At 47.7% G+C, this 49,599-nt stretch carries 37 protein-coding genes, 1 tRNA gene, 3 pseudogenes and 2 riboswitches; of the genes and pseudogenes, 26 read left to right on the top strand and 15 right to left on the bottom strand.

Annotation, left to right across the window (positions count from 1 at the left end; translation table 11 throughout):
* Positions 1 to 759 (top strand): glycosyltransferase family A protein (locus tag L696_RS0113100; protein ID WP_049827373.1); only part of this gene is annotated, 759 nt, incomplete at its 5' end.
* Here L696_RS0113100 and L696_RS0113095 read toward each other — a convergent pair.
* The gene (locus L696_RS0113095) at positions 727 to 1,431 is read right to left on the bottom strand and encodes a response regulator (protein ID WP_025684034.1); all 705 of its coding nucleotides are present in this window, start codon (positions 1,429 to 1,431) and stop codon (positions 727 to 729) included. The two genes, L696_RS0113100 and L696_RS0113095, sit on opposite strands and share 33 nt — an antisense overlap.
* Before the next feature lie 45 nt (positions 1,432 to 1,476).
* Between L696_RS0113095 and L696_RS0113090 the strand changes: the two genes are divergently transcribed.
* From L696_RS0113090 to L696_RS0113080, 3 genes are read left to right on the top strand one after another with little or no spacing between them, the layout of a single operon-like run.
* Positions 1,477 to 1,926, top strand: a complete 450-nt coding sequence (locus L696_RS0113090; RefSeq protein WP_025684033.1) for a hypothetical protein — start codon at positions 1,477 to 1,479, stop codon at positions 1,924 to 1,926.
* Positions 1,923 to 3,659, top strand: a complete 1,737-nt coding sequence (locus L696_RS0113085) for an ATP-binding protein (protein WP_025684032.1) — start codon at positions 1,923 to 1,925, stop codon at positions 3,657 to 3,659. Before L696_RS0113090 ends, L696_RS0113085 begins: the two co-directional genes overlap by 4 nt.
* A gap of 50 nt (positions 3,660 to 3,709) precedes the next feature.
* Positions 3,710 to 8,137: a polysaccharide biosynthesis protein gene (locus L696_RS0113080; RefSeq protein ID WP_025684031.1), complete on the top strand. Its 4,428-nt coding sequence runs from the start codon at positions 3,710 to 3,712 to the stop codon at positions 8,135 to 8,137.
* A gap of 44 nt (positions 8,138 to 8,181) precedes the next feature.
* Here L696_RS0113080 and L696_RS0113075 read toward each other — a convergent pair whose 3' ends face one another.
* Entirely contained in the window at positions 8,182 to 8,877 is a 696-nt protein-coding gene (locus L696_RS0113075; RefSeq protein WP_025684030.1) for a response regulator transcription factor, read from the bottom strand.
* 155 nt (positions 8,878 to 9,032) lie between these two features.
* Here L696_RS0113075 and L696_RS0113070 point away from each other — a divergent pair, with 155 nt between their 5' ends.
* Complete coding sequence (locus L696_RS0113070; RefSeq protein WP_025684029.1) at positions 9,033 to 10,382, top strand: sugar phosphate nucleotidyltransferase; 1,350 nt, start codon at positions 9,033 to 9,035, stop codon at positions 10,380 to 10,382.
* A gap of 271 nt (positions 10,383 to 10,653) precedes the next feature.
* Here L696_RS0113070 and L696_RS0113065 read toward each other — a convergent pair whose 3' ends face one another.
* From L696_RS0113065 to L696_RS0113045, 4 genes are all read right to left on the bottom strand, one after another.
* Complete coding sequence (locus L696_RS0113065; RefSeq protein WP_025684028.1) at positions 10,654 to 11,169, bottom strand: thioredoxin family protein; 516 nt, start codon at positions 11,167 to 11,169, stop codon at positions 10,654 to 10,656.
* 158 nt (positions 11,170 to 11,327) lie between these two features.
* Entirely contained in the window at positions 11,328 to 13,184 is a 1,857-nt protein-coding gene (locus L696_RS0113055; protein ID WP_025684027.1) for a beta-glucoside-specific PTS transporter subunit IIABC, read from the bottom strand.
* Positions 13,185 to 13,420: 236 nt separating this feature from the next.
* On the bottom strand, positions 13,421 to 14,269 hold the full coding sequence (gene licT / locus L696_RS0113050; protein WP_025684026.1) for a BglG family transcription antiterminator LicT: 849 nt from the start codon (positions 14,267 to 14,269) through the stop codon (positions 13,421 to 13,423).
* Between the two features lie 235 nt (positions 14,270 to 14,504).
* Entirely contained in the window at positions 14,505 to 15,476 is a 972-nt protein-coding gene (locus L696_RS0113045; RefSeq protein WP_025684025.1) for a LacI family DNA-binding transcriptional regulator, read from the bottom strand.
* A gap of 267 nt (positions 15,477 to 15,743) precedes the next feature.
* Positions 15,744 to 15,820, top strand: a riboswitch (glycine riboswitch).
* Between the two features lie 17 nt (positions 15,821 to 15,837).
* Positions 15,838 to 15,932, top strand: a riboswitch (glycine riboswitch).
* Between the two features lie 159 nt (positions 15,933 to 16,091).
* Between L696_RS0113045 and L696_RS0113040 the strand changes: the two genes are divergently transcribed.
* Positions 16,092 to 17,510, top strand: coding sequence for an alanine/glycine:cation symporter family protein (locus tag L696_RS0113040; protein WP_025684024.1), 1,419 nt, complete (start codon positions 16,092 to 16,094; stop codon positions 17,508 to 17,510).
* A gap of 210 nt (positions 17,511 to 17,720) precedes the next feature.
* Here the strand turns inward: L696_RS0113040 and L696_RS0113030 are convergent, their stop codons facing one another.
* From L696_RS0113030 to L696_RS0113005, 6 genes and pseudogenes are all read right to left on the bottom strand, one after another.
* Complete coding sequence (locus tag L696_RS0113030) at positions 17,721 to 19,076, bottom strand: radical SAM/SPASM domain-containing protein (protein WP_025684023.1); 1,356 nt, start codon at positions 19,074 to 19,076, stop codon at positions 17,721 to 17,723.
* A 122-nt stretch (positions 19,077 to 19,198) separates the two neighbouring features.
* Positions 19,199 to 19,324 (bottom strand): annotated as a pseudogene (locus L696_RS32745) (NADH-dependent alcohol dehydrogenase); the annotation flags it as partial.
* 36 nt (positions 19,325 to 19,360) lie between these two features.
* A complete protein-coding gene (locus tag L696_RS0113020; protein ID WP_025684022.1) occupies positions 19,361 to 20,188 on the bottom strand; it encodes a carbohydrate ABC transporter permease in 828 nt (275 codons plus the stop codon).
* A 22-nt stretch (positions 20,189 to 20,210) separates the two neighbouring features.
* Positions 20,211 to 21,086 (bottom strand): carbohydrate ABC transporter permease, encoded by an 876-nt coding sequence (locus tag L696_RS0113015; RefSeq protein WP_025684021.1) that lies wholly within the window; start codon positions 21,084 to 21,086, stop codon positions 20,211 to 20,213.
* 32 nt (positions 21,087 to 21,118) lie between these two features.
* Positions 21,119 to 22,402 carry an ABC transporter substrate-binding protein gene (locus tag L696_RS0113010; protein WP_025684020.1) on the bottom strand — a complete coding sequence of 428 codons (1,284 nt, stop codon included), beginning with the start codon at positions 22,400 to 22,402 and terminating at the stop codon, positions 21,119 to 21,121.
* Between the two features lie 231 nt (positions 22,403 to 22,633).
* On the bottom strand, positions 22,634 to 23,506 hold the full coding sequence (locus L696_RS0113005) for a LysR family transcriptional regulator (RefSeq protein WP_025684019.1): 873 nt from the start codon (positions 23,504 to 23,506) through the stop codon (positions 22,634 to 22,636).
* A gap of 124 nt (positions 23,507 to 23,630) precedes the next feature.
* Between L696_RS0113005 and L696_RS0113000 the strand changes: the two genes are divergently transcribed.
* The 7 genes from L696_RS0113000 to L696_RS0112970 all read left to right on the top strand — a co-directional run bounded on the left by L696_RS0113000 (position 23,631) and on the right by L696_RS0112970 (position 30,837).
* Positions 23,631 to 24,545, top strand: coding sequence for an ACP S-malonyltransferase (locus L696_RS0113000; protein ID WP_280740209.1), 915 nt, complete (start codon positions 23,631 to 23,633; stop codon positions 24,543 to 24,545).
* A complete protein-coding gene (gene mdcA, locus L696_RS0112995) occupies positions 24,542 to 26,188 on the top strand; it encodes a malonate decarboxylase subunit alpha (RefSeq protein ID WP_025684017.1) in 1,647 nt (548 codons plus the stop codon). The genes L696_RS0113000 and mdcA overlap by 4 nt, the downstream gene beginning before the upstream one ends.
* 4 nt (positions 26,189 to 26,192) lie before the next feature.
* Positions 26,193 to 27,017: a triphosphoribosyl-dephospho-CoA synthase gene (locus L696_RS0112990; protein WP_025684016.1), complete on the top strand. Its 825-nt coding sequence runs from the start codon at positions 26,193 to 26,195 to the stop codon at positions 27,015 to 27,017.
* A 28-nt stretch (positions 27,018 to 27,045) separates the two neighbouring features.
* Positions 27,046 to 27,345, top strand: coding sequence for a malonate decarboxylase subunit delta (locus L696_RS0112985; RefSeq protein ID WP_025684015.1), 300 nt, complete (start codon positions 27,046 to 27,048; stop codon positions 27,343 to 27,345).
* Positions 27,335 to 29,008 (top strand): biotin-independent malonate decarboxylase subunit beta, encoded by a 1,674-nt coding sequence (mdcD, locus tag L696_RS0112980; RefSeq protein WP_025684014.1) that lies wholly within the window; start codon positions 27,335 to 27,337, stop codon positions 29,006 to 29,008. The genes L696_RS0112985 and mdcD overlap by 11 nt, the downstream gene beginning before the upstream one ends.
* On the top strand, positions 29,002 to 29,622 hold the full coding sequence (locus L696_RS0112975) for a malonate decarboxylase holo-ACP synthase (RefSeq protein ID WP_025684013.1): 621 nt from the start codon (positions 29,002 to 29,004) through the stop codon (positions 29,620 to 29,622). Before mdcD ends, L696_RS0112975 begins: the two co-directional genes overlap by 7 nt.
* An 87-nt stretch (positions 29,623 to 29,709) precedes the next feature.
* A complete protein-coding gene (locus L696_RS0112970) occupies positions 29,710 to 30,837 on the top strand; it encodes an acyltransferase family protein (protein ID WP_049827371.1) in 1,128 nt (375 codons plus the stop codon).
* 131 nt (positions 30,838 to 30,968) lie between these two features.
* Here L696_RS0112970 and L696_RS0112965 read toward each other — a convergent pair whose 3' ends face one another.
* Entirely contained in the window at positions 30,969 to 32,447 is a 1,479-nt protein-coding gene (locus L696_RS0112965) for a PTS transporter subunit EIIC (protein WP_025684011.1), read from the bottom strand.
* Positions 32,448 to 32,766: 319 nt separating this feature from the next.
* On the opposite strand from L696_RS0112965, the gene L696_RS0112960 reads away from it, so the two are divergent.
* Both L696_RS0112960 and glpK read left to right on the top strand, forming a co-directional pair.
* Positions 32,767 to 33,588 (top strand): MIP/aquaporin family protein, encoded by an 822-nt coding sequence (locus L696_RS0112960; RefSeq protein ID WP_025684010.1) that lies wholly within the window; start codon positions 32,767 to 32,769, stop codon positions 33,586 to 33,588.
* A 31-nt stretch (positions 33,589 to 33,619) separates the two neighbouring features.
* Complete coding sequence (gene glpK / locus L696_RS0112955) at positions 33,620 to 35,113, top strand: glycerol kinase GlpK (protein ID WP_025684009.1); 1,494 nt, start codon at positions 33,620 to 33,622, stop codon at positions 35,111 to 35,113.
* Positions 35,114 to 35,179: 66 nt separating this feature from the next.
* On the opposite strand, the gene L696_RS0112950 is transcribed toward glpK, so the two are convergent.
* Positions 35,180 to 35,944 (bottom strand): exodeoxyribonuclease III, encoded by a 765-nt coding sequence (locus L696_RS0112950; RefSeq protein ID WP_025684008.1) that lies wholly within the window; start codon positions 35,942 to 35,944, stop codon positions 35,180 to 35,182.
* A 223-nt stretch (positions 35,945 to 36,167) separates the two neighbouring features.
* Positions 36,168 to 36,241, bottom strand: a tRNA-Arg gene (locus tag L696_RS0112945).
* 258 nt (positions 36,242 to 36,499) lie between these two features.
* Here L696_RS0112945 and L696_RS0112940 point away from each other — a divergent pair.
* From L696_RS0112940 to L696_RS0112885, 11 genes and pseudogenes are all read left to right on the top strand, one after another.
* Entirely contained in the window at positions 36,500 to 37,411 is a 912-nt protein-coding gene (locus L696_RS0112940) for a hypothetical protein (protein ID WP_209440961.1), read from the top strand.
* 142 nt (positions 37,412 to 37,553) lie between these two features.
* Positions 37,554 to 38,867 carry a trigger factor gene (gene tig / locus L696_RS0112935; protein ID WP_025684006.1) on the top strand — a complete coding sequence of 438 codons (1,314 nt, stop codon included), beginning with the start codon at positions 37,554 to 37,556 and terminating at the stop codon, positions 38,865 to 38,867.
* Between the two features lie 412 nt (positions 38,868 to 39,279).
* A complete protein-coding gene (clpP, locus tag L696_RS0112930) occupies positions 39,280 to 39,870 on the top strand; it encodes an ATP-dependent Clp endopeptidase proteolytic subunit ClpP (RefSeq protein ID WP_025684005.1) in 591 nt (196 codons plus the stop codon).
* A gap of 12 nt (positions 39,871 to 39,882) precedes the next feature.
* Positions 39,883 to 41,139 carry an ATP-dependent protease ATP-binding subunit ClpX gene (gene clpX / locus L696_RS0112925; RefSeq protein ID WP_025684004.1) on the top strand — a complete coding sequence of 419 codons (1,257 nt, stop codon included), beginning with the start codon at positions 39,883 to 39,885 and terminating at the stop codon, positions 41,137 to 41,139.
* 110 nt (positions 41,140 to 41,249) lie between these two features.
* Complete coding sequence (gene ispG / locus L696_RS0112920) at positions 41,250 to 42,368, top strand: flavodoxin-dependent (E)-4-hydroxy-3-methylbut-2-enyl-diphosphate synthase (RefSeq protein WP_025684003.1); 1,119 nt, start codon at positions 41,250 to 41,252, stop codon at positions 42,366 to 42,368.
* A 228-nt stretch (positions 42,369 to 42,596) separates the two neighbouring features.
* A complete protein-coding gene (gene lonB / locus L696_RS0112910; RefSeq protein WP_025684002.1) occupies positions 42,597 to 44,324 on the top strand; it encodes an ATP-dependent protease LonB in 1,728 nt (575 codons plus the stop codon).
* A gap of 111 nt (positions 44,325 to 44,435) precedes the next feature.
* Positions 44,436 to 46,772: an endopeptidase La gene (gene lon, locus L696_RS0112905; protein ID WP_025684001.1), complete on the top strand. Its 2,337-nt coding sequence runs from the start codon at positions 44,436 to 44,438 to the stop codon at positions 46,770 to 46,772.
* Between the two features lie 18 nt (positions 46,773 to 46,790).
* Entirely contained in the window at positions 46,791 to 47,405 is a 615-nt protein-coding gene (yihA, locus tag L696_RS0112900; protein ID WP_014277608.1) for a ribosome biogenesis GTP-binding protein YihA/YsxC, read from the top strand.
* 32 nt (positions 47,406 to 47,437) lie between these two features.
* Positions 47,438 to 47,518 (top strand): annotated as a pseudogene (locus tag L696_RS32740) (adenosylmethionine decarboxylase); the annotation flags it as partial.
* A 253-nt stretch (positions 47,519 to 47,771) separates the two neighbouring features.
* Positions 47,772 to 49,166 carry a glutamyl-tRNA reductase gene (gene hemA / locus L696_RS0112890; protein ID WP_025684000.1) on the top strand — a complete coding sequence of 465 codons (1,395 nt, stop codon included), beginning with the start codon at positions 47,772 to 47,774 and terminating at the stop codon, positions 49,164 to 49,166.
* Between the two features lie 16 nt (positions 49,167 to 49,182).
* A pseudogene (locus tag L696_RS0112885) lies at positions 49,183 to 49,599 on the top strand (cytochrome c biogenesis protein CcsA); the annotation flags it as partial.

The following is a 49,599-nucleotide window of genomic DNA, read 5'->3' as shown; positions in this document are numbered from 1 at the left end:
CTAGCGGCAGGGAGTCCAGTACCCGTAACAGTGTTGGAGCTTCCCCATGGAGAGCGGGGAATCGCAAGAGTCAAGGCGGTTGAGGAAGCCGGACGTTTGGGTGCCGAATACATACTTGTATTGGATTCCGATATGATTTTAGCCGAGCATTTGATTCAGCAGAGCATCGACTTTTTTGACGATCATCAGGATATCGGCGCATTGGTCGTTCCTGAGGAGGCCTATTCGGAAGCGGCCAACTTTTTTTCCAAAGTGAAAGTCTTCGAGCGAAATGTAATTAACAACGCGGGTGAAACCTTGGGAAAACGCTCCATTGAAGCGGCACGCTTCTGGCGAATGAGCGCTTATGAATCGACAGGCGGATTTAACGCGGAGCAGATTGCTTTTGAAGAAATACAGCCGACCCTGCGCTATATAGAGTCTGGCGGAGTCATCCGGCGGGCGGTATTTACACGTGTATATCATGATGAAAAACAGGTCTATTTGCGTGATGTATTACGTAAAAAAGCTTACTACTTCTCGGTAATGGATCGTACGATGTCATCCGAAGAGGGGGGCTTGCGGAAGGCGCTGGAACGGTGGTACTTTTTCCGTCCGGTGCTGTATACATGGAAAAATCTGAAAAGCTATATCCGTCACCCGTTGCTAACGGTGGGGATGTTATGGATGTATGCATGCCTGACTGTGATTGGGGCAGCCGCCGTGTTGAAGGGCGGCGCCCGTCACTCACGCGATCTCGCTAAGGCGGATAAGGCGTAAGGATAAATGGCCCACTGTCAGCGTATCCAGCGTGTACAGGTCGGGATCGGAAGATTCCGACTCATCATACGGTATATACAATGAATGCTCGGTTAACTGAATACCCTGCTGGTCAGGATGACGAAGTGAGCTGCCTACAGGATACAGCTCAGCGAGCGCAGCATGTACAGCAGTTACGATATCCTGCTCATTTAGTAAAACATAGGGTCGGTACGGGGCATTCAGAATGCTGTCTATAAATGCCGACAGAGGGGGAGCAACGCTCTGGTCTGTATGCAGGCGGTTTCGATTCAGCTTGGCTTCATCAAGCGCCTCGTACAGTATCCTTTTCAGCGTGTCATCATCCAGCTCCAGCGGTTTCGTCAAAAAGTGGAATACGCCCACTTGATTAATCGCGGATAAAATGGTCTGCGTATGCAGGTGACCTGACAAAATGATCCGCACGATATGGGGATAATCCTCCTTGATCATGCGAAGGAAGGTAATCCCGTCCAGACCAGGCATAAGCAGATCGGAAACCACGACATCAATCGGGTGCTGTTCCAGCACCTGCAAGGCTTCTTTGGTGGTATGAGCGGTATGTAAGGTGAACCTTTCCTCCGACAATGTCCGTTCAAGCAGGGACAAAACCATAGGGCTGTCGTCAACAAATAGAATGTTTTGGGGTGTCATAAGAACTGCGCAACTCCAATCAGGAAGTAAGAAATGAGGAACTACATGTATAATATCAGCGTTTTGGCATTTTTGAAAGATGTCAATACAGAACGGGCGCTGCGTCTTTTTTGTGAACGATTCGACTCGGCTGAGCATGCGCTCTGGGAAAAAGGAATGTGTCTGCTTCACCAGTATCATGCTGCACGACATGCAGGAGTAACCCTGACCGTCTCCAGCGCACTTCAGCATATGGACGATCGTCATGATATTTACATTGTTGATCTGCGCGAGTACAGCGAAGAAGAGCTGGATCGTTTATATATTGCAAAAACCTGCGAATTGCTGCTGCTGACGGATGGGGCAACGGAAACCGCTGCAAGGTTTGCCGCACTCCAGCGCCGGACTCCCCGGTTGTTGTGTGCACGGCTGCCGCTAGTCAGCTACGAGCTGGAGTGTCTGATGCAGGCCATTCTGGGCCGAATTGAACCGAATGGAGGGGACAGGAAAGCATGAAGCGATGGGCGTTGTTGAAACCGGGTTGGCAAAAGCTGATCCTGTACCTGATCGTTGTGTGTGTGACTGTGTTCTTGGCTGCTGTGCTTCAATGGTTTGTCGTACGCCAATTCAGCAGTCACTTGGCGGAAATTCAAAATGAGCAGCTCCAGCATGAGGTGCAGGAACTGTCCAGCAGCATAACCGAGCGCTATGCCGTATGGCAGGCTGAACTGAAGGAGCTGTCGTCCAGTCTGGGCAGAGATATGCTGAATCAGGGGAACCGCCAATACTCCGAGGGGTTTAAGCGTGAAACCGGGTCCTTTTATGTGCTGGATGAACAGTATCATGTGATTGCCGGACGAGAAAATCGTGAGATGAAAAGTGCGGTGCAGCAGGTTAAATGGCTGCAAAACGGCTGTGCCGTAAGCCCCTTTGTGACAGAGGATCATCAGCCTGCTCAGTATATGGTGTGCAGGATTCAAGGGGCGCAGATGGGCGGATTTATGGTGCGTACAATTGATGCTGATATGCTTAGCGGAATCATTAAAAGTAAACCGGTCGATCAGCACGAGGTTTTATTTTATAATAATCAATTTAAGGTCGTAGCTTCTCGCAATTCACCGGATATCAACCGAACGGATATTACAAACGTAACCCGTAGGCTACTGGAGGGCAATACGAGCGTCATTGAAGATAGCGGAGAGAAATATGGAATAGGATTCAGCCGCATTGGGGAAGAGGCGCTTTACATATCGGTTGAAGATGTCAGTCAGGACATTGCAGAGCGCACCAGCTCTTTTCGCAAACAGTTATTGATGGTCATGGCTCTGATATTACTTATGCTGTGGGCCATGCTCATACAGTTCCGCAAACGAATTGTGAAGGATGCCATCGTAAATAATCAGGTGCGTGACCAACGACGGGATGAGGATATGCGACAGCAGCAGGATACGTATTACTTGCCGTTAATGCAGACAATTGAGCAACGGCTCCAGGAGCTGCAAGAGCAGACTGCCCGTCTGACAGGCGGTGATGATTTGAAGTTGCTGGGCTTTTATCATGATCTGGCGAACCGCTTTGAAGCAGCTTCCAGTCAGGGAAAGGGAGCATCCCATGAGGAATTGGAATATTTCCGTGAGTTGAATGAAAATTTCATTCAGGGACGTCTCAAACAGGAATCCTCACTGGGAGGGCTGCTGACCGGAGTCCGCACCTTACGTGATGAGCTGGAAGAGAAGATGCACGACAATAGCGGAATCAGCTTTACGGATATGAATGAGGTATTGTCCGAATCGCTGAAATGGGCGAACCGTTCGTTGGATATGAAGAACATTCAAGTGATCTTGCGGCAAGAGCCTGTTCCATCGATTGCAGCACAAGCGCCAATGCTGTACAAAACGATTCAGGGGCTGCTGGAAAATGCAGTGCAGGCAATGGGCCAAGGTGTAGAGCTATCGGAGGATCAGGAGCGGGGACGTACGGGTCTGCTGCGTTCCAAGCGCCAGACTCAAGTCCTCAAGGTTAGCTCTCGGCTGGAAGAAGGAGAAATTGTTATTACCATTGAGGATACGGGCGGCGGCATTGATGACAAGATGCGCTGGAGCTATTTCCAGCCGGACTATTCCCAAAACTCGCAGGAGCATACGTTCAGCCTGTATCATATGGATGCCTATCTAAAGACGATCAGTGGCCGCTTAAAGCTGCGTAATACGGATCAAGGCTTGCAGGCGATCGTTCGTTTAAGAAGATAGCCCCAAAATAACCGACAGATACACGAGAAGTTCAAGAGAGGGGGACAAGCATGAAAAAATGGATATTTCGCTACCGCTACGATATGGCGGCAATTTGGTTGATGCTGGTTGCGATTGGCGTATATCTTGCGCCTATCTATGGACCGGGGCAAATCGTATTCAGTGATATTGCCTTTGGAGCCACCTCTCATCGGTATCTGGAGGAAATTATGGGGGTATGGAACGAACGATGGTCTACCTCTACCATGTTCAATGCTCCGCGTATCCTTTATATCTTGCCCTTCTACGGACTTTCGTTGCTATTTGGAGAAAGCGGCCCGGTCTTGCTCAAGTCGTTTATCACGGGTCTGCTGTTTGTTTCGGCATTTTCGATGTATGCCTTTGCCAAGCGGTTGGTTAGTGTATATTATTCACCGAACTTTACCAAAACCCGCATTTTTGCCATCATGATCGGCGCACTGTTTTATGCGCTGAATCCGTGGGTTATTTTTCGCATTCAGCATATTTATTTGCTCTGTGGATATAGCTTGTTTCCGTTAATGCTGCGCTTCTTTTTCAGCGCGGTCGACCCCAAATTTCAAATTCAGCAAATTAAAAACTATAATCCTCACAAGCTGTACCAGCGGAACTGGATAGACTTGTTTCTGTTGGCGGCGGTATTTACCGTCAGTGCCGCTGCGATTCATTATTTTTTCTTCGGCATGATTTATTTGGGCTTGTTCACCATGCTCTTGCTGATCAAACTGACCTGGACGCACCGCAAGGCCGGTCGCGCCTATTTACAGCCGTTATACGGCAATTTTTTGCGTAAAGGGATCATTTTTGGCGTGTTCTTCGGTCTGCTCAGTTTTTATTGGTTGTCCCTGTATCTCGGCAGTATGGTGATGGACGCTCAGGCGTCGCAGCATAATATCAACGTCGTCGATACCTTGTCCCTATTCAGTCGTAACAGCAGCTTATATAATGTGGGCTACTTGCTGAGCTATTGGTGGCCTATGTTCTCCTTTTCCTCACTGTCTGCGATGTTTTATGTGGGCGGGGGATTTTTACTGCTCTTGATTGGTTATGCGATGGTGACACGCTCACACCAAAATCCGATCATTCTGATTTTTTCGCTGCTTACGTTATTATTTCTCGTTGCTGCCACCGGGACAACCTTCCCGTCCATTGCCAAGTGGTTTGTCATTCTGGTGACGAAGACCCCTGTGATTGGCTCAGTTTTCCGTGATCCCAACAAGTTTATCGGGCTGATTGCCCTTAATTTCGGGGTTTTGCTGACCTTCGGCGTGATTCAGATTATGGAATGGTTTGGATCATCACCGCTGCAACGAATGTATAAAAGGCTGGCGTTTGTCATTGTTGTCCTGTGCCTTGGCGTGTATTTTGCACCCTTGCGTACCCAATTCATTGAGGGATATTACAAGCCGGTTCAAGTGCCGGAGGCTTACAGCCAAATGGCTGAAAGGCTGACAGACCCGGACCGCTTTGACAGCAAAGCCTTGTATTTTCCGATTGCCGATAATATGATTCAGAGCTTTAACGGCGTAGCCACGCCCAAATGGAATAAGGGTAAGACGGCAACCGAGAAGGCAACCGGGGATTTTCAGGTGTACTCATCTCCTAAAAATACGATTTTCCATCATGAAGGCAACGACCCCGGGATTACATACTATATGAACTTTCTGGAGTATTTGCTGGACAACGGGCTAAGCTCGCGGTTAGGCTGGTTGTTCTCCACCTTTGGGGTTAATCAGTTAGTGTACCATGACGAATATGAGGGACAGGAGAAGCGGCAGGATTTCCACCTGTCTCAGTTGGAAGGCCAGACCGGGCTGAAACGCACGTACAAGAACGGACTTTTTTCCATATTTAATCTGGATCAGGCCCCGCCTTATATGAACATATTAACGAGCAAAATTGTGACACCTTACGGCTTTAGCCGACTGGAGAGCTACAGCCATCTGCCTGGATTTGACTTTAGTCGCTTCGGGGTACTATTCAGTGCGTTAAAGCCTGAGCTAAAAACCCTTCAGACGGTCAACAAGGGGGATTATGTGGAAGCGGCCTCCTTTAACGATGTACTGTTGTCACAGCTTCCGGCAGAGGATTACTTGCGTCCGTTTGATGTCATTGAAGATGGCAATGCTTTTTTAAAATGGTCCAAAACCTTTGCCTCGACCAACGATTGGTTATGGTATTTATCGTCCCAGAATATACGGAATTTCCCGTTTGATATGGAAATGGATGCCGGGATTGCTGTCACCTTTGCCAGCAAGAAGCTGGATGTGGCCCCTTATCAGATGAGCAGCATTAAAGGGAAAACGGTCCTGGATTTTGACTCCATGCTGCGGACCGAAACCTTTTTCAAACCGGATAATCCGCAGTTGTTCAGCGTAGAGGCTAATCCGCGTGAGGAATTGAATGAGGTGCCGACCCTGCACGGCGAGATTATGAAGGGAGACCCGAGTAACATATGGCAGGTCGCGAGATCCGGTTTGCTGGAAGCCAAGGAAAATAACCCGTACCAGTTTCAGATCACCGTCTCTGGACGCGGCACGAACAAAATGCATGTTAAAATGAGGTTTTATGATAAGCAGATGCGCGAGCTGGGGGTTAGCTATGTCGTGGCACCTTCGGAGGGATATAATTTTGACGGTGTAAAATTTTACGGGGAATATGTGTCCCCGCCGGGCAGCTACTGGATGCGAATGGATTTGTTAACCCTGCAACGCCCGCAGCAAAAGAACTACTGGTGGATTCATGATATCCAGTTACGTGATTTGGGACAATATAGTAAGCCTAACGTATTTACGATGCACAAAAAGCTGGAACAGCCGCAAACCTCGCATGTATATGCGAGAGTGTTTATGAATAAGGCAGGCGGGAAGCTGAAAGTTACGCTGCCGGGCGGAGTGGTCGACATCAAAACCCATGATGAAGGCTTGAATCAGTTCGAATGGGTTGACCTGGGAGAACATGCTTTTCCCAAAGGGGATACCCCGATTACGGTTAATAACCTGCAAGGCTTTAACGCGATCAATCAATTTGCGATTGTACCTGTAGACCAGCTGGATGAGCTATCTTTTCCGGTGGAGCAGGCATTGAAGCGGGGCAAGCTCTTTTTCACCCTGGAGACCGAGAGCGATTTTAACGTCCAAGGAAATGTGCAGACAGAGCGTGCTCTGCCGAGGCTCAGCATGGGACGGGGAATCAGCTATCAGAAAGGTACATTAAGCAGGGATGTGGAGATCGCCAAAACGGGCACCTATTCTACAGCTATTCTGGCTGATTTACCTGCCGGGTATCATGGGGCATTGACGATGAAGTGGACGAATGAAGAGACAGGAACGGTGCTGACAAGAACGATCCATACAGGTGAGTCGTATAAGCGATTGCCCGTTACCTCTTCATCCGAGAAACAGGTCATTGAAACGGTGCCGAATCAGGATGGCTTTGCCAAACAAATCATTCAAATTCCCGGTTTGCTGAACGATTACGGACGTGTAGAGTTCAAGAATCTGTTTTTAACCAAAGGGAAGTATCGCTTAACGCTGGTGTTGGACAGTCAGGTGCCGTCCATGAGCGGGTATGGAGATATTCATCGGTTGGCCGCGCAGGAAGTGACGGTTATGCCAGAGGATAACACGAAGGAATCTTTAACCAATGATGTAGGCTGCGTGGCGGATATTCAGCCTGGCAAGACGAGTCTGTCATCAGGCGGCGAGGGGCTGTCCATTCGTTACGCACCGAGCTATTCCTGTGATTGGAATATATATGCGTCGAAGAAAATGAAGGCTGAGCCGCTGCGAGAGTATGCTGTACAACTGGATGCGAGGTCAAAACAAATTGGAAGTCGGCATATGAAGGTCATTTTTTTGAATAAAGCCTCCCAAATCCTCCAGACCTCTTATATTAACGAGGTGGAGGAGCGAGATAAGGAGCAATGGAATCATTATGATCAGATTGTGAAGGCTCCGGCAGGAACCGCCTTTATGCAGTTTCAGATTTTGGCGCATGCGCATAAGAAGCAGTCAGGCTTATTTCAAATGAAGCATTATTCCATCATCCCTTATCAGGCGATGATTACAGTGGATCAGCTTACGCTGTTTGAGGGGACGGATATGGAAACCTTTTTTACGGCTCCCCATGCTTCAGAAAGTATTCAGGCTACTCGTAAAAATTCCATGGAACGCAGCTTTACGCTGTATAATCCGATGCATCAGCAGGTGCTGATTCGGGAAACCGAGTCGCCCAATCCACTGTGGGAATTCAGACTGGGAAGTGAAACCCAGCGTGCCCGTCTGTCGGTAAACGGAGTGACTACTGGATTTATAACCAGTGGCAGCGGGAGCGGCAAGGTCGTCATTATTCTGGCTTCCGCCTACCGCTTTGGCTGGATACTGTTCATCATTGGGATACTTGGTGGAGCGGCTTGTTTTCTTCCTTATCGGCGATGGAAAAAACGAAAGATTCCATAGAAGGAAGTTTCCAGATGCAACCCAGTAGCCATCAGACGGCACGGCTACATCTCATATTTGTATCCCCTGCCCCAAACTGTACGGATGTGCTGAGGATTTTTGGGGTCACGTTCGATTTTTTTGCGGAGACTGGAGATATGTACGTCAATCGTGCGATCGAGATAGGCACCGTCTCCGCCTTTAATCCGATCCATGAGCTCGCTGCGGGTAAAGACTTTCCCCGGATAGCCGGATAGCTCTTTTATAATGGAAAATTCGATTTGAGTCACTTCAACCTCCTGGTCATCGACCAACAGGCTGTGACGGTAATCATTCACCCAGACCCGCGCTTTTTTGAGTTTTTTGGTTATGGCCTGGGACTCGGCAGGCATGTTGGAGCCACAGCGGCGCAGTAAGGCTTTGATACGGGCGGTTAGCTCTCTCAGGTTGAATGGCTTGCATAAAAAATCATCCGCTCCGTCATCCAGTGCTTTAATTCTTATATTCAAAAGGGTATTGTTGGAGATCACCAGCACAGGAACCGTCGTATATTGACGGAGTTGGCCGATCAGTGCGCATTCGACCCTGCCGGAAAACATAAGATCGGTCACAATAACATCAGGCTTAAAACGCATAAGTGTCGGAAGTGCTTGTTTGAAATCGTAAATAAGTTCGGTATGATAACCTTCTTCCTGAAGATGAAGGCCGATCATATCTGCCAAACTTTTTTCATCTTCAATGATAAGTATTTTAATAGACATAACTGACAGCTCCTGTACAAACAAATATACAAATACATGATGTAATCATGTATAAATTGAGATTTATGCATACCTATGTAATCGGTAAATTTATGAAAAACGAACAGTGCCAATTGGCATGTAACTTATTATTTTAGAGGAAGAAGGTTGCATAAATGCGAATGATTTTATTATCTGGAGGTTCTGGTAAGCGTCTCTGGCCTTTGTCCAATGAGAGTCGCCCCAAGCAGTTTCTTACGATTCTGCGTCATGACGAACGACCTGAAAGCATGCTGCAACGGATTTGGCGGCAGTTATCTGAAGCAAATTTGGCAGGGAAGGCCTATTTTTCAACGAGTGGAACTCAAGCAGAGCTGATCCGTGGGCAAATTGGAGCGGATGCTGTAGTAATTGAGGAGCCTACCCGACGGGATACATTTCCGGCCATTTCCTTGGCTGCGGCTTACTTACATGACCAGGCAGGTGCATCGCGCGACGAGATTGTAGGGGTTATGCCAGTGGACGGATATGCGGGGGATGAGTTTTTCGAGCATTTACGCAGGCTTCCATCTATATTGAAGCAATCCGGGAGTGACATCGCACTCATGGGGGCTGTTCCAACGGAGCCTTCTGACAAATATGGCTATATTGTTCCTTCGTCATCTTCCTCCCCCAATCAGCCGTATCTCAGGGTTAGTTCATTTGTGGAAAAGCCGGATCTGATCCGTTCGGAGGCGCTGATCCGGGAAGGAGCCCTATGGAATTGCGGTGTGTTTGCCTTCAGGCTTGGTTTTTTATTGGACATGCTGGAGCAAAAGGGCCTATCATCGGACTATACATCTCTTTCGACAAATTATGCAGAATTGCCTAAAACCAGTTTCGATATTGCGGTAGTGGAACAGACCCGTCAGCTTTCAGTGCTTCCATATCATGGGGAGTGGAGGGATCTAGGAACGTGGGATTCGCTGGTGCGGGAAATGAGCTCAGAGCTGAGCGGCCCAGGCTATATTTCAGAAGCTTCTCATGATTCGCATATTATCAATGAACTGGAGATTCCGGTTAGCATCTGGAATGTCCCGGACATCATCGTCGTTGCCGGGCCGGATGGCGTGCTGGTCACCGATCGACAATCATCCACAGGGATTAAGGATATGGTGGCAGAAATTGAGATTGGTCCTCGTTTTGAGGAGCGCTTTTGGGGGAAGCAAACGGTATTGTCCCAGCAACAAGCGGCCAGCGGCCTACAGACAGTCACCAAACGGGTAGTCATCTCTGCTGGAAGATTCATCAGCTATCATGAACATCAGTTCCGTAAAGAGGTGTGGACTATTACGTCCGGGGTGGGAAGCGTTTGTATCAATGGAATAATGCAAATGGTCAACCCCGGTGAGGTTATCGTCGTAGAGCCGGGTACCAAGCATTATATAGGTGCTGTCGAAGGGGATTTGGAGTTCATCGAATCTCAAATGGGGCATATTGTGTCAGAAACCGATATTATCAGATACGAATTTCCCGACTCCATCTAACACTAGCTATATAAGCTTAACTAAAAAAGGTACATGGAAAACGGAGTGGGCAGAATGGTGCCGTACAACCGAAGCACGATCCGTCTGCGCAGTAGGACTCGGTTGAGTACAAAGGGCGGTATCCTAAGGTAGTGAAGGCGAGTCAGGGCCCATTTTTTCTTGAAAACCTTAAATCATCTGATTCTTTCCAAAAAAGGTATCCATGCGGTGAACGCGTGAATACCTTTTTCTGCATAGAAGCTTGTCCGTAAGACACGGTATAGGACAATGCTTATAAAATCAGTTTCTTGGAAATCAGCCACTCTTTTACTACATCCGTACTGAGTTCTCTTTCAGGTGTCCATTCCACCTTATCCACCAGCTTGCCATGTCTGAATTCCGCAATGGTGGGGGTGTACTTTACGTTATATTCCTCTTTGAATTTATTCCATTGAGGCTTGTCCTTATGAATTTTGTGAACATTCAAAAAAGTGATTTTGGAGCCCAGATTATACTGCTCGATCATCTTGTTAAAGTTCGGTTCAAAGCGGTTGCAGTCTCCACAGCTAGGTCTGCCGACATAGACAAACACACTTTGATCCTGCTGGATCATGGTTTTAAAACCATTAATTGTAACCGCATTCAAGTGATCGTATATTTCGGGATAATTGCTTTTACTCGCTTGAAGCTCTTTGTCTTTCTGCTGAACAACCTGCTCCAGATCCTGAAATTTGAATACAGCCGAAATAGCGATAGCAATGACGAGCAGCGCAATCACGCTTAGACCGAGAATATATCCTTTTTTCACAGAAATCCTCCTTTATTTAACAATCTTATACATACCATAAATGATATTTCCATTTTTCGCTGTAATACTTGTCTCACTCTGTATGAAAAAGAAGCTTTCCATTCGGAAAGCTTCTCTTGTGAACAACATTAACTGGTTTTATTATGGTCTAAAGAAAGCTAGATAACTACTGTCATCAAGTAGTCTTGTCGTTTCACTTCAGATTCTGCTGTTTTTAGAACATCCAGATACTTAGCAGAATTCGTCACGATGATCGGCGTAGCTGTCGGGTAACCTGCAGCTTGAATTTGTTCAATGTCAAATTCGAGCAACAGCTGTCCCTGTGTAACCACGTCGCCTTCTTTTACGCGCTTGTCAAAAAATTGTCCTTTCAGCTTCACCGTATTGACCCCAATATGGATCAGAATTTCTGCTCCGTCATTGGAAGTAATACCGATAGCATGTCCGGTCGGGAATACCGTCGTAATCGTTCCGTCTACAGGAGAAGTCAGTACGCCCTCTGTAGGTTCAATCAGAATTCCTTTACCCATAGCCCCTGAGGCAAAAGCGACATCAGAAGATTCTTCGAGTGGCAGTACTTTACCTTGCAGCGGACTTACGAGAATTTCCTTCTCAATCATAGTTTCTTTCTTCTCTGGTGTTGGTGCTGCTTTGGCAGTTTCTTCTTTTGGATCATCAAAGCCCAAAACCATAACTAGCACCATTGCAAGTACAAAGGCAACGAGCAAGCCAATGACAACCCACAAGAATCCAGATCCAAAATAAGTAGGCAATGCCAACAAACTAGGCAGGGAGAAGGATTTTGCAGTCGCTCCGCCGGAAGCGATAATAGCCCCGCCAATACCGCCGGAAATACAAGCATAAATAAATGGCTTTTTCAATTTCAAAGTTACGCCATAAATCGTTGGTTCTGTAATCCCAAAAACAGCCGCCAGTGTAGAGGAACCGGCCAAAGCCTTCATTTGAGTATTTCGGGATTTCAGGAATACGCCCAATGTTGCACCGGCCTGAGAAAGTACAGCTGCTGTAAGCATCGGAAGCATCGTGTCATAACCCAAGGTTGCGATATTGGACAGCATGATAGGAACGAAGCCCCAATGTACACCGAAAATAACAAATACTTGCCAGAACGCCCCGGCAACAGCACCAGCGATCAACGGGCTTAAATTGTATACCCATGTAAAACCGCTTGCCAAGCCTTGGCTGATCATATTGCCTACGGGACCAAAGGCCAAAAACGTCAATGGAACAACGACTAGCAGGGATAGCATCGGTACGATAATATTTTTAACCGATTGATGAATAAAGGAATTAAACCAGCGTTCTACATAAGACTGTACCCACACCGCGAGAATAATCGGGATGACACTGGAGCTGTATTTAATCAGAATGATGGGAATGCCGAGAAAAGCCAGTTTGGCCGGATTGTCCACCGCTGCAATAACATCCGGGTAGACGAGTGCTCCGGCAACTGCGACCGATACAAAGGCATTTGTCTTAAATTTACGTGACGATGTAAAAGCCAGAAATACGGGCAGGAAATAAAATACGCTGTCCGAAGCGGCGTTCAGAATCAGATACGTACCGCTTGTTTTATCAATCCAATGGAGTGACAAAATTAATGCCAGAATCCCTTTAAGTAAACCAGCTCCAGCAAGTGCGCCCAAGAGAGGAGAAAAAATGCTGGAAATGATATCGACGGCTTTACCAAGAAAGTTCGTTTTTTCGGAAGACTCTTCCTTTTTCTCACCTGCATTTTCGGCATCCTGCAAATTCGTTTCTGCCATCATATGTTCGAATACTTGACCTACATTGTTGCCGATAACAACTTGAAACTGGCCGCTGCTTTCAACCACCGTAATGACACCGGGCGTTGCTTCCAATGCAGCTTTGTCTGCTTTTGTACGATCCTTTAATTTAAATCTCAAGCGTGTAGCGCAATGGAATACCGAATTGACATTCTCTTCGCCGCCAACGAGGGTCACTATTTTTTTGGATAGTTCTTTATCACTCATGTTCAGAACTCCTTATAGGTTATTCTTGGTATGGATAGGATTTACCGTTTACAAGGTTAAAAAGATGCGCCGGCGTGCAATTTTTTAACCTTATAAACAAGAAAAACCTAAACTCGTAGCGAAAGGGACACGTCCTCTCCTTAAAGAAGAACGTCCGATTTCGCCATCAGTTTAGGTTTTGCCTGCCTTACCAGTCACAATCCTTATACGATGAAATTATGAAGTTTACTTGCCTGTTACTCCGTGATATTATTTCGCTCCGTCACTCGATGAATATGAATGGTCAGATACACATATTCGTCCTTGCTTAAATATTGGTCGTATGTTTTTTCCAAATACTCATTGATTTTTTGCGCACAGGCGAAAGCTTCGGTATACGTCTGCTTCACCTGGTTGTACAAAAATTCTTCGCCGCTGTGAATGACCTCTTTACGAATCACCCGCATCGCAAAATATTGCAAATGTGTCAAAAATCTCGAATAGCTAAAGGAGGACTCATCCAGCACAATACCGTAATGATACGTAATAATATTCAATATATGCTGAACGATTTCCGTCATTTTTAGCGTAGATTTCATTTCGTTACCGTCGATTCGAGCGTTCACCATATGCAATGCGATAAATCCCGCTTCGTCTTCGCCCAGCTTTACTCCGAGCGTATCTTCAATTTTTTGCAGAGCATCCAGCCCAACCTCAAATTCTTTCTTGTAAAAGCGTTTAATATCGTATAGCATCGCGTTTTGGAGCGCCAGCCCCTTTTCTTGCCGCTGTATGGCAAAATGAATATGATCGGTCAGCGTTAAATAAATATTATCGCTTAATTCTGTATCCAGCACTTGCGTTGCATGGGTCACAATTTCATTAACGACCTCCAGATGGGATACGGGAATATCGTTCAGCAGCTCCGTTAATTTGGCTGTGAACTCGTTTTCATTTAACATGAAGATTTTATCTATTTTATGATCATCGACTTGGTCGCCAGCCACCTTTTTGAAGGAAATGCCTCTTCCCATTACGATGACCTCTTTGCCTTTATCATTTTTAGTCAACAGGACGTTGTTATTGAGCACCTTCTCAATAATCATTGAAGTTCCCCCCCTCCCATCCTTTACCAATAAAAAATGCCCAAGCACAATTCAACACTATTGTTAGCAATAGCACTCAATTGAACTCAGGCATTGCCCGCATCACCGGTCACAATCCTTCGATATAGTGCTATTGTAGCACAAAAAAAAGCGATTTCAACATATTTTATTCTTATTCGACAAAAAACATTACAAACACAGGTCCTTTCGCCTAACCCCTCAGTTAAGCGTTACTCTATGTAGTCGTGCGTTCAATGAGGCTGTATTGCAGGGGGTGCAACTCCATTTGGTAACCTACGAGCTGAGGGGAAAGCATGTAAAAAGCATTTTGTGCCTGAGCTGCAATCGGGTTCTGGATGGTCGTAATGCCCATAGTATGCGCAAGTTCCGTATTATCAAACCCGACAATCGCCAGATCTTCCGGCACGTTCAGCAGTTGTCTACGGGCTTCGCAGATGATACCAACCGCCACATAATCGTTGGAGCATAGAATAGCCTGTGGGAATTCGTCCCGATACTGTAACAAATCACGCACCACCTGTTCACCGTCACGGATGTTATAGATGGAAGAATAATTCCAATGCTGCAATACAGGAAGATTGTGCTGCTCCATAATATACGCATAGGCTCGTTGTCTGCTGTGGGTGTTGATACTGCGTGGGCGGCCAAAGGCATTGGCTATACGAGTATAGCCTTTTTGTATCAAGTGTTTTAGCGCTAGCATATATCCTTCATACTGGTCCATGGCGACGGAGCGAATATCGGTATGATCCATTCGTTGCCATGACACAATCGGGCCATACTTGCAATAAGTGCTTAACAAATCGGTATCATTTACACAGGAAATGATAACTAACGCATCAACTCTTTTTCTTTTCAGATCTTCGAAGGCCAGAAGCTCTTTCTTCTTGTCTTCTCCGGAAGTATAAATAATCGTTTGAAATTCGTACTGGCCCGCCACCTCTACAAAGCTGTTCAGAAATGCGAGAACAATTTCATTAATGGTTGAAGTGATAATGCCAATTTGAAGGGTCTGACCTTTGGATAAGGAAATGGCGTTCCGGTTGGGAACGTAATCCAGCTCCTGCATGATTTTTAAAATTTTGCTTCTCGTTTCCTGGCTCACATGGGGGGAATTATTTAACACTCTGGATACCGTAGCTTTGGAAAAGCCAGCCAGTTTGGCAATTTGATCAAGATTCGACATGATGCTTCTCCTCACATAAGAAAAATACTTGATATGAAACACGTTACAACGCTTAGGATGCTTATGAGGGCATTACGTCCATTTTATATCATCTGTCAATGCATTTCAAAAAAACAGTTCTTATGATGTGGTATTATTCTGGAAATACTTACGATATCGTAAAGCTAAGCTTTAGGCCGTTCTCAGCCTTGAAACGACTTCACAAATTTTTCACTTGTAAAAAGCTGAAAGTTTTCTGTATAATAAAAAACAATTTCATATGTCTGGTTGATGTTTGCGGGAGATGGAACGTAAGTTCCGACCGAAGGGGCAAAACTCTCAGGTGCTTGGACTGATAACAGCAACAAGCGGGACCGTAAACGGACAGAACTCTGGAGAGACCCTTAATTGGGCGCCGAAGGTGCACCGCAGATATCATCTGCTTAAACTCTCAGGCAAAAGGACAGAGACGCGAATAACCTGTGACAGGGTATGCCCTAGGCTTTTTTATGAGCTGTTAGTGGCTGAATTCTGCACAAGATGGTTGTATTTTTTCGTGCCTTTAACCTCTCCAGGAGTCGAATCAGCGGATTTGACTCTTTTTTGTTTTTTAATATGCTGGAGGAGCGGGTTGAAATGAATTTGGTACATGTATTAGAAACGATTAGCAGTTGGATATGGGGTGCCCCTCTGATCATTCTCGTCATGGGAACAGGTCTGTGGCTGACCATACGTTTGAAAATGTTGCAGGTCTTCCGCCTGCCTCTGGCGATCAAGCTGATCGGCAAGGCCCCGAATGAAGGTAGCGGGGATGTCAGCAGCTTTGCGGCCCTGAGTACGGCGCTGGCGGCTACAGTAGGTACAGGAAGTATTGTCGGCGTCGCGACAGCGATAAAACTGGGCGGACCGGGTGCCCTGTTCTGGATGGTTGTTGCAGCCTTTTTCGGGATGGCGACGAAATATGCGGAAGGTGTGCTTGCGGTAAAATACCGGGTGAAGGATCGGAATGGACAATTTTCCGGCGGCCCGATGTATTATATTGAAAAAGGGCTTGGACGCCGCTTTAAACCACTGGCGATGCTGTTCGCCTTTTCCGGAATGCTGGTGGCGTTGTTCGGGATTGGAACATTTCCGCAGGTCAAAGCGATTGTATCCTCGACCGAAAACAGCTTTGGTGTTCCGCCGATTGTAACGGCATTGATCATTGCTACCCTTACGGGACTCGTTACCATTGGAGGGCTCAAAAGCATTGCCAAGGTATCGACCAAAGTCGTTCCCTTCAAAACAGGCTTGTACGTGCTGATCTGTATGATCGTACTGATTCGGTTCGCCGATCAGATTCCTGCCGCACTCGCGCTTGTGCTGCATTCGGCATTTTCCACGACATCTGCGACGGGTGGATTTGCCGGGGCTACAATTATGCTGGCGATGCGCAGCGGGGTAGCCAGAGGGATTTTTGCCAATGAGGCCGGATTGGGAAGCGCACCGATTGCAGCCGCAGCCGCCAAAACCAAATGGCCTGCGGAGCAGGGGTTGATTTCCATGACAGGTGTCTTTATAGATACGATGATTATTTGCGTGATGACCGGGTTGACGTTGCTGGTTAGCGGCGTATGGAACGGTCCTACCGATGCGGGCTTGATGACGCAGCAAGCTTTCTCCAGCGCATTCCCGCTTGGTGCGGAACTGCTCACAATCATTCTGATTATGTTCGCGTTCACCACCATGCTTGGCTGGAACTACTATGGAGAACGTTGTGTTGAATATTTGCTGGGTGTCAAATGGATTAAGCCGTACCGTTATCTGTTCATTGCACTGGTTGCCGGAGGTGCGTTTATTAAGCTGGATGCGATCTGGTTACTGGCAGATATCTTTAACGCCATGATGGCCTTCCCGAACTTGATTGCACTGCTTGGCTTGTCGGGAATTGTAGTTGCTGAGACCCGTACCTATATGGATTCCCTGTATCCCAACAAGAAAAAGGGAATACTCGCAGGTGCCAGTGCAGGAGCAGCCATAGACATAGAAGAAAAAGGACAAACAGTCAGCTCGTAAAGAAACAACGAAAAGGGAGTGTCCCTCAGCCATTACAGGCTGGGAGGGCACTCCCTTTTTACGTTATAGAGCAGGATGAAGCTGGGGGATGCTCTATAGATATGTGTACTTAGCTTACTTTAGGATTAGCTCAAATTGCCGGGTACAGATTTGGACAGACGGCCAGTTGTAATCGCTGTAGGTCGTACAGCAGGACGAATAATCTTCATGTTATTTCACCTCCTCCGATTGGGATTGCAGCCACAGCGTACGCAAGGTTCGCTTGATCTGCCGTTTTTCATAGGAGCAAGGGCGGTTCCCTGTGCGCATCCGGTACAGGGGGCAATGATTCCCCTGACAGGCAGGTCGGAAAAAGCAGGCTTGGCACTTTGCGTCCGTTTCTTCACCTGAAGTGGTCCACAGTGCCATTTTATCGAGATCCAGCTCCATGCTCCCGTCCCCGTGAATCTGGCCCAACTGATTGTTTTCCTGATCTATGGCGACTGAGCATTTGTACAGCTTTCCGTCTGATCCGACAATCAGGGAATTGGGCTTGGCTGCATAGCATATGGCTCCTGTAGGGAGCAGGATATCCGAGATAAAGGAGCTGACAGTCAATCCCTGTGCAATGGCTGCTTCGTTAAACTCCCATATTTTACGGTCTTTCGTACGGTCGTCGCATACGGACAAATTCAGATCATTTTCGCCCCCCATACAGCCGACAGGCCGGAAAAATACTTTAAATCGGGGATCATCTGCAAACCATTCCGTAAGCTGCGGGATAAAGTCAGTGACGGCCTCCAGGTTACTGTTATCGAAGTTAACGCGCAAATTAATCTCAAACGGTCGTTGTACGTCTTTTAAAGAAAGAAGATTATCGACGATACGACGGAATGTACCGCCTCCGCCATGCAGCCCGCGTCGTGCATCGTGGACTTCCTCGCTGCCGTCGAGCGTAACCATGAATCGTTCCACACGCCAGTCCAACAGCTGCTCAAATCGTTCACGGGACAAATAATAGCCATTCGTCGAAATTTCTGCGCCATAGAGGACACCATGCTGGTCGCAGGAGCGAATAAAGGATTGAGATAGTTGCTCTATAACGTGCGGTGCCAATAATGGCTCACCCCCGTGCCAGCTAATCGTGAGCTGCTGGAGCTTGCCGCTTTGAGCTTGCTGCTGAATATAGGCTTCCAGTCCGGACACAACGTGATTCTTCATCGTCGCTCTCGGGAAGGATTCGTAGCAATAAAAGCAACGGAAGTTGCAGGCTTCGGTAGCGAGCAATACCAGATGCATACTATTCTGCTGCTGCACAGACTGATGTAATTCCTCCGCTTGTTTTAGCTCATCGGTTGCAGCATTGACCAGAAAGCCATGCTGTAGAAGCTGCTCCTGCAAGGAAAGGCTGCTTTCAGGCACAGGGTCATCCGGTCTGGCGTCGAGCAAGGCCACTACCTGCTGATTTTCCTCTGGCCCAAATACCGCGAGGGCTCCTGTATAGCTGTTGAACAGCATAAGCCCGCCATCATCCACTGCGGTTCGCGCATTAAAACGCGAAGGCTTCCATTGCACGTTCTGTGTCATGAATTCGTTACACATCCTTTGTAGTTGTAAATATTGTTCTGTGCTGATTTGTTCACCAGTCCGAAATGACAACTCTACAATGATGCCTTTTAGATGAAGGACTGGCAATGACACTCATCACGTTCCTCCAGCAGCTTAGGCGCAGTTTCAATGACAGTTTGCAGTACGGAAAAGCATATGCGGTCTTGCAAAGGTGTATTTTTGACATTGTGAAAATAGTGTTCAAACACGTGGCTCATCATATGATTTTCTCCAAAAATTAATTTGGTGGGATTCAAGTAAATCTAATCTTTGACCGCTCCGGCGGCAAGATCGGAAATAAACTGGCGGCTAATGAAAAGAAACAAAATGATAAGCGGCAGTACAGCCAGCAGGGTACCGGCAATGACCATCGCATAATCTGTATTGTAAATCCCGTTCAATTGGGACAGCGCAATCTGGAGCGTAAATTTGCGCGCATCGGTTAATACAATTAACGGCCATAAATAATCATTCCATGCTCCTATGAAGGTGAATGCGCCGAGAAAAGCGAACGCAGGACGTAGAATCGGGAGCGCCACATTCCAATACAACCGAAAAAGGCTGCATCCGTCCATCCGCCCTGCATCCAGCAGTTCCGTTGGAATGGATTCCTCCGCATACTGGCGTATCCAGAAGATACCGAAGGCATTCACCATCCCCGGAATGATCAGCGCTTTGAACGTACCTACCCATCCAAAGGTAGCCATCATGACAAAGGAGGGGACAAGCGACAGTTGGGAAGGGACCATCATCGTAGCCAGCAGGATGATGAATAATGCTTTTTTGCCCGGAAAATCAAATTTGGCAAATGCAAAACCGGCCAGTGAATCGAAAAACAGCACCAACAGGGTAACGGAGCTTGCTACAAAAAGCGTATTAAAAAAGGCTCCGGCAAAATCAATCTGCTGCAATACTCTCGTCACATTGCTCCAGAAGTGGCTTCCAAACCACAACTGTGGTGGAAAACGATAGATGTCCGAAGTGGTACGGCTAGCCATGACGATAAGCCAGTAAAAAGGAAACATCGACAGGATCATTCCCGCCAACAGCCCGGTATATAAAATAACGGATTTTACACGTGCCTGCATCATGCTGTAAACCCCCTTCCTGCCGTTATTTTTTGCCTTGTACGAGTTTCCAGTTCACGATGGAGAACAGGGCAATAATGAGGAACATGCCCCATCCGACGGCTGCACCATATCCAAAATAGTTGTTAATGAACGATTCACGATACAGATACAACACAATGGTCATGCCACTCGCTCCGGCACCACCGTCATTACCGACCAGCACCTGCGGCTCGGTGAACAACTGCATTCCGCCAATGGTGGACGTAATCACGGTAAACAGGATGACCGGACGCAGCATGGGAATGGTGATGCGGAAGAAAGCTTGCGCTCCAGTTGCTCCATCTATTTTCGCAGCCTCATACAGCACATGCGGAATACTCTGGAGTCCGGCCAGATAGATGATCGCGTTGTAGCCGGTCCATCTCCATACGACCATGGAGGAAACGGCGATTTGGATTCCCCACGGCACATTAAGCCACTGGATCATAGGCAAGCCCAGAAGTTGCAGCAGGTAATTGAGAAATCCGAAATTATTGGCAAATAAAGCGCCAAAGATGATGGCAACAGCCACAATGGATGTCACGTTCGGCAGAAAAAATCCGACCCGCCACAGGGTACGCATTTTGACAAAAGGTGCATAAAGCAGGAAGGCAATAATCAGCGCAAAAAATAACATCGGAATCGTCGAGTACACCCAGATCACAAAGGTATTGCCCACAGCCTGCCAAAATTCGTTATCTGTCACAAGGTAGCGAAAATTACCCCAGCCGTTATAGGTCATGTCTCCGATGCCATCCCATTTGTGAAACGCCAGATATAATGAAAAACCAATCGGAAACAATCCAAAGATGCCAAACAACAGATAAAACGGCGAGATCGCAGCATAAACGGCACGGTGCTTCCAGATTTCTCTCAGCATATGGTCCACACGCCTTTTTTGAATTTTGTTTTTTACCGCTGTAATTCCCGTTCGATTCGGTCCATCGTTTCCGTCCATAATGCATCGGGATCGGCATTCTGCTTGGCGACATTAGCAAGGCGGCGGGTCACAATGCCGTGGATGACAGGATAACGCTCACCGAAATAGCTGCTTTTGACATTACGTGCGGAGGCGGCAAAGATCAGTCCAGTGGCCTGACCGCCAAAGAAAGGCTCGGGTGTCTCCATGACAGGATCGTCATAGACGCCGGGAGTGGAAGGGAACAACCCGATTTTTTGGTAGGCTTCCAGTTGGTGCTCCGGGTTTTGCAGCCAGGTCAGGACTTCAAAGGCTTCTTTGGGATGTTTGCTGGATTTAAGGATGGAAATAAAAGATCCACCCAAATTGCCGTCCCCTCCAGGGGCACGGGCGACTTTCCACTTGCCCGCAGTATCCGGTGCAGCCTCCATGAGAACCTGCTTCATCCAGACTGCACCTACAAAAGAGGCGACTTTTCCGTTATTGACCGAAGCATTCCATTCAGGGGTCCAGCCATCCGCATTGGCGAGTAGATGCTTCCTGTGAAAAGCCACGGCGGTTTGCCAGCCCAAACGGATATGAGGGGATTGATTGCCGATGTAGCTGCCGTCCGGCTTGAAGTACAGGTTCGTATGTTGGGCAAGTACTTGATTGTAAACGTTTACAATATTGTCGGCTAAAAACGAACGGCTACCGAGCTTTTGCTGAAGCTGTTCTCCGGCGGCCATATAATCGTCCCATGTGCGAATTGTAGCACTGACCTTTTCAGGATCACTGGGCAGACCAGCCTGCGCAAAGAGATCGCTGCGATAAAAGAGGGCGGTGGGGCCTGTATCCATCGGAAAAGCAATCATTTTGCCATCAGGGGTGATGCCCTGATTCCATTTCCACTCCAAATATTGATTCTTGAATTGATCGGCTCCCAATGTCCTCAAATCATAAAAACGATCCGCACTAGGGAACAACTCTACCATCCAGTCGTTCAAAGCTACGATGTCCGGTTCACCGGAACGGGCTGCCAGAGTTGTCTTGAGCTTGGCCTTGAAATCACCGCCGATTTTTTGGGTGTTCAATTCAATGCCGGGAAACTGTTTTTCGGCACGAGCGAGCAATTCATCGTCAATCGAACGGTTCCAGTACCACAATGTAAGCGTTATCTTTTTTTCGTTCGACAAATTAGTTTCAGATGATTGACTTTCAGAGGACAGGGGTCCACTACAACCACTAATCATCGTGAGGAAAGCAAGATATAACACCAGCCATCGCACTGTCTTCACATCATTTCCCTCCTTGCATATCTGAGATGGTCTACCTACTGAACAAGTTGTGAATGGTTTAGCTCCATCATATGAAGCGGTTATTCATTTATATGCATATACCTTAACCAAAAACAAAAAAATTGAAACGAAGCATGTATAGAAATTAAATACTCTAAAGATATTGATCTTACTAATCCGAAGAATGATAAAACAATAAGGCAGATATTATGTCAAAAGGTATCTAAATCGTCAATGCTGAGCAATATCTTGGAAAAATCTAATGATGAATTCGAAGAACGATTTCTCTATATCGGTGTGCAGTTCCCCAGTAGGATAGGACAGATAGATTGTTCGCATACATCGAGGCTCCCTTATTTGAAGCAGCTTGATGTCTTCGGTTACGACGTTCCTCCACAGGATAGAAGGAATAAAGGAGATGCCAAGTCCTGTTTGAATCAACCCTCTTACCGTAGCCGGATCATCACTTTCAAAGACGATGTTCGGTTCAAAAGGGATGTGAGTAAAAAAAAGGTCCGTTGTTTTCCTAAGCGAATTACCAGGTGTAAGGCTGATAAACTTCTCATGCTCTAGATCTTTCAGGAATACGGTGTCCTGAACGCTCAAAGGGTGAGATTTTGGTACGCCAAGCAAAATTTCCTCCTCCAGCAGGATCGCATGCTCGTTGTCCGCCAACTCTTCGGACGTAATCGCAAAATCGTACGCCGGTCCTTTCTTCATCTTCCCAGGGTGCTGGGTCAGGTTGAATCTAATTTGAGGATAGAGATCGCGAAACTTGCCGACAAGGTTGGGCAATAGCATAGAGCCGACGGCGACGTATAACGTGATGACCTCTACCTTTTCGTTCTTCATTTCTTTGACTTCGGATATGCCTTGCTCTAGCGCTGATAGCGACTGGTTCACTCTTTTCAGGAACTTCTTTCCATATTCATTCAGCACGATATGTTTTCCTTCGCGGTCAAATAGCTGCACACCCAATTCCGTCTCCAGGTTTCTAATCATTTTACTTAAGGCAGGCTGTGAGATAAACAACTCGTTCGCGGCACGTGTGACATGCTCATACTTCGAGGTCACTTGAAAATACTTAAGCTGTAAATAATCCATAGTGAAAAAGCTCCTTTATAACCATTAGGTTATCAATCATATGTGAATATATATATTTTACAGGTATTTGCTCACTTATTACAATTGACAATGTAAAGAAAATGAATCCGCTAAAGGTGGTGAGATTCTGAACATCGTTTTTACATTTCCCGGCCAGGGGTCACAGGTTCCTGGAATGCTCCAAGATGTACCCGAGTATGTGAAAAAGGCAACAAGTATCATCGAAACTGAACTGCGTGATGATGAGGAGGCTATGGGCTCAACGGTCTGGATTCAGATTGCACTCTTCGTTAAGGAGACGGCAATAGCCTATCGGTTGATCGAGCAGGGTATCCGGCCCCAATTCGTGGCAGGGCATTCCATTGGTGCATTTCCTGCGGCGGTCATCGCGGGAGTTCTTTCGTTCGAGGATGCGCTTCGGATCGTGTGGCTCCGTGCCCGGTTGATGGAAGAAGCTTTCCCTGAGGGCTATGGACTGGGTGCGATCATCGGACTTACGAAGACTGAGGTTCAACAAGTCGTGGATCTTTCTCATAGCGAGGCGACGCCTGTCTACCTCTCGAATATGAACGCAGAGCAGCAAATCGTCGTATCCGGTTCATTGGAAGGGATAAATAAAGCTTTTATGCATGTGAAGGAGTTTGGGGCCGCTAAGACAGTGCTTCTGAAGGCTCCGATTCCTTCACACTCCCCGCTGATGTCAGAGGTAGCCAATAAGCTATTGCTGAAAATACACACTTTTTCTTTGCGGGACGCTCAAATACCATATTTGGTGAACCATACGGGCAGAAAGACGATAGCCAAGGAAAAAATCGCGGAGGACCTTGCACTAAACGTAGCATATCCCGTTCGGTGGATGGATATGGCGGCTGTCTGCGTCGAATCGGGCGCTGACTGTTTCATCGAGATGCCGCCGGGCCATACTCTTTCCAGACTTGTCAAGCAAGCCCACAAGGATACCCGGCAAATGGCCGTGGACGAGATCGGTCTGGAAGCGACTCAGTATCTGATTAGAAAATGGAAGGAGCAAGAAGAATGAATAAAGTACTGCGATCCTGGTCACAAAAACGTGATAAAAAGCAGGAAAAGTTAGGAAAGGTGGAAAAGTGGCTGGACGGAAAATACATCGACTCCTCCCGAATCGTCGACCTGATGGAGGCGCTAATCGAGCCAGGCGCGAAGGTCGTCCTAGAAGGAGATAATCAGAAGCAAGCGTCCTTCCTTTCCCAAAAGTTGCTGGAAGTCGATCCTGGCAAGGTGCATGATCTGCATATGATTATGTCCAGCATTTCAAGACCCGAACATTTGGATATTTTCGAGAAAGGCATCGCCGGGAAGCTGGACTTCTCCTACAGTGGCTCCCAAAGCCTTCGTGTTGCGCAAATGATTGATGACGGGACGCTTAAGCTCGGTGACATCCATACGTATTTGGAATTGTTCGGACGTCTCTTCATTGACCTTATTCCAGATGTGGTGCTGGTAGCGGCAGACAAATCAGATCGCGAGGGCAATCTGTATACCGGAAACAATACAGAAGAAACTCCGACGATCGTGGAGGCGGCCGCTTTCAAGGATGGGATCGTGATCGTGCAGGTCAACGAAATCGTGGACGAGCTGCCGAGAACCGATATTCCAGCCTCCTGGGTCGACGTCATTGTACAAGCCGACAAACCGTACGCACTGGAAGCACTGTTCACCCGTGATCCGCAGAATATTACTGAACTGCAAATCCTGATGGGCATGATGGCGATCAAGGGCATTTATGGAAAACATCAGGTGCAGTCGCTTAATCACGGCATCGGCTTTAATACTGCGGCGATTGAGCTTCTGCTGCCGACCTATGGTGAGCAGCTCGGCCTGAAAGGGAAGATTGCCAAGCACTGGGCTCTGAATCCGCATCCGACTTTGATTCCGGCGATTGAATCCGGCTGGGTCGAAAGCATTCACAGCTTTGGAGGCGAGGTCGGTATGGAGAGATACATTGCGGCTCGTTCAGATGTGTTCTTCGTCGGCAAGGACGGATCTATGCGCTCCAACCGCGCGATGTGTCAGGTTGCAGGACAATTCGCTGTAGATATGTTTATCGGATCAACGTTACAAATGGACTGCGCGGGCAATTCGTCTACCGTTACTTCCGGCAGACTGTCCGGTTTTGGAGGAGCACCGAATATGGGGCATGATCCTCGGGGACGGCGACATGCGACTCCTGCCTGGCTTGACATGATCGAGCGCCCGGCGGAACTCTCCAAAGGCCGGAAATTGGTCGTGCAGATGGTTGAAACATACGGTGCCAACAAAAAGCCAGTATTTGTGGATTCGCTAGATGCCGTCAAGGTGAAGGATGAATCTGGCCTCGCCATTACGCCGGTCATGATTTACGGGGATGATGTCACCCACGTTCTCACCGAGGAAGGCATCGCATACCTCTACAAGACGGACAGCATAGAGGAGAGAAAGAAGGCGCTCGCGGCAATCGGAGGCGTAACGCCTTTAGGGATGGAAAGCAATGAGAGCGATGTAAGCCTGCTGCGTGACAGAGGGATCGTGGCCTATCCGGAGGATCTTGGGATCATGCGCAGACAAGCCAAACGCTCGCTGCTGGCAGCACAGACGATCAACGACCTCGTAGATTGGTCAGACGGATTGTATGATCCGCCGGCTAAATTCCGGAGCTGGTCTTAAAGCCATGCTCACGATGAAGCATACAGCTTTCGCGGCTTCTCTGGCTGCCAAAGCTGTAAAGGCACTGATGGAAGAGGCTCTTCTTACGCCCAAGCCTGGACTTGTCGATGCCAGAGACAATGGCTCTCATACAGATATGTCCATTGAGCTAATGCTTGTATCCGCGAGAGTATTGGAGGATACGTTTCGGGAAATAGCCATTGTGTCATACCTTCACCCGGTGAACCAGACTTTACGCGAGCAGATAGCTCTAATCGGGCGGGAAGGCGAGCAGGTGATGCTCAGTGCAACGAACGGTATCAATACACATAAGGGTGCCATTTGGGCCCTTGGCCTTTTAACCAGTGCACGGGCAGCCTTTCCAAGGGAACGAGACCCACATCAGATTATGAGCATTGCAGGAAGAATCGCATCGTTCCATGACCGGTATCGCCCGGTGCAGCAGACGAATGGACAATCGGTTAAGAAGAAATACGCGGTAGTGGGGGCAGAGGAAGAAGCGAAGCTAGGCTTTCCGCACATCCGGGACGAAGCTTTGCCTGCTTTGCTGCGCGCCAGGGCTTGTGGGAAGACAGAGGTGGAAGCACGCATAGAAGCTTTATTAGCCTTGATGGAAAGTGTGGATGATACCTGCATCCTGCACCGCGGTCAGTTGTCGGATCTGATGGCGATTCAGAGAATGTCCGCAGCGTTCCTTGCAGCAGACGGATTAAAAACCCAGTCGGGCAGAAAGCTGCTCTACCGCTTGTCCGAGTATTGCAATGTTAGACAACTCTCGCCCGGAGGCAGTGCCGACCTGCTAGCTGCCACATTATTTCTTATCGATTGATACTTTTAATTGGAGGTATTTCTGAAGGATGGAAAAATTACAGTTTCAATACCAGACTACGAAGCCCATCCGTAAGCCGGCACATATCGGTGTTGTTGGTTCGGGGGATTTGGAGATTATTGTAGAGCCTGTGGAAGGCCAGACCACTAACGTTAGCATTTTAACAGGCAGTGAAGGATTTGGACAAGTATGGGAGAATGTTCTGATCCGTTTTTTTAACCGTTATCCGATTATTGCCAATATTACAGTTCATGACTTCGGAGCTACTCCGGGTGTAGTAATGCTCAGATTTACGCAAGTGTTGGAGGTGCTAGATTATGCAGAATAGTTTTGTGGAGCTGAATGGACGCGAGAGAGCCAAAGCGTTGCTAGACGAAGGGACTTTCCGTGAGATGCTTGGGCCGTTGGACAAAATCCAATCCCCCCACCTAGAGCCGCAAGGCATTGTTCCTCAGAGCGATGACGGGATCATTCTGGCTCTTGGCGAAATACACAAACAGAAGGTCTTGATCATTTCGATGGAAGGCGCTTTTCAAGGAGGGGGTATTGGAGAAGTCAGCGGGGCCAAAATTTCCGGAGCACTCGAGCTGGCACTGAAAGAGAATGAGAGAGGGAACAAACTATATCCCATCATGATCTTCGATACAGGGGGCGTTCGGCTACAAGAAGCGAACTACGGGTTGTTGTCGATTTCGGAGATTGCCACCCAAATCGTTGCTCTACGTAAATACGTTCCTGTTATCGGACTGATCCCGGGCCGTGTAGGGGCATTTGGGGGAATGTCCATTACTGCAGAATTGTTTACCACTCTGATTGCTACGAAGAAAGCGCGCCTCGGTCTGAACGGGCCGGAGGTCATTGAGCAGGAAGCAGGGGTTATGGAGTTCGATTCAAGCGACAAAGCCTTAATTTGGAACACAATCGGAGCCAACCAGCGCTTCCAAACCGGATTGATTGACGAAATGGTGGAAGATACGACGGATGCAGTTATCGAAGCGATTGATACTGCGCTCAAGGCACCGGCGAAGCCTGCTAAAACAGAGCAAATCGATTTCTATCTGACCCTGTTAAGCAATCTTGATCCTACAGAAGCTTGGACACCTGAGCGCTATCGCGAATTTTACACGCAGATACAGCCTGTGCAGCAGCCTGTCCCGCTGGCAAAAGAGGGCGCGTCCGACATTTCGGATAGTAGAGGTTATCGCTGGTTCTCCCGCTTGACGGGCATTGCTCACCCAACCAGCGATGTTCCTTCAGTGCTTGCAGCAGACGTGGATAAGAACGGGCAACTGTGCAGATATATCGCCATTGTTCCGAATGCCACCAATCGATTCCCGCGCGTCAGAAAAGGCGAGGTTGGTATGCTTGAAGGCTGGACGGTGGCTCAAATCATTAGGGACGCAATCCGTCAAGATGAGAAAAAGGAAACGAAGCGTCCGATCATTGCCATTATTGATGTACCGAGTCAAGCATATGGCTATAAGGAAGAAATGGTCGGTATCAGCCTTGCCCTCGCTGCAAGTGCAGATGCTTACGCAACCGCTAGATTAGGAGGTCATCCGGTCATCGGTGTGATCGTCGGTAACGCGATTTCCGGGGGCTTCCTTGCGCATGGGCTGCAATCGAATCGTTTAATCGCACTGGATGACAGCAAGGTCAATATTCAGGCCATGTCCAAGGCTTCTGCTGCTCGAATTACCAAGCGGACGATTGCCGAGCTTGATGAGGCTACCAAGAAAGTTCCAGCTATGGCCTACGACGTTCGTAGCTACAGTACTCTGGGGGCATTATATCAGATGCTGAGCGGTATCCATGCAGACGATCCACAGAGCAGCGATGTAGCCATCGTGGAAAAGACCGTTTCCGAGGCTATTGAGAGTACGAAAGGAGCGCCCCGTGACCTTAGCTTCCGATTGCAGACCAAGGAAGCTATGGCGGGCGGGCGGACTGCAACCCGTAGCGTTCGAGATGCACTTTTGGAGCAATGGTAATCAGTCCACATGATCTGATTGAAGTGTCCAATTTGAAATATCTCTCTTTAAATGAAGACAAGGAGTGGGTAACCGCCTCGCTGAGGCGGACCCCCTTTGTGGTCGTTCGCCGAGCTGAGCCGTCGGCGGATGGTTGTATTCCCGTCGGAGTACGCGGACAGGAGCGAAATCAACGGGAAGCTGCATTTCTGGATCCGATGGGGGTGTGCCAGATCGTGTCTCCCTATGCGATAGTGAAACGTCAGATGTGGAACTCCTTGTCTACAGAGAGACGGCAGCAGCCTGTTCTTCAGTTGATGGACTTGTTAGCAGAAATGATGGCGGATTGGCGCTGGGGGCCAGCGGGGAGTGCAGGATTCGAAATAGCGACGGGATACCCTGCTGTGAAGGCAACCAGTGATCTTGATCTCGTAATAGATGGTTCTGAGGCTATTGATTATTCTACAGCTGAAGGTCTCTTGCGCAAGCTGGAGCAGTTGGATGTTCGAATCGATATTCAATTGGAGGTGAAGGGCGGCGCCTACGTCCTGCGCGAAATCCTTGAAAGACGGACCAGCACCGTGGTGCTGCGAACTCCTTCAGGTCCGAGGCTCGTTCGCAATCCTTGGCAATGATGGATGTACTATACCAACGGCAAAAGGGAGGAATGCACGACCATTTGACATATGCCAACATAAGCTCTCAAAGGGGAAGTGCGTATTATGGAAAACACTACAGGCCAAAAAGTTAATATTAATGAAAGCGACATCTTAAAGGTGTTTGCCGTCAGCGGAGCGATCCTGCAAAGCGTTCTGGGCATGGTACTGAAGGATGCCCACACTAACACGGATATGGCTTTACTAGGCTTCATTTATAATTTAGTGAAATTTACCGCGCCAGTCTTTATTTTTGCCATCGTGTATGGAATGGTGATGAATAATCAGCATACCAGGGTATCACATTTTTACAAGGAAAAATTCAGCGAGCTCGTGATTCCTTATTTTCTGTGGGCGTCAGCCAGCTTGCTCTTCTTCCCACACATACAGGTTAATCAACACGTTACTTCGTTTTGGACGCTCATTGAGTCTTATGTGCTCGGTAATTCATCACCGCAGTATTGGTACACGGTGATGATGCTGCAATTTCAATTGCTGATGCCAGTCATTATTTTCGTCTGCTACAAGTACCTGGCTAAGCCTTTGCGGGTCATTCCGCTGCTTATTGTGAGCTTCATGATCTTCGGAGCCTGGGTATGGATGTATTATACCTTTGTATTCCAAGGTCCTTATGCGTCCAGTCTGCTATACCTTGACCGCTTTTTCGTCAGTTATTTTATTTATGCTCTACTAGGCGGAATCGCTTGGGTATATAAGGAACAATTCGACGGGGTGCTTCGACGGATTCAGTTCGTACTCATTCCGGTAATGCTGCTTATTCTCATTTGGACAAATCGCGAATTTTTCAGCTTTGGATTCGAGGATATGTCATTTGGCAATCTGATTTATTTGAAGCCGTCCATGACCTTGTACAGTTTGGTAGTGATTTTCCTGATTTACATGCTGGCAAGGCATTTGATCAGCGTGAATTCCCGTTCACTTCCCTATTACAAATGGTTCTCGACTTACGCGTACCGGGCCTTTACAGCGAACGTATTCATTCTGGTCATCGTGCTGCGCTTGTTCGGTGACTTGATAAGTCAGCTTCCTTTATTTATGGCGCTGCTTTTGGTTTATCTGACGACTGTGGCCTGCTCCTTCGGCGTCGTCTATGCCTTTGCGCAGATAAAGGTAAAGGTATGTCGTGAACGGTTATTCTTAAAACAAAAAAGAGCGCACAGCACTAATCACTAAGATAAGTGCTTAAAGAAAACAATACATGTAACAACGTGTATATGACACCTTAATTTAGGCGTATCCAAGTTATTGGCAGATTGACGGCAATCATAAAGGGTATCTCGATGATTGAAGAGATACCCTTTTACTTACATCAACCGCTGTATTTCATCTTTCAGAATTTCGGATCGCGTACCGAAAATAACCTGTACCGTACCGCTGCCAAGCCTGATGACTCCCGACGCTCCGAGCTGCTTGAGAGCTTGGTCGTTAACCGCTTTGTCGTCTTTGACGACGAGACGCAGCCGTGTGATGCACGCATCGATGCTTTGGATATTGTCTGAACCGCCGAGATAGGTCAGCACCTTGACTGCATGACTGGACTGACTGTCAGATGCGGCACCCGCCTTTTCGCTGGGTACGGATTTGTTAGTGTCAGACAGGAGGCTGTCTTCTGCATCGTCTTCACGTCCAGGAGTTTTTAGGTTGAATTTGAGAATGATGAATCGGAACAGGAAGTAATATACGACAGCAAAGGCAAGCCCGACCGGGATCATTCGCAATGGGTGGGTGGAAAGCTTCATATTGACCAGATAGTCAATGAGTCCTGCTGAAAAAGAAAAGCCGAGCTTGACATCCAGTAGGTACACGAACAGGCCACTCAGACCTGTCAGCAGAGCATGAACGCCGTAAAGCAATGGTGCAATGAACATAAATGAAAATTCGAGGGGCTCGGTAATTCCTGTCAGGAACGATGCCAGCGCAGAACCGATGAAGATGGAAGCGACCGCTTTACGTTTTTCCGGTTTGGCTGTATGAATAAACGCGAGGGCAGCCGCAGGCAGAGCGAACATCATAATGGGGAAGAAGCCGGACATAAACATTCCTGCCGATTTATCGCCTGCGAAGAAACGCGTCAGGTCACCATGAACGACCTCACCTGCCGCATTGGTGTAGTCTCCAATCTGAAACCACGCGATAGAGTTTAGTACATGGTGCAGACCGAGCGGAATCAGCAGCCGATTAGCGATCATGAATACCATCGACCCGATTCCGCCAAAGCCGACAATCCAGTTGCCGAAGGCTGCAATCCCATCTTGTATCGGACTCCAGATCATACCAAGCAGAATGGCCAGAATCATGGTCGTGAAGGCCGTGATCATAGGGACGAAACGTTTGCCCGAGAAGAAACCGAGCCAATCCGGAAGCTGGATGTTGTGATATTTTTTGAACAGGAAGGCAGACCATCCACCGATAAAAATACCACCCAGTACGCCCATGTCCAGCTTGACGTCATCCGGAATGTATGCAAATATGCCCGGTACTGCCGCCAAAATGCGGGTCAGCACCATGTAGGCAATGACTGCCGATAGTGCAGCTACCGCATCCCCGGCCAGGCCTATGGCAACACCGATGGCGAAAATTAACGCCAGGTTGCCAAAGATGGCACCCGCCCCCTCGTTCAGAAAAGGAGTGACATAATGATTCAGAAATCCACCCACTCCGGGACCAAGCGGTATATCCGTTTCATAGTTAATCAGAGCCAATCCTTGCAAAATCCCTGCGGCGGGTAGTGTGGCTACTGGAAGCATTAACGATTTGCCGATTTTTTGCAGAAATTTCAGCATAACATTCTTCCCTTCTTCGTCGAGGTTGGGAGCGTCGTATCCATCCTGAAATCCTTATTTTCGCCCATTTTTTTACATCATAAATCGGGGAATCTGACATGGTCAACGATTATTTTAGGATATGAAAAACGTAAATCCGCAGTTGACATCGCTTACATGCTTATATAATATCAAATTTAAGTTAATAATCGTGACGGAGACAAGAGAGCCACGCAGACATCCCATGCAAGAGCACAGGGGCGGTTTGTGATGGCTTTTCTTTTTTTGTGCGCGGTGAAAGCGATTGAAAATCGGTTGATCTATTGAGGAGGTAGGTTGTATGTCGCCATACGCAGCCGAATTCATAGGGACGATGATCCTTATTGCTCTAGGTGGCGGAGTGTGCGCAGGGGTGTCCCTGAAAAAATCATTTGCCCATGGCTCTGGCTGGATAGTGATCGGATTCGGGTGGGGGCTCGCGGTCGCCGTTGCGGTATATGCGGTTGGTCGGATCAGCGGAGCACACTTAAATCCGGCGGTGACGCTGGCGCTTGCATTTCAGGGAGCTTTTCCGTGGAGGGATGTTCCGGGCTATATTGCAGCTCAGCTTCTTGGGGCCATGGCGGGTGCCGTGATTGTGGTTTTGCATTATTTGCCCCACTGGAAAGAGACGGAGGACACAGCAACCAAACTCAGTGTATTTGCTACAGGACCGGCTATTGATCATCCGTTCGCCAACGTGCTTAGTGAAATGATAGGTACTTTCATCTTTGTTCTTGCTTTGCAGTCATTCGGTGCCAACTCTTTCACTGAGGGACTGAATCCACTCATTGTGGGTTTTCTGGTTGTCAGCATCGGCTTGTCCCTCGGCGGGACGACAGGTTATGCTATTAATCCGGCTAGAGATTTGGGCCCGCGTCTTGTGCACTGGTTGCTTCCGATTCCCGGTAAAGGCACATCTAACTGGAAATATGCCTGGGTGCCCATTGTAGGTCCGTTGCTGGGGGGCTCTTTCGGAGGATTGTTTTACCAGACCGTATTTAAAGGGAATATGACTCCAGCTTTCTGGATTGTGCTGGGTATGATTGTAGTAGTGCTTATGGTTACCTTTCGTTTCAGTCGTACTTATAAAAGTGATAAAGCTAATAAAATAACAGCATAAAATGAGCGGATTACAGGGGGAGAGATCAACGATGGAAAAATATATTTTGTCACTGGATCAGGGAACGACAAGCTCAAGAGCGATTTTGTTTAACAGTAAAGGGGATGTGGTGTACTCGGCTCAGCGAGAGTTCCCGCAATACTTTCCTCATCCCGGCTGGGTAGAACAGAATGCGAATGAAATCTGGAGCTCCATTCTTGGGGTCATTGCATCCTGCCTATCTGAATCCGGTGTAAAAGCGAACCAAATTGCCGCTATCGGCATTACCAATCAGCGTGAGTCGGTAGCCGTGTGGGACAAAAATACAGGACTGCCTGTGTATAACGTACTTGTATGGCAGTCGCGCCAAACCTCCGAGATCTGCGAAGAACTGAAGCAGCAAGGGCATGAGGAGCTATTCCACAGTAAAACAGGGCTGTTGATTGACCCGTATTTCTCAGGCACAAAAGTGAAGTGGATACTGGATCATGTAGAAGGTGCGCGCGAACAGGCGGGACGAGGCGACTTACTGTTCGGTACGATTGATTCGTGGCTGATCTGGAAGCTGTCCGGCGGCAAGGCGCATGTGACCGACTATTCCAACGCAGCCAGAACACTGATGTATAACATTTATGAGCTAAAGTGGGACGAAGAACTGCTGGACATTCTCGGTGTGCCAAAAAACATGCTGCCTGAGGTACGGCCTTCTTCCGAGGTATATGCGCATACGGTAGATTATCATTTCTTTGGTCAAAATATACCGATTGCAGGCGCAGCGGGTGACCAGCAGGCGGCTCTATTTGGTCAGGCTTGTTACGAAAAAGGGATGATCAAGAATACTTACGGCACAGGTTGCTTCATGCTGATGAACACGGGCGATCAACCCGTTGAGTCCAAGCACGGACTTATTACGACCATCGCTTGGGGGCTGGAGGAAGGCAAGGTGCAATATGCGCTGGAGGGGAGTGTCTTTGTAGCGGGTTCGGCGATTCAGTGGCTTCGTGACGGTCTGCGCATGTTCCGTGAAGCCAAAGACAGTGAAGCCTATGCAGCCCGCGTTCCCTCTTCGGAAGGGGTGTATCTGGTACCAGCTTTTGTCGGCTTGGGCAGTCCATACTGGGATAGCGAGGTGCGTGGAGCGATGTTTGGCCTGACACGTGGCACGACAAAGGAGCATTTTATCCGCGCAACACTGGAGGCACTTGCTTACCAGACAAAAGACGTACTTGCCGCGATGGAAATTGACTCCGGTATTGCCGTGAAGACGTTGCGGGTGGATGGAGGAGCCGTGCTGAACAATTTTCTGATGCAATTCCAGAGCGATATTCTGGATGCCACAGTAGAACGGCCTGTGATCCATGAGACGACGGCACTCGGAGCCGCATGTCTGGCAGGTTTGGCGATTGGATATTGGAAGAGCATGGATGAGCTGCGCAAGCGTGTGAGGGTGGAGCGGTCTTTTGACCCCGCTATGGATGAAGAAACGCGCAGCAGTTTGTATGAGGGCTGGAAAAAGGCCGTGAATGCGACGATGGCCTACAAATGAGTGTTGTAACCGTGAAAAAGAAGGCTGCTCTTTGCAGAGCGGCCTTTGTCATAGTGTGAAGAGAAATTATGCTGAAATATCTTGCAATTCTAGTATAACGGGACAGTGATCGCTGCCTGTAATATGGCAATCAATCTTCGCATCTGACAACAACGGGCGAAGTCTGTCCGAGACGAGAAGGTAGTCGATTCGCCAGCCGATATTCCGTTCTCTCACCTTCGGCATGTAGGACCACCAGGAATAAACATCCGTTCGGTCGGGATAAAAGTGTCTAAAAGTATCTATAAATCCAGCGCTCAGCAACTGCGACATTCTGTCACGTTCCTCAGGCGTAAATCCGGCATTTCCGTGGTTGGCTTTCGCATTTTTTAGGTCAATTTCCTGATGAGCCACGTTCAAATCGCCGCAAACAATGACAGGCTTCAATGTATCCAACTGTTGCAGATAGCTGCGGAATCGGTCTTCCCATTCCAGTCTGTAAGGCAGTCTGGACAAATCCCGTTTGGTATTCGGAGTGTACACATTGACCAGATAGAACTTCTCAAATTCCAGAGTAATGGTTCTACCTTCCGGCTCTTCATTTTCCTCCAGGCCATAATGTACGGAAAGCGGTTTGATTTTGGTGAAAATAGCGGTGCCAGAATATCCTTTTTTCTCGGCATAATTCCAATACTGCGTGTATTCCTCCATGTTCTCCATGACAATTTGTCCGTCTTGAAGCTTGGTTTCCTGCACGCAAAATATATCGGCATCTGTTTCTTTTACATAGGTATAAAATCCTTTGGTCACACAAGCTCTTAAACCATTGACATTCCATGATATGATTTTCATTTATTAATTCTCCCTTGCCGTACCAAACATGTAAGCATACTGCTTTATTTCTGTGGCACTTCGTTTAGTTCATACTCGGCGGAAAATATTTAACATTAGATGATAGCATTCTCAGCGTTTTTTTGAAGTGGAGACGAACTTTTCTACATTAGAATAGAATATATTTTTTTGTACGGGGTTGTAAAACGAAAAAAAGCTCCCTTACGGAAGCTTCTCACGATAACGTCCCAGGAGGGATTCGAACCCCCGACCGACGGCTTAGAAGGCCGTTGCTCTATCCAGCTGAGCTACTGGGACATAAAATTCAAGCGAAGATTAATATATCACATGGATAAAAAAGATTCAAGCTTTATTTCGCATATATCCGGTATTCAGGCTTTCTTTAGCATAAAAATCAAAGTAGCTATCGTTTTTTTTGCCTCATAAAAGGGTATGTTAGAATACAGGTGAATATGTGGAAGACGAGAGGTTGGACTTCGGCCGCTGTTTCTCATATAATCTACAAATACTTTAGCTTGCGGTGGAGAGGGGGTGCCTTGAATAAAGGACTCCAAGGTGACGACAAAAGAAAATAATATTGTTTTGTTTCCGAAGACACTGGATTACTATCAAATTCAACTCACTGTAATGCTTGAAAACGAACGTTACGGAGAGGCGATGGAGATGCTGCGTTTTTTGATGCAATGCCAGGGACAGGAACAGAAGCAATACGAAGAGTGGGATGCCCTTTCACAATGGCTGGAAGCCGCTTTTCCACAATATGCCGACAGAGGGGCGGAAACGGACGCTACGGAAGAAGATGAGGTCAGTGAAGCAGAGCTGGCCCGCCGAAATGCGCGCTTCAAGCAGGAGCAGGATGCAGGCTACGGTAACAAGTTGCTACGTATGGCTATGGATGAACCGTTGTCGGAACAGACGATTTTAGCGCTGGAACAACTGTCTTATCTGGATCTGCCGGAAATCGACGATGCGCTGCTTAAATGGATTAAGGAACGGGAAATCCACCCTCTGCTTCAATTTCGTGTTTTGCAGACACTACGACGACGCGGAATGGAAGGGACGATCGAAATCAGCCGGGGAGATGAGAAGGCAGAAATCGAGATTGAGTCTATTCCGTTGCGGCCGGATGAATTTCCTGAACCGATTATGCGTATTCTGGAGCGAGTGGCCGATCAGACTGAAGTGCATGAGCCTACGCTGTTCTATTTTGCGCAGGAGCTATGGTCGCAGTTTGTGATGGCGGTGTACGGTACGAAAGATTACAGGTCAATGCTGGTGGAGGAGGACGGGATGCCGGATATTTGGGCGGCAGCACTCCATCAGACGGTATCGGAGAGTTTGAGCGGCAACAAGGATGAGGAAGAAACCCGTGCTATATATGGCATTACCGATGCATTGCGCTTCCGTTTTGAGCAGGTATATCGGTCGATGCGTCTATTCGTAGCGGCGGGAATGAACACTCCATAACGGTCGGAAACGTTTACCTGTGAAGCATTCAAGGAGCTGCCCTTGAAAAAGATAGTAATGTTAGATATACTATAGTGGTTATTTTGTGTGCGTTGATCGTATGAAAACTAAGTGAAGATTTTGTTGGAGGGGAAAGCATAAAATGAAAGCAACTTGGGAGAAAATAGAGAAGAACCTTGGGGTTCTTGAAGTTGAGGTTGACGCGGATCGTGTAGCCGCTGCACTCGACAAAGCTTTTAATAAAGTGGCTAAACAAGTAAGTGTACCAGGATTCCGTAAAGGTAAAGTACCACGTCCTATTTTTGAAAAGCGTTATGGTATTGAAAGCTTGTATCAGGATGCAATTGACTTCCTGCTGCCAGAAGCCTACAGCCAAGCTGTAGAAAAAACGGATATTTTCCCGGTAGACAGCCCTGACGTTGAAATTGATCAATTCGCTAAAGGCGAATCCTTCAAATTCAAAGCCAAGGTTACTGTTAAGCCTGAAGTGACTTTGGGTGAATACAAAGGTGTAGAAGTGCCTGTAAGCAAACTCGAAGTAACCGACGAAGAACTGGCTCAAGAGCTGGAGCGTTTGCAACAACGTCATGCCGAGCTGGTTGTCGTTGATGAAGATGCTGCACAATCCGGCGATACGGCTATTATCGACTTTGACGGTTCCGTGGATGGCGTTCCATTCGAAGGCGGACAAGCTGAGAAGTATTCTCTGGAGCTGGGCTCCAATACGTTCATTCCTGGCTTTGAAGAGCAAGTGATCGGTTTGCACACAGGCGATTCCAAGGACGTTGAAGTAACGTTCCCTGAGAACTACCATTCTGCTGATCTCGCTGGCAAACAAGCAGTCTTCAAAGTGAAGGTTCATGAACTGAAACGCAAAGTTCTTCCTGAGCTGGATGATGAATTTGCTAAAGACGTAAGCGAATTTGACACATTGGCTGAATTCAAGGAAGACTTGAAAAAGCAACTGCTGGAGCGTAAGGAAAACGAAGCTAAAGCTGCCCGTGAGGGTGCGGTAGTGGAGAAGGTTGCTGAGAACGCAACAATCGACATTCCTGAAGCGATGATCAAAAGTGAAGTGCAAAACATGGTTCGCGATTTCGACAACCGTCTGCGCAGCCAAGGCATGAATCTTGAAATGTTCCTCGGATTCTCCGGCCAAAGCCAGGAAGATCTGGAAGCGCAAATGAAAGTGGATGCTGAGAAGCGTGTACGCAACAACCTCGTGCTGGAGCAAGTGGCAAAAGCGGAAAACATCGAAGTTTCCGAAGCGGAAATTGATGAAGAGCTGAAAAACATGGCTGAAGCTTACAAACGTTCGGTTGAAGAAATTCGCGGTATTCTGGAAGGTAACGGCTCGTTCGCAAACCTGAAAGAAGAGATTTCACTGCGCAAAACGATTGCTTTGTTGTTGGAAAACAGCAAAGAAGTTGAAGCGCCAGCTGAAGTTGCCGAGTAATTCAAACGATAAAATATACGGGGTATGCCGAACAGGCTGCAACGTAGCAATTAGATAGGGATAAGGCACGTAGTGAAAGTTACGTGCCTTATTTTCACCTTGGGCAATCCATATTTTAGTCGTTTATGGAAAGTGCTGTGAGTTGCGCTTTGTTGGTTCTACATAAGTCACTGCTGTACATTTGCACATACATACGAAACATGGTTAAATATGAGAAGGTCTCGGCTAAGTACGTTGTATAACAGCTCGCACTGCATATATGAGCGGATGTAAATATGACACGAGACTCTGAACATGTTAAAATATTTTGTAAGGTGTTCCCGTTTCATGCTTGCTGCTTTCGTTTTAATGGGACTTAAGGAAGTGGATGAATACTGGTGTTCATTTTAATAAAGAAAAGAGGTTGGTCGTGATGAGTCTCGTCCCTATGGTTGTGGAACAAACGAATCGAGGAGAACGATCTTACGATATTTACTCGCGGTTGCTTAAGGATCGCATCATTTTCCTGAGTGGCCCGATTGATGACGATGTCGCCAATCTCGTCATTGCACAGCTATTGTTCCTTTCTGCGGAAGATCCGGAGAAGGATATTAATTTGTACATTAACTCGCCGGGCGGTTCTGTAACTGCGGGCATGGGTATATATGATACAATGCAATTCATTAAGCCGGATGTATCGACGATCTGTGTAGGCATGGCTGCCAGTATGGGCTCTTTGCTGCTCACAGCAGGTGCTCCAGGCAAGAGATATGCGCTTACCAACAGCGAAGTCATGATCCATCAGCCGTTGGGTGGCATTCAGGGGCAAGCCTCCGATATGCTGATCCATGCGGACTGGATTCTCAAAACGCGTGCCAAGCTGAATCAAATCTATGTAGAGCGTACGGGTCAGCCCCTCGAAAAAATCGAACGTGATACTGACCGGGATTTCTTCATGGAAGCGGAAGAGGCAAGAGCATACGGTATCATTGACCAGGTGCTGTCTAGACCGATTAATCTGTAAAGGGGTGGCTCTATGTTTAAATTTAATGATGAAAAAGGACAACTGAAATGTTCCTTTTGCGGTAAATCTCAGGATCAGGTTCGTAAGCTAGTTGCCGGACCAGGCGTATATATATGTGACGAATGCATTGAGTTGTGCACGGAAATCGTGGAAGAAGAACTGGGTCATGAGGAAGAAGTAGATCTGAAAGACATTCCGAAACCAATGCAAATCCGTGACATTCTCGATCAATATGTAATTGGTCAGGATCAAGCGAAAAAATCATTGTCCGTAGCGGTGTATAACCACTACAAACGTATTAATACGCAAAACAAAATTGATGATGTGGAACTGCAAAAAAGTAACATTTTGATGCTTGGACCTACAGGTTCAGGTAAAACGTTGCTTGCGCAAACCATGGCTAAAATTTTGAACGTTCCTTTTGCCATCGCAGATGCTACTTCCCTTACGGAAGCGGGTTATGTGGGCGAAGACGTTGAAAACATTTTGCTGAAATTGATTCAAGCTGCCGATTATGATGTGGAAAAAGCTGAACGCGGCATTATCTACATCGACGAAATTGATAAAGTAGCCCGCAAATCCGAAAACCCGTCCATTACACGTGATGTATCGGGTGAAGGTGTACAGCAGGCATTGCTTAAAATTTTGGAAGGCACGGTTGCTTCTGTACCTCCACAAGGTGGTCGTAAGCATCCTCATCAAGAGTTCATTCAAATTGATACCACGAACATCCTGTTCATTTGCGGCGGTGCCTTTGACGGTCTGGAGCAAATGATCAAACGTCGTGTTGGCAAGAAAGTCATCGGCTTTAATGCGACTACAGATCAAAAGGATTTGAAACCGGGTGAATATACTTCTATGGTATTGCCTGAAGATCTTTTGAAATTCGGTCTGATTCCGGAGTTTGTAGGACGTTTGCCGGTTATTTCTACGCTGGAGCCGCTTGATGAGAACACATTGGTTCGTATTTTGTCTGAGCCGAAAAATGCGTTAGTCAAGCAGTATCAGAAGATGCTTGAACTGGATAATGTTACTTTGGAGTTTAAGCAAGATGCTCTGGAAGCCATTGCCCGTGAAGCTATCAAGCGTAACACGGGTGCCCGTGGTCTTCGTGCGATCATTGAAGGCATTATGCTGGATGTGATGTATGAGGTTCCTTCCCGTGATGATATCACGACTTGCGTCATCAATGAGCAAGTTGTAAAAGATAAAATCGCACCGGAACTCGGTGGTACAGATAAGGATAAAAAACAAGAAGAGAGCGCCTAAGGATTGATACTTCGCGATCTCTAAAACATGAGAAGCCGGATCTCCACTTCACTAAACCCATATGAGGTTTTATGGGGTGGAGGTTTGGCGTTAATGGGAGAGAAAAGTACATGTTCTTAAGACAAGACACACGTCCCGTTAAAGTCGGGAATCTGACGATTGGCGGCAGCAATGAAGTCATCATCCAAAGCATGTGTACAACCAAAACAGCAGATGTGGAAGCTACCGTCGCTGAAATTCTCCGTTTGGAAGAGGCGGGTTGCCAACTTGTACGGGTCACCGTCAACAATGAGGAAGCTGCGGCTGCCATTAAGGAAATTAAAAAACAGATCCATATTCCGCTCGTAGCGGATATTCATTTTAATCACAAGCTGGCTCTGCTGGCGATTGAAAACGGAATTGACAAGGTTCGTATCAATCCCGGCAACATTGGTCGTCGTGAAAAAGTGGAAGCTGTTGTTAAGGCATGCAAGGAAAAGGGAATTCCGATTCGGATTGGTGTGAATGCCGGGTCATTGGAACAGCATTTGCTGGATAAGTACGGCTATCCTACGCCAGAAGCGATGGTAGAAAGCGCACTGTATCATATCGGTATACTGGAAGAGCTTGATTTTCACGATATTATCGTGTCGCTGAAAGCATCTGACGTGCCTATGGCGATTGCTGCTTATACGAAGGCAGCCGAAATCATCAGATATCCGCTACATTTGGGTATTACCGAAGCGGGTACGCTCTTTACCGGAACCGTTAAGAGTGCAGCGGGAATGGGTGCCTTGCTGGCAGCGGGCATTGGCTCGACCATGCGTATTTCGCTGAGTGCCGATCCAGTGGAAGAAGTGAAGGTTGCGCGGGAACTGCTCAAAACCTTTGGGCTGATCACGAATGCTGCGACTTTGATTTCCTGTCCGACTTGTGGACGTCTGGATATTGATCTGTTCTCAATTGCCAACGAAGTCGAGGACTATATTGCGAAAATCAAGGTGCCGATTAAAGTGTCGGTACTGGGTTGCGCGGTGAACGGCCCGGGGGAAGCCAAGGAAGCCGACATCGGGATTGCCGGAGCGCGCGGGGAAGGACTTCTGTTCCGTTACGGAAAAATGATTCGCAAAGTTCCCGAGGCTGACATGGTTGACGAATTGAAAAAAGAAATTGACATCATCGTCAAGGCGTATGAAGAGACGGGTAAAATTCCGGGTCGCGAGGAACGTCATACAGCCGAGAAGGTATAGGCAAAATCGATTCCCATAAAGAGGCATAATCATATTCTATTGCCATCATTTAAACGCCGTGGAGGGCAGCTCTGCTACAGAACTGTTCTTCACGGTGTTTTTGTATTTTCTCTCTGATCTTTTGGAAGACTGCCGTTTAGCTATTGAGGAAAAGGAAATACTGTTTTTCATAGACGGCATTTTAGCGGCATTTTTCAAAATGCTGAGATGAGAAACGGAGGAAATACGATGGACTTTACTATGATTTTGTTGTTGGTGCAAATGTTTTTTGGGATTGTCATCGGTCTGTATTTCTGGAACCTTTTGCGGAGTCAGAAGACGAACCGCAGCGCAGTGGACCGGGAATCCCGCAAGGAACTGGATAAACTGCGCAAACTGCGTTCCATTTCATTAACCAAACCGCTGGCTGAACGCACTCGTCCCGCCACATTACAGGATATTGTCGGTCAGAAGGACGGACTGCGTGCGCTCAAGGCAGCGTTATGCAGTGCGAACCCCCAGCATGTTATTATTTATGGCCCACCAGGAGTGGGCAAGACGGCTGCTGCGCGCGTGGTGCTGGAAGAGGCTAAGAAAAACCTATCCTCCCCGTTCAAGGGAGACGCCAAATTCACGGAGATTGATGCGACGACTGCCCGTTTTGACGAGCGGGGTATTGCAGACCCGTTGATTGGTTCGGTGCATGATCCGATTTATCAGGGTGCTGGAGCGATGGGGGTGGCGGGTATTCCGCAGCCCAAGCCCGGAGCTGTAACGAAGGCACATGGTGGCATGCTGTTCATTGATGAAATTGGCGAGCTGCACCCTACACAGATGAATAAGTTGTTGAAAGTATTGGAGGATCGTAAAGTATTTTTGGAGAGCGCATACTACAACTCGGAGGATTCGAATACTCCTGCTTATATCCATGATATTTTTCAAAATGGTTTGCCTGCCGATTTCCGTTTGGTAGGTGCGACGACCCGTTCGCCGCATGAGCTGCCGCCTGCCATTCGTTCCCGGTGCATGGAAATTTTTTTCCGTGCTCTCCAGCCGCAGGAAATTGCTCGTATTGCTGAGGATGCCGTCCACAAGCTGGGCTTCGGTCCTTGCCCGGAGGCGGTTGAAGTAGTACAGCGTTACGCCACAAATGGCCGGGAGGCCGTCAATATGATTCAGCTTGCTGCTGGATTGGCACTTACGGAGAAACGGGAACGTCTAAACGCTTCGGATGTGGAATGGGTAGCAGGCAGCAGCCAAATTCAACCGCGTCCTGACCGGAAAATACCAGGTATTTCACAAATCGGATTTGTTAATGGTTTGGCCGTATATGGCCCGAATATGGGCATGCTGCTGGAGATTGAGGTTACAGCAGTTCCGGTTCCTGCGGGAAAGGGAACCTATAATATTACGGGTGTGGTTGATGAGGAAGAGATTGGCGGTGGCTCCCGTACGCTACGGCGTAAAAGTATGGCCAAAGGCTCTGTAGAAAATGTATTGACCGTTTTGCGTACACTCGGTTTATCGCCGCCGAATTACGATTTGCATATTAATTTCCCCGGAGGAACACCGGTAGATGGCCCGTCGGCAGGCATTGCAATGGCAACAGCTATTGCTTCCGCAATGCGGGGAATTCCGGTGGATCACGAAATTGCGATGACCGGAGAGGTTAGCATTCACGGGCGTGTTAAACCGATTGGCGGCGTATTAGCCAAGGTTGAGGCTGCTTTTCAGGCAGGGGCTAAAAAGGTGATCATTCCGCAGGACAACTGGCAGTCTCTTTTTGACAGCATTGAAGGCTTGAAAGTTATTCCGGTGCAGTCGGTTACGGAAGTATTCCGGCACGTATTTGGAGAGGAATTGACGCCAGATTTACCTGTGCACGCGCCAATTGAGACTTTTCGCCCATCCCAATCTTCCCTGTTACAGGCCGATGGGACGCATAACGGGACGATATCGGACACAGGATCTTGCTAATGAACTACCCTTTCATTGGTTTTTTCATAAAACATTTGATAAAATATGAAAGATAACAACGTGAAGGATTGTAAAATCCGGAACCTGAGAATCACTGGAGGTGCGAAAGCGATGGGACCCAACAAGACAAAAGGTCGTCGTTTTCCTTTGCTGCCTTTAAGAGGACTTCTGGTCTACCCGAGCATGGTTCTGCATCTCGATGTGGGCCGGGAAAAATCGGTCAAGGCTTTGGAAAAAGCGATGGTTGAAGATAATTTGATTCTCCTGTGTTCTCAATCAGAAGTGAATATTGAAGAACCCGCACAAGAGGATATTTTTCGAGTCGGCACGGTGGCCAAAGTGCGCCAGATGCTCAAGCTTCCCAACGGAACGATTCGGGTGCTGGTGGAAGGGCTGGAACGTGCCGAGATTATTCAATATACGGACAATGAGGAATATTACGAGGTACTGGCAAAGGAGCTGCATGAGGCAGAAAACGTGCACCCCGAGACGGATGCGCTCATGCGTACTGTTTTGACCCAGTTCGAGCATTATATCAACTTGTCCAAAAAGGTAACTCCTGAAACTCTCGCAGCGGTATCCGACATTGAGGAGCCCGGACGGCTGGCTGACGTGATTACAAGCCATCTTACGCTCAAAATTAAGGAAAAGCAGGATATTCTGGAGACGATCGACGTAACTCAACGTCTGGAGAAGCTTCTGGATATTTTGAATAACGAGCGTGAGGTACTGGAGCTGGAACGTAAAATTAACCAGCGCGTGAAGAAACAGATGGAGAAAACGCAGAAGGAGTATTACCTGCGTGAGCAAATGAAGGCGATCCAGAAAGAGCTTGGCGAGAAGGAAGGTCGCGCAGGAGAAGTAGAAGAACTGCGCAATCAGTTAAGTGAGCTGGAGCTGCCCGCTCATGTGAAGGAGAAGGTCGAGAAGGAAATCGACCGTCTGGAGAAGATGCCTGCAAGCTCTGCCGAGGGCGGAGTGATCCGTAATTACGTCGATTGGCTGTTAAGCTTGCCATGGAACAAGTTTACGGATGATGATCTGGATATCGTCAAGGCTGAAGAGATACTGAATGATGATCACTATGGACTGGATAAGCCGAAGGAACGGGTGCTGGAGTATCTTGCTGTACGCAAGCTGGTGAAGACCATTAAGGGGCCAATTCTGTGTCTCGTAGGTCCACCGGGGGTGGGCAAGACCTCACTGGCTCGTTCCATCGCGAAGTCCATGGGGAGAGAATTTGTCCGCATCTCGCTCGGGGGCGTGCGGGATGAAGCGGAAATTCGCGGTCATCGCCGGACTTATGTAGGCGCGATGCCAGGTCGCATCATTCAGGGAATGAAGACGGCTGGAACGTCTAATCCGGTCTTTTTGCTGGATGAGATTGATAAAATGGCTTCGGATTTTCGTGGTGACCCTTCGGCGGCACTGCTGGAGGTGCTTGATCCCGAACAGAACAATACGTTCAGTGACCATTTTGTCGAGCTGCCCTTCGATTTGTCCAATGTGATGTTCGTGACGACAGCCAATGCTGCGCACAACATCCCGCGTCCGCTGATGGACCGGATGGAGACATTGTATATTCCGGGTTACACCGAGCTGGAAAAGCTCGAAATCGCCAATCGTTATCTACTGCCCAAGCAGAAGAGAGAGCACGGCTTGAAAGAGGAGCAACTGGACATCGGGGAGGATACGCTGCTGCGTGTCATCCGTGAATATACCCGTGAATCCGGCGTGCGGAATCTCGAACAGCAAATGGCTTCTCTATGCCGCAAGGCTGCGAAGTCAGTGGTATCCGGTGGAGAAGGCCCGATTCAAATTACACCGGACAATCTGAAGGATTATTTAGGCGTCGCCAAATTCCGTTACGGTGTAGCGGAGCTGGAAGACCAGATTGGTACGGTTACAGGCTTGGCGTGGACAGAGGTCGGCGGTGAAACGCTGATGATTGAAGTGACGGTCGTACCCGGCAGCGGTAAGCTGATTCTTACAGGTAAGCTGGGAGACGTTATGAAGGAATCCGCGCAGGCTGCATTTAGCTACACTCGCTCCAAAGCGGTTGAGCTGGGCATTGCTACGGACTTTTATGAGAAAAATGATATTCATATCCACATTCCGGAGGGAGCGATTCCGAAGGATGGACCATCGGCGGGAATTACCATTGCTACAGCATTGATTTCAGCTCTGACCAACCGTCATGTATCCAAGGATGTGGCTATGACGGGGGAAATTACCCTGCGCGGCCGTGTGCTGCCGATTGGTGGATTAAAAGAGAAGTCGCTGGCAGCCCACCGGGCAGGCTATAAAAAAATTCTGCTTCCCAAGGATAATGAACGGGATTTAAAGGATATTCCCGACAGTATCAGGCAGGATGTTGAATTTGTTCCCGTTGCCCATATGGATCAGGTGCTAAAGCATGCTTTGGTTGAGCAGGCAAGGGTACATTAGAGAGGAATTAAGGACACAATGAAAGTAACAAAAGCAGAATTTATTATTAGCGCGGTTGGCCCCGATCAGTTCCCTGTGGACGCTTTGCCGGAGATTGCTCTGGCAGGGCGTTCCAATGTAGGGAAGTCGTCACTGATTAATCGATTGATTAGTCGTAAAAACTTGGCGCGCACCAGCTCTACACCGGGGAAAACACAGCAGCTCAATTATTACCGGATTAATGATGATCTCTATTTCGTCGATTTTCCGGGTTATGGCTACGCAAAGGTATCCAAAACGTCTCGCAAAGCCTGGGGACAAATGATTGAGTCGTATTTGCTGGAACGGGAGCCGCTCAAGCTGGTGCTTCAAATGGTCGATTTGCGCCATCCGCCATCCAAGGATGATATTATGATGCATGACTGGCTGCGCCATCATGGGCTTCCGGTATGCGTTGTAGGCACGAAGGCAGATAAAATCCCCAAAACACGGCGGGAAAAGCATTATAAAGTAATCAAGCAGGAACTCGGAATACTTCCCGGGGGTTTGTTTATCCCCTTTTCATCTGAAGAAGGCATGGGTAAGGACGAGCTATGGTCGGTCATCTCCAGCTATATTGAGAATGACGAAGACGAGGAGCAACCGGAAATCTAAGAAGAAGGACGTTCATGGAGAGCACTTTATCGGAAAAGACATATGCGAAGAAGCTGGTTCGTGGGTTGGAAGAACTTCAGGTAGAGACACCGGAGTGCAAGCACACAGAATGAGTATAAATTGTTTTCAATGGAGCCATTTGCGCGTCCCATATGATAACCATGGATTTAATCCATGGTTATTTGCTTTGAAAATGGCTCAAATTATATCAAACGATACAGATGTATTGGATGTTCGAGTTTGCCATCCAATTTTCATAAACAATTCATAAAACAGCCGGAGGAGATTCGGACTTCTGTGATATAATTAACATAGTTTATGATAACAGTGGTTATTCTTATTACAGTTTAGGCAGGTGAATTTGCAATGCACATCGTCGTTGTTGGGTTGAATTATCGTACGGCGCCTGTGGAAGTCAGAGAGCGTTTTACATTTGCAGAACAAGATTTGCCAAAAGCGCTGGAACAACTCAAACTCACCAAAAGTGTGTTGGAGGGCGTAATTGTCGCAACCTGCAATCGGACTGAAATATATGTCGTGGTGGACCGCCTTCACATGTGCGGTTATTTTATACGCAGTTTTATGGAGCAATGGTTCGGCATTCCTCGCGATCAATTTACACAGCATCTATATATATATGAGGACGAGCAGGCGATCCGGCATTTGTTCCGTGTGACTTGTGGTCTGGATTCTATGGTAATCGGGGAAACACAAATTTTGGGACAGGTGAAAAACGCTTTTCTTCAGGCTCAATCCCAGAAAATTACAGCAACGTGGTTTAATATGCTGTTTAAGCAGGCCGTCACATTGGGCAAGCGTGCCCATTCGGAGACGTCCATTGGAGAAAGCGCCGTATCCGTCAGCTATGCAGCAGTTGAGCTGGGTAAACGGATTTTCGGGATGTTTACCGATAAGAAGGTGCTGATTCTCGGCGCGGGTAAAATGAGCGAGCTTACCGTTAAGCATTTGTATAGCGGGGGAGCAGCCGAGGTCATTGTGGCGAACCGGACTTTATCCAGAGCGGAAGATTTGGCTTCCAAGTTTCACGGAACGCCGGTCACGATGGAGGGAGGTATGAACCGGTTGGCGGATGTGGACATTGTCATTAGCTCCACAGGTGCACAAGGATATATTCTGGATCGCGAGCGGGTTGAAGCGAGTATGAAACGTCGTCGGTCCCGTCCTTTATTTATGATTGATATTGCGGTTCCACGTGATTTGGACCCGGCTATTGGTGAATTGCAGAATGTTTTTCTCTACGATATTGATGATCTGGAAGGCATCGTGGAGAGCAATTTGGAAATGCGTCGCACCGAGGCTGCCAAAATTGAGCACATGATCGAAGGAGAACTTGGCGAGTTTTATCAATGGTTAAAAACGATGGGAGTGCGTCCGGTGATTCGTGCTTTACAGGAAAAAGCAGAGTCCGTGCATCAGGATACGCTCGAAAGCTTGTTCAACAAGCTTCCCGAGTTGGATGAACGACAACGCAAAGTGATTAGCCGCTTGACGAAGAGCATGCTGAACCAGATGATGCATGATCCGATCAATTCGGTGAAGGAACTGGCTGTCCAAAAGCAGGGGGATGAGGCGCTTGAACTGTTTAGCCACATTTTTGCTCTGGAGGATCGTTTGGAGGACGCCGCTCAGAAAGTAGATAAAAGCGATGCATCCGCGTTAATGAAACCGGAGGCCGGTATTCATGAAAAATCTGGTCAGGCCCAAGCCTCGCCAGCGTCGTTTGCGCCGGCTGGCCTGTAAAGGCGGGTGAGTGGACGTGACTTTAGGCACGCTTATATATGATTCGATGATTTACGTTTTTGCCCTGAGCCTTCTGTTTGTATTCTCGGATGGCATTCGCCGTAATGCGAGTGCCAAACGGACAGGTACAGGGCTTCTTGCTGTCGTGCTTGTGCTCCAGCTTGTATATATGGGGATAAGAACCTGGAACGAAGGACATCTTCCTATTTTCGTAACCTACGATTTTTTATTTCTGTTTTCATTTATTTTGGTCCTGATTTCTTTAATTCTCTCACGCTATCAGCGGTCGGAATTTGCGGTATTGCTGCTTAACATTATTAGCTTTGCGGTTCTTGTGCTCAATAATATATGGATGGAGCCCACCGATAATCCGCTTGGAAATTGGCATACGGTGCATGGGCTGCTTCTCATCCATATCGCTTTGGCTAATCTT

This window comes from Paenibacillus maysiensis, assembly GCF_000520815.1.
In the GTDB taxonomy this organism is placed as follows: Bacteria; Bacillota; Bacilli; order Paenibacillales; family Paenibacillaceae; genus Paenibacillus; species Paenibacillus maysiensis.
The sequence above is the reverse complement of the archived record's forward strand: the minus strand, read 5'-3'. Positions and strand labels throughout refer to the sequence as shown.

Coding starts and splice junctions, on each gene's coding strand:
- L696_RS0113095 (WP_025684034.1), bottom strand. CDS start 1,431: ATGACACCCCAAAACATTCTATTTGTTGACGACAGCCCTATGGTTTTG.
- L696_RS0113090 (WP_025684033.1), top strand. CDS start 1,477: ATGTATAATATCAGCGTTTTGGCATTTTTGAAAGATGTCAATACAGAA.
- L696_RS0113085 (WP_025684032.1), top strand. CDS start 1,923: ATGAAGCGATGGGCGTTGTTGAAACCGGGTTGGCAAAAGCTGATCCTG.
- L696_RS0113080 (WP_025684031.1), top strand. CDS start 3,710: ATGAAAAAATGGATATTTCGCTACCGCTACGATATGGCGGCAATTTGG.
- L696_RS0113075 (WP_025684030.1), bottom strand. CDS start 8,877: ATGTCTATTAAAATACTTATCATTGAAGATGAAAAAAGTTTGGCAGAT.
- L696_RS0113070 (WP_025684029.1), top strand. CDS start 9,033: ATGCGAATGATTTTATTATCTGGAGGTTCTGGTAAGCGTCTCTGGCCT.
- L696_RS0113055 (WP_025684027.1), bottom strand. CDS start 13,184: ATGAGTGATAAAGAACTATCCAAAAAAATAGTGACCCTCGTTGGCGGC.
- licT (WP_025684026.1), bottom strand. CDS start 14,269: ATGATTATTGAGAAGGTGCTCAATAACAACGTCCTGTTGACTAAAAAT.
- L696_RS0113045 (WP_025684025.1), bottom strand. CDS start 15,476: ATGTCGAATCTTGATCAAATTGCCAAACTGGCTGGCTTTTCCAAAGCT.
- L696_RS0113040 (WP_025684024.1), top strand. CDS start 16,092: ATGAATTTGGTACATGTATTAGAAACGATTAGCAGTTGGATATGGGGT.
- L696_RS0113030 (WP_025684023.1), bottom strand. CDS start 19,076: ATGACACAGAACGTGCAATGGAAGCCTTCGCGTTTTAATGCGCGAACC.
- L696_RS0113020 (WP_025684022.1), bottom strand. CDS start 20,188: ATGATGCAGGCACGTGTAAAATCCGTTATTTTATATACCGGGCTGTTG.
- L696_RS0113015 (WP_025684021.1), bottom strand. CDS start 21,086: ATGCTGAGAGAAATCTGGAAGCACCGTGCCGTTTATGCTGCGATCTCG.
- L696_RS0113005 (WP_025684019.1), bottom strand. CDS start 23,506: ATGGATTATTTACAGCTTAAGTATTTTCAAGTGACCTCGAAGTATGAG.
- mdcA (WP_025684017.1), top strand. CDS start 24,542: ATGAATAAAGTACTGCGATCCTGGTCACAAAAACGTGATAAAAAGCAG.
- L696_RS0112990 (WP_025684016.1), top strand. CDS start 26,193: ATGCTCACGATGAAGCATACAGCTTTCGCGGCTTCTCTGGCTGCCAAA.
- L696_RS0112985 (WP_025684015.1), top strand. CDS start 27,046: ATGGAAAAATTACAGTTTCAATACCAGACTACGAAGCCCATCCGTAAG.
- mdcD (WP_025684014.1), top strand. CDS start 27,335: ATGCAGAATAGTTTTGTGGAGCTGAATGGACGCGAGAGAGCCAAAGCG.
- L696_RS0112975 (WP_025684013.1), top strand. CDS start 29,002: ATGGTAATCAGTCCACATGATCTGATTGAAGTGTCCAATTTGAAATAT.
- L696_RS0112970 (WP_049827371.1), top strand. CDS start 29,710: ATGGAAAACACTACAGGCCAAAAAGTTAATATTAATGAAAGCGACATC.
- L696_RS0112965 (WP_025684011.1), bottom strand. CDS start 32,447: ATGCTGAAATTTCTGCAAAAAATCGGCAAATCGTTAATGCTTCCAGTA.
- L696_RS0112960 (WP_025684010.1), top strand. CDS start 32,767: ATGTCGCCATACGCAGCCGAATTCATAGGGACGATGATCCTTATTGCT.
- glpK (WP_025684009.1), top strand. CDS start 33,620: ATGGAAAAATATATTTTGTCACTGGATCAGGGAACGACAAGCTCAAGA.
- L696_RS0112950 (WP_025684008.1), bottom strand. CDS start 35,944: ATGAAAATCATATCATGGAATGTCAATGGTTTAAGAGCTTGTGTGACC.
- tig (WP_025684006.1), top strand. CDS start 37,554: ATGAAAGCAACTTGGGAGAAAATAGAGAAGAACCTTGGGGTTCTTGAA.
- clpP (WP_025684005.1), top strand. CDS start 39,280: ATGAGTCTCGTCCCTATGGTTGTGGAACAAACGAATCGAGGAGAACGA.
- clpX (WP_025684004.1), top strand. CDS start 39,883: ATGTTTAAATTTAATGATGAAAAAGGACAACTGAAATGTTCCTTTTGC.
- ispG (WP_025684003.1), top strand. CDS start 41,250: ATGTTCTTAAGACAAGACACACGTCCCGTTAAAGTCGGGAATCTGACG.
- lonB (WP_025684002.1), top strand. CDS start 42,597: ATGGACTTTACTATGATTTTGTTGTTGGTGCAAATGTTTTTTGGGATT.
- lon (WP_025684001.1), top strand. CDS start 44,436: ATGGGACCCAACAAGACAAAAGGTCGTCGTTTTCCTTTGCTGCCTTTA.
- yihA (WP_014277608.1), top strand. CDS start 46,791: ATGAAAGTAACAAAAGCAGAATTTATTATTAGCGCGGTTGGCCCCGAT.
- hemA (WP_025684000.1), top strand. CDS start 47,772: ATGCACATCGTCGTTGTTGGGTTGAATTATCGTACGGCGCCTGTGGAA.